Origin of the sequence: Micromonospora sp. NPDC048063 (assembly GCF_043202855.1) — a bacterium.
In the GTDB taxonomy this organism is placed as follows: domain Bacteria; phylum Actinomycetota; class Actinomycetes; order Mycobacteriales; family Micromonosporaceae; genus Micromonospora.
The window spans coordinates 1-55,684 of the sequence record NZ_JBIDBG010000013.1 but is presented as its reverse complement, the minus strand read 5'-3'; the positions used below and the strand labels follow the sequence as shown (position 1 = coordinate 55,684).

The following is a 55,684-nucleotide window of genomic DNA, read 5'->3' as shown; positions in this document are numbered from 1 at the left end:
TTGCGCAGGTTGTCGCCGGTGACGAAGAAGTCGAGGGCGCGCGGGTCGTCGACGGCGCGGCGGATCCGGCCCACCCAGGACGGGTCGGTGCCGACCGCGTCGATCGGCATCGGGAACTCGCCGTCGCCCGGGTCGTCGACCAGGATCACCCCGGGGGCGTTGCGCAGCACCTCGCGGGCGCCCTCGGCGTCCACCTCGGTGGCGAAGACCGCGTGCACCGCGACGGAGTGGCCGGTCACCACCGGCACCCGTACGCAGGTGGCCGAGACCTTGAGGTCGGGCAGCCCGAGGATCTTGCGCGACTCGTTGCGCAGCTTCATCTCCTCGGACGACCAGCCCGCCTCGGCCAGCGAGCCCGCCCAGGGCACCACGTTGAGCGCCAGCGGCGCCGGGAACGGGCCCAACTCGTCGCCGACCGCCTGGCGTACGTCGCCGGGGCGCGAGCCGAGGGCCCGGTCACCGGCGATCTTGGTGAGCTGGGTGTGCAGGGTGTCCACGCCGGCCTGACCGGCGCCGGAGACCGCCTGGTAGGAGGCGAGCACCAGCTCGCGCAGCCCGTACTCGCGGTGCAGCGGGGCGACCGCGACGATCATCGCGAGGGTGGTGCAGTTGGCGTTGGCGATGATCCCCTTCGGCCGGTTGCGTACCTGCTCGGGGTTGATCTCCGGCACCACCAGCGGGACGTCGCGGTCCATCCGGAAGGCGCCGGAGTTGTCCACCGCGACGGCGCCCCGGCTCACCGCGACCGGGGCCCACCGCGCGGAGACGTCGTCCGGCACGTCGAACATCGCCACGTCGACGCCGTCGAACGCCTCCGGGGTCAGTGCCCGGACGGTCAGCTCCTCGCCCCGGCAGCGCACCCGCCGCCCGGCCGAGCGCTCGGAGGCGAGCAGCCGGATCTCTCCCCAGACGTTCTTCCGCCCGGTGAGCAGCTCGCACATCACGGTGCCGACGGCACCGGTCGCTCCGACCACGGCCAGGGTGGGCAGCGACGGCACGGGGGCTACCGCCCCGTCCCCGCGTAGACGACGGCCTCGGTGTCGCCGCCGAGGTCGAACGCCTCGTGGATGGCGCGTACGGCGGCGTCCAGGTCGGTGTCGCGGCAGACCACGGAGACCCGGATCTCCGAGGTGGAGATCATCTCGATGTTCACGCCGGCCGCGCCGAGGGCGGCGAAGAAGCCGGCCGCGACGCCGGGGTGCGAGCGCATGCCCGCCCCGATCAGCGACACCTTGCCGACGTGGTCGTCGTAGAGCAGGCCCTTGAACTTGACCGACTCCTGGATCTTGCTGAGCGCGGCCATGGCCGTCGGGCCGTCGGTCTTGGGCAGGGTGAAGGAGATGTCCGTGCGCCCGGTGCCCTCGGTGGAGACGTTCTGCACGATCATGTCGATGTTGATCTCGGCACCGGCCACGGTGTCGAAGATCCGCGCGGCGGCGCCCGGCTCGTCGGGCACCCCCACGATCGTGATCTTGGCTTCGCTGCGGTCGTGGGCGACCCCGGTGATCAGTGCTTGCTCCACAGGAAGGTCCTCCATCGATCCGGTGACCATCGTGCCGGTGTTGGTCGAGTATGACGAACGGACGTGGATCGGCAAGCCCGCCCGGCGGGCGTACTCCACGCTGCGCAGGTGCAGGACCTTGGCGCCGCAGGCGGCCAGCTCCAGCATCTCCTCGTAGGTGATCTGCTTGATGTGCCGCGCGTCGGGGACGATCCGCGGGTCGGCGCTGAAGATGCCGTCGACGTCGGTGTAGATCTCGCAGACGTCCGCGTGCAGGGCGGCGGCCAGCGCCACGGCGGTGGTGTCGGAACCGCCCCGGCCCAGCGTCGTGACGTCCTTGGTGTCCTGGGAGACGCCCTGGAAGCCGGCCACGATCACCACCGCGCCCTCGTCGAGCGCGCCCTTGAGCCGGCCCGGCGTGACGTCGATGATCCGCGCCCGCCCGTGCACCGACGTGGTGATCACGCCGGCCTGCGAACCGGTGAACGAGCGGGCCTCGTACCCCAGGTTGTGGATGGCCATGGCGAGCAGCGCCATGGAGATCCGCTCCCCGGCCGTGAGCAGCATGTCCAGCTCGCGGCCCGGCGGCAGCGGGCTGACCTGGTTGGCCAGGTCGAGCAGCTCGTCGGTGGTGTCCCCCATGGCGGAGACCACCACCACGACGTCGTCGCCGGCCTTGCGCGCGGCGACGATGCGCTCGGCCACGCGCTTGATCCGCTCGGCGTTGGCGACGGAGGACCCGCCGTACTTCTGCACCACGAGTGCCACGACGGTGCACTCCCTCCCAGCGACGACCCTGAGCGTGCCGACGCCGCCGGTCGGGGCCGGCGGCGCGTGTCAGACGCCTTCAGGGTATCGGTCGACCGGCTCGGTCGGGTCAGGTGATCCCACGATCCGGCCCGGCCGACGCGGGGGCGTGGCGCGCGACACGCCGGGCGGACGGGGCGGCAGGGGTCCCCGCGCGGCGTTCCCGGGCCGCAGAATGACCCGGTGCACGCCCACCTGAGTCCGGCCGGCCCCCACGGGCGCGATCGCCAGTCCGCCCGGGCCGGGAAGGCCGCCGCCGAGGAGGCCCGGGCCCCCGTCGCCGGCCTCCGCACGCCGGCGCGGCCGGCCCGACGCCTCGCCGGCCCGCTCGCGCTCGCCCTGCCGGCGCTCCTCGTCGCCTGCACCGCCGACGAGCCGGTCACGCCACCGCCCGCCACATCGGCGCCCGTCCCGGCGGGAATGGACGCGGCGCGCGACGCGCTGGCCGCGCTGGCCGCGGCGGCGCAGGACCGGCACCTGGTCGCCGGCTACACGCTGCGCAGCCCGGACGCCCCGGACCGCACGATCATGGTGACCAGCGCGAACGACGGCACCTGGCGGGTCGACGTCCCGGGCGGGGCGCTCGGCGGCACCGCGGACGTCTCGCTCGCCGCCACCGCCGACGGGCTGTTCCAGTGCGCCCTGCCGTCCGCCGCGCGGCCCGAGCCGGCGAACTGCGTACGCCTCGGCGACCGGGACGACGCGGTGCCCCGCCGGCTGGACCCCCGGGTGCAGCACCCGTTCACCGACTGGCTGGACGTGCTGACCGACCGGCGGGCCCCGCTCGCCGTGTCACCCGCCCAGCCCCTGCCCGGGGCGTCGGGTACGTGCTATTCGGTGGAGACCACCTCGGCCTCGATCAACGCCCCGCTGGACGTCGGCATCTACTGCTACGGCCCCGACGGCACGCCCACCGCGGTGCGCACGGCGTTCGGCACGCTCACCCTGGCCGGGCCGCCCGGGCCGGCCCCGGCGACCGTGCAGCTCGCCGGTCCCGTGGTGGACGGCGAGCCGCTCGGCACGGCGGCGCCGGAGCCGGAGCCGACCGACAGTCCGAGCGCGGGAACGCTCTGACCCAGCCGCACGTTACGGGTGCTTTTCGCCACATTCGGACATACCACCCTTAGCTTCCGAACCGCCCGTACGGGACACTCGTCGCATGGTCGACCTCACCCCGCTGCTCGCGTTCCGCTGGAGCCCCCGGTCCTTCGACCCGACGGCGGAGCTGGCCGCCGACCACGCGTCGGCGCTGATCGAGGCGGCCCGCTGGGCGCCCTCGGCCGGCAACGTCCAGCCGTGGCGGTTCGCCCTCGGGCACCGCGACGACGAGATGTTCAAGCGGATCCTGGTGAACCTGCCGGAGCCGGACCAGCGGTGGGCCCAGCGCGCCTCCGCCCTGCTGCTGGGCACCCACCTGACCGGGGCCGCCGGGCACCTCTACGACCTGGGTCAGGCCATCGCCCACCTCACCGTGCAGGCCACGGCGCTCGGCCTGCACGTGCGCCAACTGCGCGGCCTGGACCGCGCCGGCCTGGCCGCCGACCTCGACCTGCCGGACGGCGTACGGCCGCACGTGGTGGTGGCCGTCGGGCAGCTCGGCGACCCGCTCAGCCTGCCCGCCGACCTGCTCGGATCGGAGACCGGCCTGCGTCGCCGCCTCCCTCTGGCCGAGATCGTGCTGACCAGCGGGAATGCGAAGTACGTCTCATAGTCCGGACCGTCCTTCCCGCGACTCGTCCCACCACGTAGGGTTACCTGGTCATGTGGCGGGCGTACCTCCTCCTTGGTCGCCGCGACGAGGCCTGAAGGCCGGCACCTCGTCGCGGAGTCGAACCGCGCCGTCCAGCACATCCGAACTTCCCATCGGCACCGCCCGGGCACCGTCGCCCCGGCACCTGGCCGACACCTTCCGATTGCTGACGCCACATGTTCAAGGGGAGCACTTCGTCATGGCTCAACCCGTCACCGACGCGGAGACCGATCCGTTCGCCCGGCAGCGCCCCAGCGGGATGCCGTACCACCGCTACCAGCCCTACCAGCAGCAGTTCCGCATCGACCTGCCGGACCGCACCTGGCCGACCCGACACGTCGAGACCGCGCCGCGCTGGTGCGCGGTGGACCTGCGCGACGGCAACCAGGCGCTCATCGACCCGATGTCGCCGGAGCGCAAGCGGCGGATGTTCCAGCTCCTGGTGCAGATGGGCTACAAGGAGATCGAGGTCGGCTTCCCCTCGGCCAGCCAGACCGACTACGACTTCGTCCGGCAGCTGATCGAGCAGGACCTGATCCCGTCCGACGTCACCATCCAGGTGCTCACCCAGTGCCGGGAGCACCTGATCGACCGCACCTTCGAGTCGCTGCGCGGCGCACGGCGCGCGATCGTGCACTTCTACAACTCGACCTCCACGCTCCAGCGCCGGGTGGTCTTCGGGCTGGACCGCGACGGCATCGCGGACATCGCCACCCAGGGCGCGCGGCTCTGCCAGAAGTACGCGGAGATCCACACCCCGGACACCGACATCCACTACGAGTACTCGCCGGAGTCGTACACCGGCACGGAGCTGGAGTACGCGCTGGAGGTCTGCGCCAAGGTCATCGAGGTGGTCGACCCGACGCCGGACCGGAAGCTGATCGTCAACCTGCCCGCCACCGTCGAGATGGCGATGCCGAACGTCTACGCCGACTCGATCGAGTGGATGCACCGGCACCTGCCCCGGCGGGACAGCCTGGTGTTGAGCCTGCACCCGCACAACGACCGGGGCACCGGCGTGGCCGCCGCCGAGCTGGGCCTGCTGGCCGGCGCGGACCGGGTCGAGGGCTGCCTGTTCGGCAACGGCGAGCGCACCGGCAACGTCGACCTGGTGACGCTGGGCCTGAACCTGTTCTCCCAGGGCATCGACCCGATGATCGACTTCTCGCACATCGACGAGGTGAAGCGGGCCGTCGAGTACTGCAACCAGCTCCCGGTGCACGAGCGCCACCCGTACGCGGGCGACCTGGTCTACACCGCCTTCTCCGGCTCCCACCAGGATGCGATCAAGAAGGGCTTCGACGCCCTGACCGCGGACGCGGCGGCGGCCGGGGTGCCCGTCGACAACTTCACCTGGGCGGTGCCCTACCTGCCAGTCGACCCGAAGGACCTGGGCCGCACCTACGAGGCGGTCATCCGGGTCAACTCGCAGTCCGGCAAGGGCGGCGTCGCGTACATCATGAAGAGCGAGCACCAGCTCGACCTGCCGCGCCGGCTCCAGATCGAGTTCTCCGGCGTGGTCCAGCAGGTCACCGACCACGACGGCGGCGAGGTCGACCCGGGCACGATGTGGGAGATCTTCGCGGGGCACTACCTGCTCGACCACCAGGCCGACCCGGCGCTCACCCTGGACGGCTACGCCATCGGCACCCCCGAGGGCAAGGTCGAGATCGAGGCCCGCGTCGGCCTGGGCGGCGAGGCCCACTCGCTGACCGCGGTCGGCAACGGCCCGATCGACGCGTACGTCAACGCGCTCCAGTCGGTGGGCGCGGCGGTGCGGGTGCTCGACTACCACGAGCACGCGCTCTCCTCCGGCGGGGACGCGCAGGCCGCCGCGTACGTGGAGTGCGAGGTCGACGGTCGTACGGTCTGGGGCGTAGGCACCGACGCCAACATCGTCACCGCCTCGATCAAGGCCGTGACGAGCGCCGTCAACCGCGCCCGCGCCTGAGGTGTAAGGAAGGGCACCCTGTTAACGCCTGGTGCATAGCAGGGGGCCCTTCCTAACGCCGCGGGCGGTGGATGAGCAGGGCGGCCAACGCCGCGCCGGCCAGCAGCAGGCCGGCGCACCAGAGCATCGCGTCCCGGTAGGCGCCGGTCAGCTCGCCCGCCTGCTCGTAGCCGGTGCCGGAGAGCCCGACCAGCAGCGGGAGCGCGGCCACCGCCAGCAGTCCGCCGGCCCGGGACGCGGCGTTGTTGAAGCCGCTCGCCACGCCGGCGAACCGGTCGTCGACCGCCGCCAGCACCGACGCGGTCAGCGGCGCCACCACCAGGGTCAGCCCGACCCCGAAGAGCCCCACCCCGGGCAGCACGTCCCGCCAGTACGACGCGTCCGGGTCGACGCCCCGCAGCAGCACCAGCCCGGCGGCGGCGACCACCGGCCCGACGGTCAGCGGCAGCCGTGGCCCGATCCGCGCCGACAGCGCGCCGGCCCGCGCCGAGCCGACCAGCAGCAGCACCGTCATCGGCAGCAACGCGACTCCGGTGAGCAGCGCCGACCAGCCGACCACGTTCTGCAGGTAGACGGCGAGGAAGAAGGTGAAGCCGCCGAGCGCCGCGTAGACCAGCACGGTGAAGACGTTCAGCACGGAGAAGAGTTGGCTGCTGAACAGCCCGGTGGGCAGCATCGCGGTGTCGCCCCGGCGCCGCTCGACGAGCACGAAGGCCACCGCGCCGGCCACCCCGAGCAGCGCCGCGACCAGCACCGGCGCCGAGTCGAAGCCGCGCGCCGGGGCGTCGATCAGCGCGTACGTGATGCCGGCCAGGGCGAGCGCGCCGAGCAGCGCGCCGGCCACGTCGAAGCGGCGGCGCCGGCCGGCCGCCCGGGTGCGGGAGGTGGCCTCGTCCCGGCTCTCCGGCACCCAGCGCAGCGCGGCGAGCACCACCAGCACGGCCAGCGGCAGGTTGAGGAAGAAGATCCACCGCCAGGAGAGCGCGTCGATCAGCCAGCCGCCGATGAACGGGCCGAGCGCGGTGGAGACGCCGGACAGCCCCGACCAGGCGCCGATCGCCCGCCCCCGGTCGTCGGGGTGGAAGCTGGCCTGGAGCACCGACAGCGAACCCGGGGTCAGCAGCGCGCCGCCGGCGCCCTGGAGGAAGCGGGCCGCGATCAGCCACTCCGTGCCCTGGGCCAGGCCGCAGAGCAGCGAGGCGGCGGTGAACCAGACCACTCCGAGCAGGAATACCCGCCGCCGGCCGAAGCGGTCGCCGAGCGCGCCGCCGAGCAGGACGAAGGCGGCGAGCATCAACAGGTATCCATTGACCGTCCACTGGAGACCGGCGACGGTGGCCTCGAGTTCCGCGCCGAGCCGGGGCAGCGCCACATTGACCACCGTGGCGTCCAGAAAGACCATGCCGGAGGCGAGGACGGCGGCGAGCAGGGTGCCCCGACCGTGGGCGGTGCCCAGCCGGAGCGCGGGCGGGGAGTCGGTCATCGCCTCCAATCTTCCCCGCACCATATGAGAGACGCCACGAAACGCCGAAACCATGCCCGGGTACTGTGCGGGATCGCCGGGAGCCCGCAAGCTGGAGAGGTGTCGTCTGTGCGTACCAGATCAGGACCGCGCGTCGCGGTGACGGCCGCGCTGGCCGCGGCGCTGGCGCTCGGCGCGGCCGGCTGCGTCCCCGTCGACGAGCCGGACACCCCGCCGAGCAGCAGCAGCGGCGGCAACGCCGCGCAGAAGCTGGCCCAGCTCAGCGTCGCCGGCGCGGGGTCGATGAAGGGCTACAGCCGGGAGCGTTTCCCGCACTGGCGGGACACCGGCAAGAACTGCGACGTGCGGGACAGCGTGCTGAAGCGCGACGGGGAGGACATCGAGCTCTCCGGCTGCAACGTGGTCGGCGGCCGGTGGGAGAGCGTGTACGACGACCGCGCCCTGACCGATCCGTCCGACGTGGACATCGACCACATGGTGCCGCTGGCGAACGCGTGGCGCTCCGGCGCCGACGAGTGGGACGACGCCAAGCGCGGCGACTTCGCCAACGACATGGACCGACCGCAGCTCATCGCGGTTTCCAAGAACTCCAACCGGGCAAAGGGTGATCAGGACCCGTCCCAGTGGAAACCGGCGAACCGGTCGTTCTGGTGCCAGTACGCCGAGAACTGGGTGACGGTCAAGCACCACTGGCGGCTCACGGTGACCACCGCCGAGAAGGCCGCCCTGACCGACATGTTGGAGGGCTGCACATGGGCGAACAAGCCGTGACCGGGGCCGGGGCGACTCCCGCTCCCGAGCAGATGCCGGACTCCGGCGGGGAGGACGCGGCCGCGGCCGCCGGCAGCGCGCCCGCGGGGCCGACCACGGCCGGCATGACGGCGGACGGGACGGCCGCCATGCAGACCGCGGTGCCGGGGGCGGGCATGGCCGCCGACGCCGGCGGCGCGTCGGCCGCCGCCCAGGAACGCACCGCCGACCTCGTGCCCGGCCCGGGCGGGGTGATGACCGACGAGGTCGGCGTGGTCACCGGCGAGCTGACCCTGCGCACCGGCTACGCCGACGGCCAGGTCACGCTGTCGGTGCAGTACAAGGACGCCGACGAGTGGTACACGGTCACCGGTGGCAGGGTCGCGCTGGCTGATCCGGCCGGGTTGGACGCGGTGCACGGCATCGCCGTCGCCCTGCTGCACCGCCCCGAGGGCTGACCACCGGCCGGACGCGGCCCCTCGGCGGGACCGCGTCCGCCGCGGGTCAGACGTACGAGCCGGGCTCGCTGGGGGCGGAGACGGCGTGCGGCTCCTCGCCCTCGCCCATCGGGCGGGTGATCTGCACGCTGACCTTGTGCGGGCGCAGCTCGCCGCTGGCGATCCGCTCCGCGAAGTGGCAGGCGACCCGGCTCCCGCCGATCTCCCGCAGCACCGGCCGCTCGTCGGCGCAGCGGGTCGGCTGCGCCCACGGGCAGCGGGTGTGGAACCGGCAGCCCGCCGGCGGGTTGGCCGGCGAGGGCAGGTCGCCGGCGAGCAGGATGCGCTCCCGCCGGTCCTCCACGTCCGGGTCCGGCACCGGCACCGCCGACATCAGCGCCCGCGTGTAGGGGTGCAGCGGTTCCGTGTAGAGCCGGTCGCTCGGCGCCTCCTCGACCAGCGCGCCGAGGTACATCACGCCGACCGTGTCGGAGATGTGCCGCACCACGGCGAGGTCGTGCGCGATCACCAGGTAGGTCAGGCCGAGGCTGTCCTGGAGCTCGTCGAGCAGGTTCACCACCTGGGCCTGGATCGACACGTCGAGCGCGGAGACCGGCTCGTCGGCGACGATCAGGTCGGGCCCGAGCACCAGCGCCCGGGCGATGCCGATGCGCTGCCGCTGGCCGCCCGAGAACTCGTGCGGGTAGCGGGAGAGCGCCCAGCGGGGCAGGCCGACCTTGTCCAGCGTCTCGCTGATGATCCGCCGCCGCTCGTCGCGGTTGCCGCCGATGCCGTGGGTCTGCAATCCCTCGGTGAGGATCGACTCGACGTTCTGCCGGGGGTCCAGGCTCGACATCGGATCCTGGAAGATCATCTGCATCCGGCGGCGCATCGCCCGCAGCTTGCCCGCCGGCAGCTTCGTCAGTTCGACGCCGTCGAAGGCGACCTCGCCGCCGGTGGGCGGGGTGAGCTGGAGCAGCGCCCGGCCGAGCGTCGACTTGCCGCACCCGGACTCGCCCACCAGGCCGTACGTCCGGCCGCGCGCGATGCGCAGGTCGACCCCGTCGACCGCCTTCACGTGCCCGACCGTCCGGTCGAGGATCACTCCCCGCCGGATCGGGAAGTGCACCTTCAGGTCGCGGACCTCGACGAGGATGTCGCTCTCGGTCACGGCTTCTCCTCCTCGCGCGGGGCGGGCACCGGGCCCGCGGTCGCCTCCGCCGCCGGAGCGTCCGCCGCCGGGGTGGTGGCGGCGGCCCGCGGGGGCACGGTGCCGGGCAGCGGCGCCGGGTTGACGCAACGGTAGCTGCGCCCGTCGTGGGCGTGCACCAGCGCGGGCGGCTCCCCCACGCACTCGTCGACCCGCCGGGCGCAGCGCGGCGCGAAGGCACAGCCGTCCGGCCAGGGCAGCACGTCGCGGACCGAGCCGGGGATCGGGTTCAGTCGCTCCCCGCGTCCGGCGTCCAGGCGGGGCACCGAGCCGAGCAACCCCACGGTGTACGGGTGCCGGGGCTCGCGAAACAGCGGACGACGGCGGGCCGTCTCCACCACCCGGCCGGCGTAGAGCACGTTGATGGTGTCGCACATGCCGGCCACCACGCCCAGGTCATGCGTGATCATGACGAGCGCGGTGCCGGAGTCGCGGACCAACTCCTTGAGCAGCTCCAGGATCTGCGCCTGAATGGTGACGTCCAGCGCCGTGGTCGGCTCGTCGGCGATCAGCAGCCGGGGCTTGCAGGCCACCGCCATCGCGATGAGGGCGCGCTGCCGCATGCCGCCGGAGAGCTGGTGCGGGTATTCCTTCAACCGCCGCCTCGGGTCGGGGATGCCGACCCGGTCCAGCAGCGCCGCCGCCTCCTTCTCGGCCGCCGCCCCCCTCATCCCCCGGTGCCGCGCGAGCACCTCGGTCACCTGCAACCCGATCGGGATGACCGGGTTCAGGGAGGACAGCGGATCCTGGAAGATCATCGCGACGTCCCGGCCGCGGATGTCCCGCCGGGACCGGTCGTCGAGCTGGAGCAGGTCGGTGCCGTCGAAGACCGCCTTGCCGCCGACGCGCAGGCCCGGCTGCTTGGGCAGCAGGCCCATGATCGCCAGCGACGTCACGCTCTTGCCGCAGCCGGACTCACCGACCAGGCCGACCACCTCGCCGGCGTCGACGGAGAACGAGACACCGTCCACGGCGTGCACGGTGCGCTGACCGCGCCGGGCGAAGGTGACGGCGAGGTCGTCCACTTCGAGCAGGGACATTACCGACCCTCCGTCCGCGACTGCGGGGCTCGCAACTCTTCACACAGCCGACGTACCGTTCGCGACTGCGGGGCTCGCAAGCTCACTCCTCGCGCTTCACACAGCCGACCTTCCGTTCGCGACTGCGGGGCTCGCAAGCTCACTCCTCGCGCTTCACACATGAGCACCTACTTCCGCAGCTTCGGGTCGAGGGCCTCGCGCATCGCCTCACCGAGCAGGGTGAAGCCGAGCGCGGTGATGATGATCGCGACCGCCGGGTAGATCGCCAGCCCCGGCCGGATGCCCAGGTACGGCTGCGCGTCGGCGAGCATCACGCCCCACTCCGGCACGGCCGTGTCGGGGTTGCCGAGGCCGAGGAAGGAGAGCGCGGCGGCCTCGATGATCGCGGTGGCCAGGGTCAGCGTGGCCTGCACGATCACCGGGGCGAGCGAGTTCGGCACCACGTGGGTGATCGCGATCTTCGACTTCTTCACGCCCAGCGAAGTGGCCGCCAGCACGTAGTCGCTGTTGGCCTGGGAGATCATCGAGCCGCGCAGCAGCCGGGCGAAGACCGGCACGGAGACCACGCCGACCGCGATCATCACGGTGATCAGGCTCGCCCCGAGCAGGGCGGCGATGCTCACCGCCAGCAGCAGGCTGGGCAGCGCCAGCATCATGTCGACGACCCGCATGAGCGCGGTGTCGACGGCCCGGCCCCACCGGCCGCCCAGCCCGGCCGCCGCGCCGGCGACCCCACCGATCAGGGCGCCGACCGCCAGACCGATCAGCGTGGAGACCACGCCGACGAGCAGGGTCTGCCGGGCGCCGACGACCATCCGGCTGAACACGTCGCGGCCCTGGTGGTCGAAGCCGAGCCAGTGGTCTCCGGAGGCCCCCGGGATCAGGCCCTGGCCCGACTTGACCAGGCCCTCGCGGATGCCGATCGCGTCCGTCGGCCCGTACGGGACGAAGAACGGCCCGACGACCGCGACCAGGACGAAGAGCACCAGGATGACCGCGCCGATGATCGCCGCGGGGTTGCGCCGCAGGCGGCGGAACGCCTCCTGCCAGAGGCTGACGCCGCGCTCGTCGTCCCGGGCGGCCAGCTCGGAGAGCCGGTCGATCTTTTCCTTCTTCTTGCCGGTGGTGATCGTCATCGGACCCTCACCCTCGGGTCGATCAGGCTGTAGGAGAGGTCGACCAGGAGGTTCACCAGCACGTACACCACCGCGATGATCATGATGAAGCCCATCAGCACCGGGTAGTCCCGCTGGCCGATGGCGTCGTAGATGAACGCCCCGATGCCGCTGAAGGCGAAGACGGTCTCGGTCAGCACCGCGCCGGAGAGCAGGCCGCCGGTGAGCAGGCCGATCGAGGTGACCACCGGCAGCATCGCGTTGCGCAGCACGTGCCGGCGGCGGACGGTCGACTCGGTGAGGCCCTTCGCCTCGGCGGTGCGGACGAAGTCCTCGTTGAGCACCTCCAGCACGCTGGCCCGGGTGATCCGGACGATGATCGCGAGCGGGATGCTGGCCAGCGCGACGCCCGGCAGCACGAGGTGCCAGATCGCGTCGGCGGCGGCGTCCCACTCCCGCGTCATCAGGCCGTCGAGGACGAAGAAGTTGGTGACCCGGGTGGCGCCGAGCGTCGGGTCCTGCCGGCCGCTGGACGGGAACCAGCCGAGGTTCTCCGAGAAGATCGCCTTGAGTACGTAGGCCAGGAAGAAGACGGGGATGCAGATGCCGATCAGCGAGCCGCCGACCGAGAGGTGGTCGAGCATCCGGCCGCGACGGCGGGCGGCCAGGTAGCCGAGCGGAATGCCGAGCCCGATCGCGATCACCAGCGCCATGACGGTCAGCTCGACGGTGCCCGGGAAGCGCTCCAGGAACTCCGTGGTGACCGCGCGCTTGGTGGAGGTCGAGGTGCCGAGGTCGAGGCGGAGCAGCCGCCGCACGAACCGGCCGTACTGCACCAGGATCGGCTCGTCGAGGCCCATGTTGCGCCGGATCGCGGCACGCATCTCGGGCGTTCCGCGCTCGCCGAGGATGGCGGTCTCGGGGCCGCCGGGCAGTCGACGGAGCCAGATGAAGAGCAGGAGGGAGAGCCCGAACAGCGTGGGTATCAGCTGTAGCAGGCGTCTGACGATGAACCGGAACACGGCGGCCTCGAAGGGGGTACGGAGGGCCGCGGGCGGACGCTGTCGAAGCAGCGCCCGCCCGCGGTCGGAGCGTCAGGTCAGGACTTGAACTCGGCCGTTTCAAGCCGCTCGTCGGTGAGCGGGCTGGCCTTGACCCCGGTCACGTCCTTGCCGAAGACGATCGCCGGCGGCGAGTGCGACACCGGGACGCCGGGCAGGAACTCCATGATGGCCTTGTTGAGGGCCTTGTACTTCTCCACCCGAGCCGCCTGGTCGGCGGTGGTGTCGGCGTCCTGGAACTGGTCGAACAGGGCCTTGTTGGTGAAGCCCCACTCGTCCTTCGGCCGGTCGAACATGGTGCCGATGAAGTTGTAGCCGTCGCCGTAGTCACCGGTCCAGCCGAGGAAGTGGATGTCGTGCTTGCTGCCGGAGGTGGTGGCGTTGAGGTAGTCCGGGCTCCACTTGAGCGGGATGCCCTGGACGTTGATGCCGACCGCCTTGAGGTCCGCCGAGAGCAGCTCGAAGATGTCCTTCGGGTTCGGCATGTACGGGCGGGTGACCTCGGTCGGGTAGTGGAACCGCAGGGTCAGGTTCGTCGCGCCCGCCTCGGCCAGCAACTGCTTGGCCTTCTCCGGGTTGTAGTCGTACTTGACGACGTCGCCGTTCCAGCCCTCGACCGTGTCCGGCATGAAGTTCTCGGCGACCTTGGCGCCCGGGGGCAGCTTCGAGTCGACCAGCGCCTGCCGGTTCAGGGCGTGCGCGATGGCCTGCCGGACCTTGATGTCGGCGAGCTTCGGGTTCCCCTTCTGGTTGATGGCCAGGTAGAGGATGTTGAACGCCGGGCGGGTCAGGACGTTGAAGCCCTCGCCCTTGAGCGGCTCGACGTCGGCCGGGCCGACCAGGTCGTAGCCCTGGATGTCGCCGGAGCGCAGCGCCTGCTTGCGCGCGTTCTCGTCCGAGATGGTCTTGAAGATGATGGTCTTCAGCTTGGCCTTGGCGCCGGCGTAGTCGTCGTTGCGCTCGATGGTCAGCGTCTTGTTGGCGACGTCCCAGGACTTGAACTTGAACGGGCCGGTGCCGGTCGGGTGCTCCATCGCGTAGGACGGGTACTTGATGTCATCGGCGGTGCCGCCCACGTTGCTCGCGTCGTACTTCTCCAGCGCCGTCGGGCTGTGGATGGAGAACGACGGCAGCATCAGCGCGGCCGGGATCTTGCTGGAGACCCGGGTGAAGGCCAGGTCCACAGTGGTGGCGTCCTTGACGGTGCAGGACTTGAAGAGGCTCGGCGGCAGCTCCGCGTCCTCGTTCTTGGCGAAGCCGCCCATGACGTCCTGCCAGTACGCCGTCACGTCCGGGCTCTGCATGAGGCCCTTGGCGTTGTACCAGCGGTCGAAGTTCTTGCAGACCGCCTCGGCGTTGAAGTCGGTGCCGTCGTGGAACTTCACGCCGGAACGCAGCTTGAAGGTCCACGTCGTGCCGGCGGCGTCCGGAGTCCAGGACTCGGCCAGACCGGGGGTGATCTTCGTGCCCCCCTCCTCCGGCGTGACCAGCGTCTCGAAGATGCTGCGTGCGACGCGCAGCGACTCACCGTCGCTGGCGAAGCTCGGGTCGAGCACCTTCGGGTCTCCGGCGACGCCGAAGACGAGGGTGTCCTTCTTGCTACCGCCGGAACTGTCACCGCGGTCGCTCTCGGCGCAGCCTGCTACCGCGAGGGCCGCGACCGCGACGGCCGCGATAGCGACCTTCGGCCTGGATGCACGCATGGTGCTTCTCCTTGGGGGTACGGACAACGTGGTGACAGGGGTCACCGATGGGCGTGACCTTAGCCTTCGTTCGGACCGCCGGGAAACCTTCGTCGAAGCGGTTGGTACCGGATCGTGTCTTAACCGAGGCGTCCCGCCCCGGAGGCAGCGCCGGACCGCCATCAAAGGGGCGAAATGTCCAGGTTGACCGATGCAAATTTGTTACATCTATCGACGCGCGCTTCGTCCACATGTCAGAGCCCACAGTGGATGTCCGAGCGCGTACGGCAGTGGCCGGCACCGGGATCCGGTGCCGGCCACGATCGGCGGATCAGACGGCGCGGCGCCCCTCGAAGGCCCGGCCGAGGGTGATCTCGTCGGCGTACTCCAGGTCGCCGCCGACCGGCAGGCCGCTCGCCAACCGGGTCACCGCGATGCCCATCGGCTTGACCATCAACGCCAGGTAGGTGGCGGTGGCCTCGCCCTCGGTGTTCGGGTCCGTGGCCAGGATCAGCTCCCGCACCGCGCCCCCGCCCAGGCGGGTCATCAGCTCGCGGATGCGCAGGTTGTCGGGCCCGATGCCCTCCAGCGGGTTGATCGCCCCGCCGAGCACGTGGTAGCGGCCCCGGAACTCACCGGTCCGCTCGATCGCGACCACGTCCTTCGGCTCCTCGACCACGCAGAGCACCTCATCGGTGCGGCGCGGGTCGCGGCAGATCCGGCACTGGTCGGACTCGGCCACGTTGTAGCAGCTGGTGCAGAACCGCACCAGCTCCTTGACCTTGCGCAGCGCGCCGGCCAGCCGGTTGACGTCGGCCGGGTCGGCCGACAGGACGTGGAAGGCGATCCGCTGCGCGCTCTTCGGGCCGACGCCCGGCAGCCGCCCCAGCTCGTCGATCAGGTCCTGGATGGCACCTTCGTACATCTGCCGCTCAGAAACCGGGCAGGCCGAGGCCGCCCATGCCGCCGGTGACCGGGCCCATCTTCTTCTCGGTCAGCTCCCGGGCCGCCTCGGCGGCGTTGTGCATCGCCGCGACGACCAGGTCCTCCAGGGTCTCCACGTCCTCCGGGTCGACCGCCTTGGGGTCGATCTTGATCGCCTTGAGCTCCCCGGTGCCGGCGACGGTCGCGGTCACCAGGCCGCCCCCGGCGGTGCCGGTCAGCTCGGCCTCGGCCAGCTCGGCCTGGGCCTTGGCGATCTGCTGCTGCATCTTCTGCGCCTGCTTCAGCATCTGCTGCATGTTCGGCTGTCCACCTGGGCGCACGGATGGCTCCTTCTCGCACTCGTCTGCTCGGCCGCCGCTCAGCCTATCCGCTGGAAGCGGCCTCGCCCCGCCCGGTGCTTCCCCGCCCGGCCTTGCCCTACCGGGCGTCCACCTCGTCGATCTTCTCGGCGCCGAACGCCTCGCGCAGCAGCCGTACCGCCTGCTCCTCGCTGGACTCCCGCGCGGTCTTCTCGTCGAGCACCTCGTCCAGCGGCTCGTCGCCCGGGTCGAAGCCCTCGTAGGTCGGGCTCGCCGGCTGGGCGCCGCCGGGGCGTCCCCCGCCGCCGCGCACCGGCCCGTCGAAGTCCGGGTCGTACGGCGGCTCGCCGGCCCAGTCGGCGTCCGCGGTCTTCCGGGCCGCCTGGGCGGGCCGCGGACCGCGTCCCGCCGCAGCCGCCCGCGCCGCCGCGATCGCGCTGCTCACCGGGGGACCGGCGGGCGCGGCCTGCTGCGGCGCCGCCGAGGGACCGGCCGGCTGCGGTACGGCCGGCGCGGCGGTCACCGACGCGCTGCCCGCCGGTGCGGTGGTCGTCGCCGCGCCCGCCGTCGAGGTGGCCGTCGACGTGGTTCCCGACGTGCCACCCGGCCGGGCCGGTTCCGGCCAGTCGTCGGCGCCCCCGGCCGCGCCACCCGGGCGGGCCGGCTCGGGCCAGTCCTCGCCCCCGCCGGCCGCGCCGCCGGGCCGGGCCGCCTCGGGCCAGTCCCCGGCGTCGTCGGCGGACGTGTTGCCGCCCCGCGCCGCACCCGCGCCGGACGCCGGACGGGTCGGCCCGCCCTGGCCGCCCGCGCCGCCACGAGGCCCACCGGCCACGCCATCGGGCCCGCCGGTTGCACCGCTCGGGCCGCTCGGACCACTCGGGCCGCCGGACATGCCGCCGCCCGCGCCGTTGCCGGACGGGCCGGCGCCGCCCGGGGCTTGGTGGACGGGGGCGGCCGGGGGCGGGGAGGCCGGGCGGGCCGGAGCGGCGGGCCGGGACGGGCCACCGAGCGACGCGCCACCCCGCTCGCCGGCCACCTCGCAGCGGATCTGCCAGCGGCTGCCGAACTCCTCGTACAGCACCTCGGCCAGCACCGAGGTGTGGTTGCCCATCATCTGCGCGAGCACCGGCGACTTGACGGTCAGCACCAGGGTGTCGCCGTCCACGTCGCGGACCACTGCGTCGCGCATCAGCGCGGCGGCCGGCTTCTTGATCCGGTTGACCTTGGCGACGATGTCCGGCCAGACCCGGCGCACCGCGACGGCGTCCAGCGCGCCCGCCGGAGCCGCGCCGGGGCGGGGCGGCTCCGGGGTGGCCGGGTCGGGCATCACCGCCGAGGGCGGCACCGGACGGCGGGTGGGAGCATCGGCGGGCGGGCCACCGGCGGTCGCACCCACCGGGTCCGCGGCACCCGGGACCGCCTCCGCCGACGGGGAACCGGTGGCGGCCCCGGCCGCAGCGCGGGCGGCGGCGACACCGGACGGTGCGGCGGCAGCCGCCGGCGGGCCGGCGGGCCCCGGGTCGGGCGCGGCGGCAGCCGCGGTCGCGGTGGGAGTGTCGGGGCGTACCGGAGCCGGGGCGGCCGGCGCGGGGCCGGCGGCGGCCGGCGGCGCGTCGGTGCCGGCGAGGGTGAGCCGGCGCTCCAGGCGCTCCAGGCGCTGGAGCAGGCCGCCGGTGGTGTCGTCGGCGCCGGGCAGCAGCATCCGGGCGCAGATCAGCTCCAGCAGCAGCCGGGGGGCGGTGGTGCCGCGCATCTCCACCAGGCCGTTGTGCACGATGTCGGCGCAGCGGGACAGGGTGCCCGGGCCGAGCCGCTGGGCCTGGGCGGCCATCCGCTCGATCTGGTCCGTCGGGCCGTCGATCAGGCCCTTGGCGGCGGCGTCCGGCACCTGCTGGAGCACGATCAGGTCGCGCAGCCGCTCCAACAGGTCGGAGGCGAACCGGCGCGGGTCGTGCCCGGCCTCGGCCACCCGGTCGACGGTCGCGTACGCGGCCGCCCCGTCGCCGGCGGCCAGCGCGTCGCACATCTCGTCGATCAGGGCGGCGTCGGTGACACCGAGCAGCGCGGCGGCGCGGGGGTAGGTGACCCCCTCCGGCCCGGCCCCGGCGATGAGCTGGTCGAGCACGGAGAGACTGTCCCGGGCGCTGCCGCCGCCCGCGCGCACCACCAGCGGGAATACCGCCGGCTCGACCGCCACGCCCTCCGCCTCGCAGAGCTGCTCCAGGTAGGGCCGGAGCACCTTCGGCGGCATCAGCCGGAACGGGTAGTGGTGGGTCCGCGACTTGATCGTGCCGAGGACCTTCTCCGGCTCGGTGGTCGCGAAGATGAACTTGACGTACTCCGGCGGCTCCTCGACCAGCTTGAGCAGGGCGTTGAAGCCGGCCGACGAGACCATGTGCGCCTCGTCGATGACATAGATCTTGAAGCGGCTGCGGGCCGGCGCGAAGAACGCCTTCTCGCGCAGCTCGCGGGCGTCATCGACGCCACCGTGGCTGGCCGCGTCGATCTCGATGACGTCGATCGACCCGGCGCCGTCGGTGGCCAGCGAGCGGCACGACTCGCACTGCCCGCACGGCTCCGGGGTGGGACCCTGCTCACAGTTGAGGGACCGGGCCAGGATCCGGGCGCTGGAGGTCTTGCCGCAGCCCCGGGGGCCGGAGAAGAGGTACGCGTGGTTCAGCCGCCCGCTGCGCAGCGCCTGCGACAGCGGCTCGGTGACGTGCTCCTGCCCGATGACCTCGGCGAAGGTGCGTGGCCGGTACTTGCGGTAGAGCGCCAGTGCCACCCGTCCCGCCTCCTCTCGACCGAGCCATTCTGCGCCGGTCAGCCGCGGGTGACCACCCACCCCGCCGGTGACCTGACCCGCAGGGACGTTACCGGCGCCCGGAGACAGAAAGGCCCCCCGTGCACCCGTCAGAGCCCGCTTATCCTTGCTGCCTTCCGGCCCTGGGGAGGTTCACGAGATACACGCCGCACGGGGGGTACCGCCAAGCCTACCCGACCGGCGGTCGATCTTCAGGGGGTGGTGGGGTGGCCGACCCGCCGGGGACCTGTATCCTCTTCTGCGGAGGATTCGCCTAGAGGCCTAGGGCGCACGCTTGGAAAGCGTGTTGGGTTCACACCCTCACGAGTTCGAATCTCGTATCCTCCGCCGTCGACGAAGGGCCGGTCCCACGAGGGGCCGGCCCTTCGTCGTGTACGTCCCCCGATATCAGCCGATGACCGAGATCGACGAGTGGGAGCCCGCCATCCCGGTGATCAGGCGCTGGAACGGCGTCTCCCGGGCCCCGCCGGTGACCAGCCGTACGGAGAGGTAGTCGGCCCCATCGGCCAGGTAGAGCGCCGTCCGCATGCCCGCGCCGCCGACGATCCACTTTCCGCCGCCGCCGGCCCGCTGGAACGAGCCGCCCTCCACGCTGACGGCCGAGGCGGCGATGTGGAAGCCGGCCGAGTGCTGGTCACTGCTGCCGGTCCCCGTCGAGTCGGCGGTGCAGCCGGAGAGCGTGCAGTTCGGGGCGGCGATCTCGAACCCGTTGCCCGCGCTGTCCTGGGCCTCGCAGCCCACCAGCGTGGCGCGGGCGGACTCGATGCGGAAGGCGGGACCCGGCGTCGTCGCGGTACCGGTGCCGTACGCCTTGCTGCCCCAGACCTTGAGGTTGCCGCCGCTGATCAGGTAGCCGCCGGCGGCACCACCCTGGGCGGAACAGCCGCTGACGAAACCGTCGGAGGACTGGATGTTGTAGGCCCAGCCGTCCGCGTGCTCGACCCGGCAGTCGGTCAGCTTGAACTCGCGCTGCCCGCCCGAGTAGGTGCCGCCGAGGTAGATGCCGTCGCCGGTGGTGCGGGTGACGAAGACCCGGGTGAACCACGGTGCCGGGTCCGGCCCGTACGTGGACGGGGTGGCGTTCATCTGGAAGTTGATCCCGTTCGCCACGATGTTCGCCGCGTCGAGCCCGATGTCGGTCACGCACTGGCGGGAGGAGCCGGCGTACGTGCCGGACCACGGGTTGACGACCAGCGCCGCCCCGCTGAAGCCCGAGCCGGCGCGCAGGATCGTAACCAGCGGGCCGGCGCCGATCAGCGCGTGCTTGTCGTCGAGCACCACCGGGGCCTTGACCGTGTAGGTGCCGGGCGCGACGTAGACGGCCCGTTGGCTGCTGCTGCCCAGCGCGGTGTTGATGGCGGCCTGGGCGCCGGCGGTCGGATCCACCTCGTAGGTGGCGCCGGAGCCTGCGGGACCGACCCACGGGATCGCGCCGGTGGACGCGAGTGCGACGGCCTGTGCGGGGGTGACGCTGCCCAGCGCGGGCGCGGCGACGGCGGCGCCCGCGCCGACCATCGCGGCCCGGAGCAGATGACGACGGCCGGAACGGTTGTCCTGCATGCTTCCTCCTGAGCTGGTTGACCCTCGGCCGCCGGGGCGGAACGAGGTGCGGCGTCGGGGCCCGTCGTCGCACGGAGGAAGCGGACAGGTCGACGGGCAGCCCGGCATGCGCCGAGCCGCCAAGTCTCTCCGTCTGTGTCGATCCCCCGTGGCGGCGACGGATCCCGCGCCGCATCGGCGGTCATCATCGCAACTGGTGGCCGATCCGGCTGTCCCCTGCGGGCGGTTCTCGGGACTCGGCAGCCGCCCGCACGGCGCGGCCACCGCCACCGCGGCCAACCCGCCCCGTCCGGGTTCTCGGGCGGGCCCGTGTGGACACCATCACGGCATCCGGGGGGTGACGCGGACGCGCCTGGCCCGACTCGGCTGGTCGAGAGGTGATCTCCGACGCAGGTCGATCAACCGGCAGGGCCGGAACCATACGCTGGCAGCCGCATTCGACAGCGAGATATCCGGGCGGCGGCGACCTGAGGGCGACGACCGGCCCGGGGAAGGCGCGGACACAGATGAACACGATGTTGAACGCCGCCGAGATGCTGGCGGTGCTGGCCGCCGGGGTCGCGGCCGGTGCCATCAACGCGGTGGTGGGCTCGGGCACGCTGGTGACCTTCCCGGTCCTGCTGTCCCTGGGCTATCCACCAGTGGTGGCGAACGTGTCGAACACGGTCGGGCTGGTGCCGGGGTCGTTCTCCGGGGCGTACGCCTATCGCCGTGACCTTGCCGGGCACGGCCGGCTGCTGGCACGGTTGGGCGTCGCGAGCGTGCTCGGGGGGATCACCGGGGGCGTACTGCTGCTGCGGCTGCCGCCGGGGGCGTTCCGGGCCATCGTGCCGGCGCTGATCGGGCTGGCGCTGGTGCTGGTGGTGGTGCAGCCGCAACTGGCCCGGGCGCTGGCCCGCCGGCGGCAGGGCCGGGCGGACGCGCCGCCGCCCGCCGACGGGGAGGTCCGGCACGTCGGGCCGCTCCTGCTCCTCGGTGTGTTCGCCACGGGGGTGTACGGCGGCTATTTCGGCGCCGCCCAGGGTGTGCTGCTGCTGGGGCTGCTCGGGGTGCTGCTCTCCACCGACCTGCGCTGGGTCAACGGGGTCAAGAACCTGCTCGCCGGCCTGGTGAACGGGGTCGCGGCGGTCCTGTTCATCGCCCTGGGCACGGTGGCCTGGCAGCCGGCCCTGCTCATCGCCGTGGGTTCCGTGGTGGGTGGCCTGGTCGGCGGCCGGTGGGGGCGTCGGCTGCCGCCGGCGGCGCTGCGCGCCGCGATCGTGGTCGTCGGGCTCGCCGCCCTGGTCAACCTGCTGGCCTGAGCCGGCACCGCCCGCCGTGGGCCTGGCCGGTCATCCGCGCGCCCGGGTCCACGAGACGAAGCGGTCGGCCAGGTCGGCGGGGTTGACGCCGTGGTCCAGTTCGGCGAGTTGCTCGGCGGCCTCGGCCTGGAGGGTCGCCAGGTAGACGGTGAGCGCGACGCGGTCGTGGCGGTACTCGCCGAGCAGCCGCAGCTTCGCCGCCGAGCAGGGCCAGGCGATGCCGCACGCCCGGCAGCGCCAGGTGGGCCGGGTCGGGACGTGCTCGCGGCGTCGACTCACGGCCGGGTCGCCCCCGCTGCCTCGGCGGCCCCTGGGCCACCGGTGCTCGGCCCGGACGGATCGGCGACGACCGTGACCGGGTGGTTCGGCGGTTGCGCGGGTCGCGCCGTCGATCCGGCCGGCTCGGGGCCGGCGGAGATCAGCATGGCCCGGTCAAGCGCAGGCTCCCGGCGAGGCGCGGGCGGGGTCGGCTGGCATTGACCGGCGACGGCATCGGGCCGGACGGGCAACGGTGCCGGGCCGGGCGGCTGGCGGGTGGGCACGGGCGGGGCCTCCTCCGGGAGCGCGACGAGGAACGCGACGAGCGGGCTGGCTGGAGGGGGCCGCCCCGCCCTCCCCGCCGGGGCGGCCCCACGACTGGCGCGACCGCCGGGCTTCCTCGCCTCCACCGGCCGCGCCGCCTTCGTCACCCCAACTTGCCGGTGGTGAGCAGACAGATACACCGCGTAAATGTATGGTCGCCAGATATTTGGGACATCCGATGGGAGGAGCCCGTGAACGACGCGCTGCGGGTCGCGCTCAGCGACACCGGGCACACGACCGAGTCCCTCGCCGAGAAGGTCGGCGTCGACCCGAAGACGGTGGGGCGCTGGCTGACGGAGGACCGCATCCCGCATCCGCGACATCGGTTGGCGGCGGCGGAGGCCCTCCACCGGGACGTGTCGGACATCTGGCCGGACACTTCGAGACGTCGTGACCCGATCTGGTTCCGTCCGTGGCAGGAGATCGAGCGCGAGGCGGTGTCGCTGCGGTCGTACGAGTCGGTGGTGCTGCCCGGGCTGCTCCAGACCGAGGCGTACGCCCGTGCCGTGCTGACCGGCGGGGGCCTGTTCCCCCGGGGCGACGTCGAGCGGCACCTGGCGTCCCGGCTCGCCCGGCAGGGCATCCTCCGGCAGGACGAGCCACCGCTGTTCACGGCCGTCGTCGACGAGGCGGTGCTGCGCCGGCCGGTCGGCGGCCGGGCCACCATGCGCGACCAGCTCCGGGCCCTGGTCACCGCCTGCGCCGAGCCGCACGTCCGGGTGCACGTCGTGCCGTCGTCAGTGGGCGCCTACGCGGGGCTGAACGGGCCGTTCGTCATCGCCAACAGCCACGACCACCGGATCGCCGGCTACCTCGACAACCAACTCCAGGGCCAAGTGGTTAGCGACCCCGCGGACATCGCGGCCATGATGGCTGCGTGGGAGAACGTGCGCGGCGAGGCGCTGACCCACTGGCAGTCTGTCGATCTCATCACGGAAGTGGCGGAGACATGGAGCTGAATGGCGCGCGGTGGCGCAAGAGCAGCCGCAGCAGCGGCAACGGCGGCAACTGCGTCGAGGTCGCCGACAACCTGCCCGGCGTCGTCGCCGTGCGCGACTCGAAGGACCCGGCCGGCCCGGCGCTCGCTTTCCCGCCGGCGGCGTGGCGCGCGTTCGTCAGCCGGATCGCCGAGCGCCCCTGACCGAGCGGCGGTGTGACCAAAGCGGCGGTAACCGAGCAGCGGTAACCGAGCAGCGGTAACCGAGCAGCGGTAACCGAGCGGCGGTGACCCGGGTCGCGTCCGGGGCGGCGGGGAGACTCCACCGCCCCGGACGACCTGGGGTCACTCCGCCGGCACCGTGGCGGCCTCCAGGGTCGCCCGCGCCCGCCGCAGCGCGCCGGCCCGCCCGGCCGGCGTGCGCGCCTTGAGCAGCGGCAGGAAGATTCCGTACCGGTCGCTGCGGCTCAGGGCCTCGAACGCCACGCGGGCACGGTCGCTGTCCGCGAGCGCCGCGACGAGATCCTCGGGTACGGCGGCGCTGCGCTGCGGGGCGTACGCCCATCGGCCGTCGGCCTTCGCGGCGTCGACCTGCGCGCGGCCGGCGGGGCGCATCCGGCCGGCCGCCTCCAGGGCGGCCACGCGGTCGACGTTGATCCGCGACCAGGGGCTGCCCGGCCGGCGCGGCGAGTAGCGCTGGAGGAAGTGCGTCGCGTCCAGGCGGCGGCGGTGGCTGTCGATCCAGCCGTGGCAGATGGCGACGTCGCCGGCCTGCGCCGCGCTCATGGCGACCGCACCCGAGCCCTTGCGGGGAATCGCCAGCCAGGCTTCGGACCGGGTGCCGGCGTGCGCGGCGAGCCACCCGTCCCACTCGTCGGCGTCCGCGCACCGGATTATCTCGACCTCGTCCACGATCGTCAGCCCTGCCCGGCGAGGATCTCGACGTGGTGCGGGTTGTACATGACGCCCAGCAGGTTGCCGAACGGGTCGACCACGGTGGCGGTCACGAAGCCGCTGCCCCGGTCCTGCGGCGGCTCGTGGGCGGTGGCCCCCAGAGCGAGCAGCCGCGCGAACATGCCGTGCACGTCGTCGACGTGCCAGTACAGGACGACGCCGCCCGGCCCGGACGTCGCGCCCGGCGGCCGGTAGCGGCTGTCGATGAGGCCAAGCTCGTCCTGGTGGTCGCCGAGGCGCCATTCCGCGTAGCCGTCGCGCAGGAAGTACGGCTCGAAGCCGATCAGTTCCGTGTACCAGCCCTTGGCCGCCGGCCAGTCCGCCGCCCAGTAGCTGACGTTGGCCATGCCGCGCAGTCTCGGTGTCTCCGTCATGACCTCACGCTAGGACGGGTTGAGGAACGTCAGCTTCCTCAACCTCGGGCAGAATCGGGAAAATGCTGGAAACCTCGGTACGGCTCCTGCGGCTCCTCTCGCTGCTCCAGCAGCGGCGCGGCTGGTCCGGCGCCGACCTGGCGGCCCGGTTGGCGGTCACCACCCGGACCGTCCGCAACGACGTCGACCGACTCCGGCAGCTCGGCTACCAGGTGGACTCGACCACCGGCCCGGCCGGCGGCTACCGCCTCGGCGCCGGCACCGCGCTGCCGCCGCTGCTGCTCGACGACGACGAGGCGGTGGCGGTCGCGGTCGGTCTGCGGGCGGCCGCGGCGGGCTCGGTCACCGGCATCGAGGACGTGTCGCTGCGGGCGCTGACCAAGCTCGAACGGACCCTGCCGGCGCGGCTGCGCCCGCGCGTCGACGCCCTGCGCACCACCACGGTCTCGGCGGCCGGTGGCGGGCCGACCGTCGACGCCGACACGCTGACCACCGTCGCGGCGGCGGCCCACCGGCACGAACGGCTGCGGTTCGAGTACGCCGGCCACGACGGGAGCACCAGCGTGCGCGACGTCGAGCCGCACACCCTCGTCTACACGGGCCGCCGCTGGTACCTGCTGGCCTGGGACACGGACCGGCGGGACTGGCGCACGTTCCGCGCCGACCGGGTGCGTCCGCTGCCGCCGGCCGGGCCACGGTTCGTGCCGCGCGAGCCGCCGGGCGGCGACGCGGCGGCGCACGTGCTGCGCGGCGTCCGCTCGCGGGTCTGGGCGTACCAGGCGCGCATCCGTTTCCACGCGCCGGCCGCCGTGGTGGCCGAGCGGAGCACCCCCACCTCCGGCGAGATCATCCCGATCGACGACGCGACGTGCGAGCTGGTCACCGGCACCGACTCGCTGCACGACCTGGCCACGTACCTGAGCAAGTTCGACGTCCCGTTCACGGTCCTGGCTCCCCCCGAACTCCACGACCTCCTCCACACCCTCGCCACCCGCTACCTCGCCGCCCTCCCCCACCCACCCCGGCGATCTCGCACTTCGCGCCCGGGCGAAGGCGCGCATTCCGCCTGAAACGGGGGCCGAAAGTGCAAGATCGCGGGGGTCGACGGTCCCCACGGCGGCGGGGATGGGCGGGTAGCGTGCGGTGGTTGGTGGCGGAGCCGGTTCCGTCGTACACATGTTCCATCCACAGGCTGTGGACGGCGGAGGGCTCCGATGGGTTACCAGCTCAGTGCGGTCGTCGCGGACGCCGAGTTGCTCCGCGAGCAGACCCCCGACCTCGACCACGCGGTCCTCGGCGAGCTGCGTCAGGATTTCGCACTGCTGCCGGTCACCTCGCAACTGGTCGAGGAGCTGACCGGGGCGCTGCCCGACTACTCGGTGGCGGAACGGTCGCCGGAGGAGCCGTTCCACCTGGTGCTCTCGGCGGCCCTCGCCGGGGTCCTCGCGCGCTGGTCACGGTCGGGTCCGGTGGCCTATGTGGAGGCGGAGTTCGCTGGCGGCGTCGGCTACCAGTCGGCCGTGGTGTGGCTTGGTGGCGGGGTGAGCTGGGGTCCGCGCGTCGACGGCCACCTCGACGGGCCGCGGGCGGAGTGGCCGCTCAACGCCGCGCTCGTCCGGCTCGGCGCGGAGCCCGGGGCGTGGATCGACCCGTTCGCCGAGCTGGGCCTGCACGTCGAGCGGAGCACCGCCGGGTGGCTCGCGCACGGCCGCCGGCGGCTGAGCGCCGACTACTGGGACGAGCTGGCCGAGGAGTGGGAAAGCCGGCAATCTGGAAACGACCAGCAACCTGAGCGCCCCGGCCCCGTTGGGGACTGGGGGATTCTATGAAATTGCGACAATTCGTCTTCATCGCGACGCTGCTGACGGCTGCCTCGATCGCGGGCAGTGGCGCGCGCCCGCAACTGCCCGAAATGGACGGCCGGCCCGCCGGGGCCCTCGACGTGGTCGGCCTGAACGGGCTCCACAACGTCGAGTTCGGCGACACCGAGGACGAGCTGACCCGGCGGGGCATCCTGCGTACCGACGTCGGCGCCTGCGGCCCGTCCCTCGCCGGACACGACACGACCAGCCCGATCTTCGTCGACGACCGGCTCGTGCTGCTCTGGCTCGGCGACGCGACGCGCACCCCGGAGGGCGTCACCGCCGGCAGCCCCGTCGACGAGGTCTGGAGCCGCTACCCGTCGGCGCGCGAGCTGGAGGCTCCACAGGGGACGCACCGGTTCGCCGGGCTGCTCGCCCGGCGGGGCGACCGCGCGTACCTGTTCCTGCACGACGGGCGTACGGTCCGCAAGATCATCGTCGGGTACGCAGAGTGGGCTGAGCGCCTCTTCGAGGAGGGCCACAGCCCCTGCTGAACTCCGCCGGTCGGTCTTCGACACCAGCGGCGTGCGGTACCGCGGCCCGACCGGCTACGCCTTGCGGATGGACCGGGCGTCGACGGGGTCGGGGGCGCGGCAGGCATGTGCAGCGGAGTGCCGGGTATCCGCCGGACATGGCGCGGTACACGAAGCCCGAGCTGAGAGAACAGCTCAAGGAAGAGATCATGGCTTCCGACAAGGGCGGCAGGCAGGGGCAGTGGTCGGCGCGCAAGTCGCAACGGCTCACGAAGGAATACCAGAAGCGCGGCGGAGGCTACGAGGGCCCGAAGGACGAGCGGCAGAAGTCCCTGCAGCGTTGGGGCGGCGAGCACTGGCAGACCAGGGAAGGCGACACCCGGGCGCGGCACGGCGACGAGACGAGTCGATACCTGCCCAAACAGGCCTGGGAGCAGCTCTCCGACGAGGAGCAGCGCAAGACCGACGCCAAGAAGCGGAAGGAGTCGAGGTCCGGCAAGCAGTACGTCGCCAACACCGAGCGGGCCAGCCGCGCACGCCGGAACGCCACGTCGGTCGGGCGGCTGTCGGAGCTGCCGGTTGCCGAGGCGGCCAAGCTCGTCCGGGGCCTCGACACGAGCCAACTCAAGGCGGCACTGCGGAACGAACGCGACAACAAGGGTCGCAAGACGCTCATCCAGCGGCTGGAGTCGGAACTCGACCGGCGCTGACGGGCGTCCGGGTTACCGCGCCCGCTCGCGTACCGCCGAAACCGGGACCACACGCGGAACGCCCGGTGCGATCCTCGCGGATCGACCGGGCGTTCTCGCTGTTCACGAGCGGTGGCGGTGGGATTTGAACCCGCGGAGGGCGTAACCCTCACACGCTCTCGAGGTCTGCGACCATGCATCCGTGGTGGTTCGGTAGTGGCCGCGAGCAGGTATGACGGTCTCCGACGAATGGAGGCGTGCACCTGCGGACCGTGGCGAACGCGACCACAAATGAGACGCCCCTGCCACGCCGTCGCCTCGACCCCGGTCACCTGTGTGATCGTCCTCAGCCGGGGACTCCTCGGTCGCCCGGCCCGGTCGGTTCCCGCTACGTCCGGAGCCGGTTGGCTATCGCGTGGACCAGGAGGACCACCCAGCCGATCGCGGCAAGCGCGCCGGCCACGGCGAGCCCGGTGAAGAGCAGCCAAGTACTGCCGCCCTGGGCGGCGAAGACACCCCTGCGGGCGCCGGTGTCACGGGCCGCCACGGTGGCCCCCGAGGTCAGCCCATCCGGCCCGTCGTAAACGATGACGTCGTTACGCGGCGTCCCGCCCCCGTCCGGGACGAAGTCGCCGTGCCAGGTGCAGTTGCGGCCGCACGTCTCGTAGCGCGCGGTGAATGTGCCCGCCGTGCCGTCACCGGACTTCGCCTGCAAGGCCGGAGCGACGTCGGGTACGGCGAGGGCCAGCCCGAGGAAGGTGAGGAAAGGAAGCCCAACCCAGAGCAGGAACTTCATCCCCCAGCCAGCTGTCCCATTCGCCACGAGCACACCGTAACGAGATCGGTCCAGCTGTCATGACCACTCACCGCCGCGCGGCACTAGCACACAACTGAGACCAGAACTGAGACCACCAAGCGGAACGCCCGGTCGATCCTCGCGGATCGACCGGGCGTTCTCGCTGTTCACGAGCGGTGGCGGCGGGATTTGAACCCGCGGAGGGCGTAAACCCTCACACGCTTTCGAGGCGTGCTCCTTAGGCCACTCGGACACGCCACCGCCGACGAGGGTACAGGACAGCGGGTCTGGATGCCGAACCGGTGTCCCCGCCTCCGGCCTGGCAGGATCCTTGCCATGAGTACGCACATCGGCGCGAAGCCGGGAGAGATCGCCGAGCGGGTCCTGATGCCGGGCGACCCGCTGCGGGCCAAGTGGATCGCGGAGACCTACCTCGAGGACGCCAAGTGCTACTCGACGGTCCGGGGCATGCTGGGCTTCACCGGGCGCTGGAACGGCGTCGAGGTCTCCGTCCAGGGCTCCGGCATGGGCATGCCCTCCGCCTCGATCTACGCCCACGAGCTGGTCAACGAGTACGGCGTGAAGTCGCTGATCCGGGTCGGCTCCTGCGGTGCCCTGACCGAGGACCTGCGGCTGCGCGACGTGATCGCGGCGATCGGCTCGTCCACCGACTCGAACATGAACCGGATGCGTTTCGACGGGCTGATCGACTACGCCCCGGTCGCGGACTTCGGGCTGCTGCGCACGTCGGTCGAGGTGGCCGAGCGGCGCGGCATCACCATGCGGGTGGGCCCGATCCTGGCGGCGGACGCCTTCTACACCGACCGCCCGGACCTCTACGACACTCTCGCCGACTACGGCGTGCTGGCGGTGGAGATGGAGTCGGCGGCGCTCTACACGATCGCCGCCCGGTTCAAGGCCCGCGCGCTGACCCTGCTGACGGTCAGCGACCACATCAAGACGGGCGAGAAGACCACCTCCGAGGAGCGCGAGCAGACCTTCAGCCAGATGGTCGAGATCGCCCTGGACACGATCATCGCCTGATCCCCCTCCCCTTCGGCTCCGCCGCCCCGTCGTCCGTTGGACGGCGGGGCGGTGTCGTGACGACCGTCACCCGACAAAACTATACGACCGGTCGTGCTTATTTATTAGCCTCTGCCCATGACACTCGACGGACGAGTCGCGCGGGGCGACCGGACCCGCACGGCCACGCTGGACGCCGCCGTGGTGCTGGCCACCGAGGTCGGCCTGCACGGGCTCTCCCTCGCCCAGCTCGCCGACACGCTCGGGGTCAGCAAGTCCGGGCTGTTCGCGCACTGGCGCTCCAAGGAGGCGCTCCAGCTCGCCACCATCGACCGGGCCGTGGAGCAGTGGCAGGAGCGGATCGTCGCCCCGGCCCTGCGCGCCCCCGGCGGCGTACGGCGGCTCTGGGCGTTGCACCAGGCCCGGATCGACTTCTACGCCGCCCGGGTGCTCCCCGGCGGCTGCTTCTTCGCCAGCACCGACTTCGAGTACAACGCCCGCCCCGGCCCGGTCCGGGACCGGCTCGCCGAGGTGTTCGGCCGCTGGGCCGCGTTCCTCGAGCGGCTCGTCCGGGAGGCCGTCGACGCCGGCGAGCTGCCCGCCGACACCGACGTCCCGCAGTTGGCGTACGAGATCGACGCGCTCGGGATCACCGCCGCGCTGCGCTCCCGGCTGCTGGACCCCGACACCGCCTACCGGCACGCCCGCCAGGGCCTGCTGAACCGCCTACGGGCGTTGTGCCCCGACCCCACCCTGCTACCGGAAGGCCGCTCATGAGCCACGCCATCGCCGACCAGCCCGCCGTCGAGTTCGGTCACGTCGAGCACGTCACGGTGCACTTCGACGACCTCGACGCCCTCGGCCTCCTGCACAACGCCCGGTACGCGGTGCTGCTGGAACGGGCCCTGACGCCGTACTGGGCCGCCCGGGGCGTCTCGTTCCAGGGCGGGCAGCGCAGCGCCCCCGACGTGTTCCACGCGGTACGCGAGTTCACCATCACCTACCGCGCCCCGATCACCGGCACCGGGCCCGTGGCAGTGCACTTCTGGCTCGAACACTTCGGCACCAGCAGCGCCGAGTACGCCTACCAGTTCCGCTCGACCGACGGCCGCACGGTGCACGCCGAGGGCCGGCGCGCCATCGTCCGGCTCGACCCGGCGACCCTGCGGCCCGCCCCGTGGACCGAGACCGCCCGCGCGGTGGCCGCGACCCTGCTCCGCCCCGCCCCGACGCCGGCCTGAGCGACCGGAAACGCCCCGGTCGATCGGCGCCCCGGTCGACCGGCGGCGCGGCACCTGGTCGACCTCCGGCCGAGCGGGGGCGGCCGGTGGCCGAAGGGGGCGGCCGGCGGCCGAGCCGGGCGGTCAGCGGAAGAAGGCGCGCAGCAGTGCGGCGCTCTCCGGCTCCAGGACGCCGCCGTAGACCTCCGGCCGGTGGTTGAGCCGGCGGTCGCGCAGCACGTCCCAGAGCGAGCCGGCGGCCCCGGTCTTCGGCTCCCACGCGCCGAACACCACAGTGGACACCCGGGCCAGCACGAGCGCGCCCGCGCACATCGTGCAGGGTTCCAGGGTGACCACCAGTGTGCAGCCGTCGAGCCGCCAGCGGCCCGACCGCTCGGCGGCCCGGCGCAGCGCCAGCACCTCGGCGTGCGCCGTCGGGTCGCCGGTCAGCTCCCGCTCGTTGCGCCCCGTCGCCAGCTCGGCGCCGTCCGGCCCGTAGAGCACGGCACCGACGGGGATGTCGTCGGAGGCGTCCTCGCCCGTGCCACCGGGGGGCTCCGCCGGCCCGGTGACCGCGACCTCCAGCGCCCGGCGCATCCACAGCTCGTGCCGCTGCCGCCGGCCGGCGCCGTCCGGGTCGGCCAGCCCCTCGTGCGCGCCGGGCCCGACCCGGCCGACCGAGCCGGGGGTCGGCTGCCCCGGCCGTACGGTCTCCAGCGCCGGATCGGTGGCGTCGGCCGGCTCCCCGCCGCCGGCCCCCGACCGACCCGGCCCGGCGGCACCGGACGGGTCAGACCTCACGCAGCTCCTCGACCTCGTCGGCGCAGCCGAGCATCAGGCACACCTCGGCGGTCACGTCGGCGGGCATCATGCCCTCCTGCGCGCAGAGGTTGAGCAGCTTCTGCGCGGGGATGCCCAGGTCGGCCAGGATGTCGGCGTCGCCGACCGGGTCGGCCTCGGGGTCGACGGCGGGCTGCTGGCTCTCCTCGTCGCCGGAAGGGGCCGGGCGCGGCTCGTCGGTGTCGTCCACCCCCGTCACCGAGGTCTTGAGGTCTCCCACCAGCAGCGCGCCCAGCCGGGACTCCTCCGCGTACGCCGAGTCGGAGCCGAAGACCCGCAGGTCCTCCCCCTCGTCCAGGCGCAGGATCACCAGGTACGCGTCGTCCGCCTCGACGAAGAGCAGCGACAGGTCGGCATCCTGGTCGACGTCGCGCAGCCGGTCGGCGACGTCGTCGACGTCGGTGACGCCCCGCAGGTTGACCTCGGCCGCGGTCCAGCCGCCGCCGTCACGCACGACCGCCGCAGCGAAGTACGACACGGTCCCCCCAAAAGCCTCGGCACGCCGACCCGTTACGCGTGCACGTTAGCCGGTCGGGTCGGCAGACGACCGGTCAACGCCCCGAAGGGCCGGTCAATCCTGAGGAAACTCTCTCAGCCGGCGACGCGACGGCGGGTGGCGATGAGTTCCCGCAGCCGCTCGCTCCGCACCCGCTGCGGCCGCTCGCGCTGGCGGACCGCCCGGGCACCCGCCAACTCGGCGAGGAGCTGCTGGCGACGACGGCTGCGCTCGGGATCGAGCCGCGGAGTGGTCCAGGCCATACCGCCGAGAGTGCCGAGTCCGTGCGGCCACGTCAAGACGGGATTCGCTGCGCAGCCGACCCGCGACGCAGCGCAGCCGCGCCCGCCGCCCGGACCTCCCCGGGACCGGGGACTACCAAAGCGGCCAGTCCCCGCTCGACGCCCAGCGCACCGCCACGACGGCGGCGGCGATGCTCCACCCGCCGGCGGTGACGATCGCGACCCCGGTGGCCACCCCCCGGTCGCCGGCGCGGACCAGCAGCAGCGCGGCCAGCCAGGCCAGGCCGCCAGCCGCCACCGTCCACCAGGCGTACTCGGACACGCTGCGGCCGAGCAGGCCGAACAGGAGCAGCCAGACGGTCGCCGCGCCGCCGCCCACGGCGACGCCCACGCCGGTGACCGGGTGCGGCTCGCGGTAGGTGGGCCGCGACGGCGGCCCGGCGGGGAAGAGCCCCGAGGGGGCACGCGGCGCCGGGCGCAGGTCCGGGTCGGGCGGGAAGGCGTACGGTCCGGTCGTCACCTGCGCCTCCCCTCTGCCGTGCGGCTCGTCCCACCGTACCGACTCTGTCAGGATGTCCGGATGCCCTCGCCGACGATCCGACGCCGCCGCGCGCGTCCGGCGTACCCGGTCCTGCTGCTGCTCGTGCCGGTGCTGGCCGCCGGCTGCGCGACGAGCCGGCCCGGGACGGCACCCGGCACCCCCCGCCCGAGCCTGCCGGCCACGGCCGCGCAACCGGCGCCGTCGTCCGCCGTCCCGACCGACGCCGCCCCGACCGGCCCGTCGGCGGTGCCGACCCGCGCCGGGCTGCCGCACGTCTTTCCGGTACGCGCGGCGAACGTCGCCTACCACCCGACCCACTCGGCCTACCCGGGGACGGACATCTTCGCCGACTGCGGCGAGCCCGTGGTGGCGGTGACCGACGGCCTCGTCCTGGAGGTCAGCCGGGTGGACCGGTTCGACAAGCGGGGGCCGCGAGGGCCCTACAACGGCGGGCTGTCGGTCTCGCTGCTCGGCGACGACGGGGTGCGCTACTACGGCTCGCACCTGCGCCGGATCGCCGACGGGATCGACGCCGGCGTGCGGGTGCGGGCGGGGCGGCTGCTCGGCGAGGTCGGCCGGACGGGCAACGCGAACAACGTCTGCCACCTGCACTTCGGCATCTCCCCGCCGTGTACGGGCCGGGACGGCTGGTGGATCCGGCGGGGCGTGGTCTGGCCGGCGCCCTACCTGAACTCGTGGCGGCGCAAGGGCAACCGCGAGCCGGCCGCCGAGGTGGCCGCGTGGCACCGCCGGCACGGCTGCCCGAAGGCCTTGGCGACGACCGGCTGACCGCGCCGCAGGTCGTCCCTGCGACCGGCGGCGCGGAGGCGTATTTTCCTTGGAATGAGCGCCCGGGACCCGATCGCCGATCTCCGCCGGATCGCCTTCCTCCTGGAGCGGGCGAACGAGGCGACCTACCGGGTCCGGGCGTTCCGGTCGGCGGCCACGGCCCTCGCCGCGCTGCCGGCGAGGGAGGTGGCCGAGCGGGCCCGCACCGGCAAGCTCACCGAGCTGTCCGGGGTCGGCGACGTCACCGCCCGCTGCGTCGCCGAGTCGCTCGCCGGCGAGGAGCCGGTCTACCTGCGCCGGCTGGTCGCCACCGAGGGCACCGACCTCGACGCGGCGGCGACCGCGCTGCGCACCGCGCTGCGCGGCGACTGCCACACCCACTCCGACTGGTCCGACGGCGGCTCCCCCATCGAGGAGATGGCGCTCGCCGCGGTCGAGCTGGGCCACGAGTACCTGGTGCTGACCGACCACTCGCCCCGGCTGAAGGTGGCCCGGGGCCTGACCGCGGACCGGCTGCGCCGCCAGCTCGACCACGTCGCGAAGGTCAACGAGGCGCTGCCGGAGGGCTTCCGGATCCTGACCGGCATCGAGGTCGACATCCTCGCCGACGGTTCGCTGGATCAGGACGAGAAGCTGCTGGCCCGCCTCGACGTGGTGGTCGGCTCGGTGCACAGCGGCCTGAACGACGAGCGGACGAAGATGACCCGGCGGATGCTGGCCGCGATCGCGAACCCGCACCTGGACATCCTCGGCCACTGCACCGGGCGGATGGTGTCGTCCCGGCCGGCCGGCGTGAAGGGGCCGGGCGACCGGGCGCACCGGCCGCGTACCCGGTCGGAGAGCGACTTCGACGCGGACGCCGTCTTCGCCGCGTGCGCCGAGCGCGGGGTGGCCGTGGAGATCAACTCTCGGCCGGAGCGGCAGGATCCCCCGAAGCGGCTGATCCGTCGGGCCCTGGAGGCCGGCTGCGACTTCGCCATCAACACCGACGCGCACGCCCCGGGGCAGCTCGACTGGCAGCGGTTCGGCTGCGAGCGCGCCGCCCTCTGCGGGGTGCCCGCCGACCGGGTGGTCAACACGTGGGACGCCGACCGGCTGGTCGACTGGGCGCGCGAGCACGCCGCGCGCTGAACCCTCGCCTCGCCGGCCGCCCCGGGCCGGGGCGCCCCGTCGACACCGCGCGGCGCCGCCCAGCGGTAGGTGGCCCGCGCAGCCCGCCCGGCGACGTCGGCCGGGGCCGCTCAGCGAGGGGTGGCCGGCACGATGGCCGGCGCGGGCGGCGCGGCGGCGTCGGCCGCCGGCGGACGCCGGCCGATCAGGCCCTGCGAGACGGCGACGCCGAGCAGCACGATCAGTGCGCCGACCGGCTGGTGCCAGGTGAGCCGCTCGTCGAGGGCGAGGGCGCCGATCAGCACCGCGAAGACCGGGATCAGGTAGGTCACGGTGGAGGCGGTGCTCGCCCCGGCGACCCGGATGTTGCGCATGTTGATGACGAAGGCGAGGCCGGTGCCGAGCGCGCCGAGCGCCAGCACGCTGGCGACCACCTCGACCGAGAGGCCGGTCGGCGCCGGCGGCGCCCCCGCGACGAACGGCGCGACGACCGCGAGCTGGGCCGCCGCCATCAGCAACTGCGCCGCCGAGAGCGAGAGCCCGGAGTGCGCACTGCCGGCGACGAACTTCTTCTGGTACGGGATGGCGACGCCGTAGCAGGCGGCGGCGCCGAAGCACATCAGCTGCCCGACGAAGTGCGCCCCGCCCACGCCCTGCCAGACGCCGAGCACCACCAGCACGCCGACGAAGCCCAGCGCCAACCCGACCGCGCGGCGGACGGTCAGCCGCTCGGTGCGGAACACCAGCACCGCCAGCGGCAGCACGATCAGCGGGGTGGTCGCGTTCCAGATGCCCGCGAGCATCGACTCGACCCGCTGCTCGCCGTAGCCGAAGAGGGTGAACGGCACGGCGACGCCGAACGCGGCGACGACGGCCAGGTGCGCCCAGACCCGGGGCTCGGTGGGCAGCCGGTCACGGAGCACGGCGAGCACCACCAGCAGCGTCACCGCGCCGGCGACCACCCGGTAGAGGGTGAGATGCAGCGGATGCAGCTCCTCGACGCCGACCTTGATGAACAGGAAGCTGGAGCCCCAGATCGCCGCCAGCGCGACGAACCCGGGCAGCCAGCTCCGCAGCGCCGCCCGGTCAGGGGTGATATCCGCTGTCACTCCTGACACTCTGCCGCAGCCCCACGACAATGTCCCGCGACTTTCGGACGCCGTGTCGACCGCCACAGCAACCGACTTACATTGGAGACGTTGACCAGCCGAGGAGGTGGCCACCCGATGGCGATGCCGATGCGGTTCGACCCGCTCACCGATTTCGACGGGATGTGGACGACGCGACTCGCCGACCGTTACCTCCCGCTGCCGGAAGTGCCGGCCGCGCGTTACGAGTGCATCGACGGAAGGCTGGTCATGACACCCGCCGAGGTGGGCACCAACAGCTACGGGGAAGCCAAGCTGATCCGTCTCCTCGGGCCGGCCGCGGAGACCGCCGGCCTCTACGTGTACGGCCAGGTGAACCTCACCTTCACTCCGCAGCGGTGGATCCAGCCGGACGTGACCGTCCTGCACACCCTCCCGGCGGACGACGAGGAGGACCGCTGGATCCCGGTGAAGCTGTGCACGATGGCCGTGGAGTTCGTCTCCCCCGGGAGCCGGCGGCAGGACTTCGTGGACAAGCCGCGCCGCTGCGCCGAGGGCGGGGTGCCCTACTTCATGCGGATCGAGATCACCCGACGGCTGCGGCACGTGTCGGTCGAGCTGTACTCGCTCGACGAGGAAGGTGCGTACGTCATCCTGGCGGAGGCGCTCGGCGGGCAGCGGCTCCACGCCGACGCACCGTTCCCGATCGACTTCGACCCTGCCGACCTGCTGCCCTGAACACCGCAAACACTCTCGACAACTCGGCGGTCGCGTCGCGTAGGGTCGCAGCGTGGGACGAATCGATGACCTCGCGAACCGGTACGTGGCCGACTGGGCGCCGCTGAGCCCGACCGGCGCCACCTACGTCGGCATTGCCGGCTACGACGGCCAGCTCGACGATCTGTCACCGGACGGATACGCGGCCCGGGCCGGGCTGATCCGACAGACCCTGGCGGACCTGGACGTGACCGAGCCGGAATCAGAGTCGGAACGGACCGCCAAGGAGGCCATGCAGGAGCGGCTGGGCCTCGACCTCGCCCGCTACGAGGCGGGCGAGACGACCAGCGAGGTGAACGTGATCGCCAGCGGCCTGCACGAGGTCCGCATGGTGTTCGACCTGATGCCCACCGAGGGCGACGACGCCAGGGCCAACATCGCCGCCCGGCTGAACGGCTTCGCGGGCGCGCTGGAGGGCTACAAGGCGACGCTGCGTGAGGCGGCCGCCGCCGGCCACGTCAGCTCCCGGGTGCAGTTGGTCGAGGTCGCCAAGCAGTGCGACATCTGGACGGACCCGGATGGCGACAACTTCTTCCACGGGCTGGTCGAGCGGCTGGACGCCGACGGCAGCCTCGGTGCCGAGCTGCGCCGAGGCGCGGCGGCGGCGACCGCGGCGACCGCCGAGTTCGGGCAGTTCCTCCGCACCGAGCTGGCCCCGCTGGGCCGGGAGAAGCAGGCCGCCGGCCGCGAGCGCTACGAGCTGGCCTCGCAGTACTTCCTGGGCGCCAGGGTCGACCTCGACGAGACGTACGCCTGGGGGTTCGAGGAGCTGGCCCGGCTGGAGGCCGAGATGCGGGCGGTGGCCGCCCGGATCGTCGGCCCCGGCGCGACCATCGACGAGGCGGTCGCGGCGCTGGACGCCGACCCGGCCCGGACCATCCAGGGCAAGGAGGCGTTCCGGGACTGGATGCAGGCGCTCGCCGACAAGGCGATCAGCGACCTGAACGGCACCCACTTCGACATCCCGGAGCAGGTCCGCCGGATCGAGTGCTGCCTCGCCCCGACCAGCGACGGCGCGATCTACTACACCGGCCCGAGCGAGGACTTCTCCCGCCCCGGTCGCATGTGGTGGGCGGTGCCGCAGGGCGTCACGGACTTCTCCACCTGGCGCGAGGTGACCACCGTCTACCACGAGGGCGTGCCGGGTCACCACCTCCAGGTCGCCCAGACCGCGGTCCGCGCCGAGCTGCTCAACCGCTGGCAGCGGCTGCTCTGCTGGGTCTCCGGGCACGGCGAGGGCTGGGCGCTCTACTCGGAGCGGCTGATGGACGATCTGGGCTACCTGGACGACCCGGGCGACAAGCTCGGCATGCTCGACGGGCAGGCGTTCCGGGCTGCCCGGGTGATCGTCGACATCGGCATGCACCTGGAGCTGGAGATCCCGAAGGACAACCCGTTCGGCTTCCACCCGGGCGAGCGCTGGACACCGGAGCTGGGCTGGGAGTTCATGCGGGCGCACTGCCGGGTGCCGGACGAGAACCTGCGCTTCGAGCTGAACCGCTACCTCGGCTGGCCGGGGCAGGCCCCCTCGTACAAGGTGGGCGAGCGGATCTGGCTCCAGGCCCGCGACGAGGCGAAGGCCCGCAAGGGCGCCGACTTCGACCTGAAGGAGTTCCACCGCCAGGCGCTCGACCTGGGCTCGCTCGGGCTCGACCCGCTGCGCAGGGCGCTCGCCCGCCTCTGAGGTGCGGTGCGGGGCCGGAGGGACACCGGCCCCGCACCTCGATGTCGGAGGACCGTCGCCCACCTGCCACGGTGGGCGACGCCCGGCGACCTGCTACCGGTCCCCGGCCTCGCCGTCGCCGCCCCGCACGGGCGCCCCGGACGTGACCTCCTGCTGCTCCGCCGACGCGGCGGCGTCGCTGTCGTCGGCGCGGTGCCGCGCGGCGGCGGTGGCCCGCCGACCCGAGAGCACCAGCCAGAGGCCGACGAGCAGCGCCAGCGCACCGATGACCGCCAGCCCGAGCGGGATGGTCCGACCGATCAACTGCAACTTGTCCCGGTTGTTCCCGGCGGACTCCACGCTGTTGGCGATGGTCTGGTCGGTGTAGACGAAGTCGGCGTCCAGCAGCGCGGTGGCCGTGCCCTGGTCCGGCACCAGCGTCTTCTTCTGCTGCTCCCGCACCTTGACGAAGTTGCCGCTGACCGGCTCGACCCAGATGGTGCGGGTGTTGCTGTACATCACCTTGCCGCTGGTCGCGCCCGGCGCGAACGCCCCGAGCAGGCCGCTGACCCGGTCGGCCGGCAGGCCCAGGTCGGTCTCCTCGATGACCTGCTGGAACCGGTACGCCTCGATGCCGTCGACCTTCTCGGTGCCGTCGAACCGGATCGGCAGCGCCTTGCGCACGTCACGGTCGAAGTACTCGTAGTCCTTGCGCTCGGTGTGGAACGGGAACTTGTAGACCTGCCCGCCGAAGGTGACCTCGCTCGGCCCCTCCGGCCCGTCGGCCTGGAGGAACTGCTTGTCCCACCCGACCGCGGCAGCGGTCCGCCGGTCCAGCGCCAACTCCGCGGAGTACTGGCTGATCACCTCACCGGTCTGGGTCCACTTGACCGTGCCGTACGCGCCCCAGACGACCGCCTCGCCCTCCAGGTCGCCGGTCATCTCCGCCTCGGTGACGCCGGCCTGCGGCGCCACCTCGGTGGTGGCCTCCAGCGTGCCGGTCTGGACCGTCGGCGGGGCGTCCTTCTTCAGCTGCAGGAACTTCGCGTTCTCCGCCACCGCGACGCTCGGCTTCAGGCACCCCTCGGGCTTGCCCTCCGCGTTGCAGAGTGCGAGGTCGTACGGCAGTTTCGTCACCGTCGGTGCCACGAAGAACGCCGCTCCCGCGGCGAGCACGAGACACAAGACGCCTATCCCGAACAGCAGGGCGCCCAGGCGAGCCTTCACTGATCCTCCCAACAAAGACAGTCAGCCGGTGTCCGGCGAGGGGGTCCTGTCCCTAAACTTGGCCGCAGGTTACTCCCGGGTTACATATTCACGCGACCCTCTGGACGGTTGATGTCTGCCCCCACCACCGATCAGGGCCTCCGCCGGCTGCCCGCGCTCGACGCCGTACGGGTGATCGGCGCGCTGGCCGTCGTCGGGCACCACGTCGGGTTCGCCACGGGCGCGAACACCGGCGACTCGGGGCTGGGCAGCTGGCTGTCCCGGCTCGACGTGGGCGTCGCCGTCTTCTTCGTGCTCTCCGGGTTCCTGCTCTTCCGCCCGTACGCGCACACGCTGGCGACCCGGCAGCGGCCCCCGTCCGCCCGGCGCTACCTGTGGCGACGCGCGACCCGGATCCTGCCCGCGTACTGGGTGACCGTGGTGGTCTGCCTGCTGGTGCTGCCGCAGAACCGGCCGGCGTCCGCCGGCGACTGGTGGCGGCACCTGGCGCTGGCCCAGATCTACGAGCCCCGGCAGTTGCGGCACGGCCTCAGCCAGACGTGGAGCCTCGCCACCGAGGCGGCCTTCTACCTGCTGCTCCCGCTGCTGGCCGCGCTCCTGCTCGGCCGGCGCTGGCGTCCCGGCCGGACGACCGTCGTCATCGTCGTGGCGGGGCTGGCGGTCACCGCCGGCTGGGTGGCCCTGATGGGGCTCGGCCTGCTCGACCTGGGCCTGCACACCATGTGGCTGCCGTCCTACGCCGGCTGGTTCGGCGCCGGCATGGCGCTGGCCACCGTCCACGTGTCGCTGCGCACCGGCACCGGGCACCGGTGGCGGTGGCTGGACGACCTCGGCACGGCGCCGCTGGCGTGCTGGTCGGTGGCGCTGGCCGCGCTGGCCGTCGCCACCACGCCGATCGGCGGGCCCCGGGACCTGGCCGAACCCACCGCCGCCCAGTTCGGGCTGAAGATGGCGCTGTACGCCGTGGTGGCGGTGATGCTGGTGCTGCCGGTGGCGTTCGGGCCGGACACCCGGACCAAGGCCGTCCTCGGCGGCGTCGTCGGCCGGTGGCTCGGCCGGGTCTCCTACGGGCTGTTCCTCTGGCACCCCTTCGTGCTGGAGGGGATCTACCTCCTCACGGACCGGCCGAACTTCACCGGCGACACGGGCCAGATCTTCGTGCTCACCGTCGCCGGCGGGCTGGTCCTCGCCGCGCTCAGCTACTACGCCGTCGAGCGCCCCTTCCAACGCTGGAACGGGCCGTGGCCGCGCCGCGGCGGGAGCACGACCGAGAACCAGAGCACCGTCACGGCCGCGACCGCCGCCAGTTGAGGCACCGCCGCGGTGTGCCCGCCGCGGGTCACCGCGTACCAGCCGGCCAGCGCGAAGCAGCCCACCGGCAGCCAGCGTCCGGCCACCCGGTACAGCCGGTGCAGTCGGTGCCGGTCCGGCGGGTGCAGCTGCGGCTCCAGCACGTGACCGGCCAGCACACCGGCCGCCGCCAGCAGCGCGACCGCGACCGCCGCCAGGCCACCGAACAGCAGCAGCGCCACCCCACCGAAGAGCAGGGCGAGCAGTCGGTGCCGGCGGCGGCGCGCCGGAGCCGCCAGCGGTGGCGGGACACGCCGGCTCGGCAGCGCGGCGGCCACCCCGACCCCGCCCAGCAGGATCGCGCCGACGCCCAGCGCCACGACGTAGCCGTCGTCCGGGGCGAACCGGAGCAGCACCTCGCCGGAGAAACCGGCCGGCACCAGCCAGCCCTGCTGCCAGCCGTCCACCACGAACGGGGTGAGCCGCCTGCCGCCCGCGGTGGCCTCCCACCCCGCGTTGGCGTTCTCCCGCAGGGCCAGCACCCGCTGGCCCGGATACGCGTCCAGGTGCAGCGACCGCCGGGTGGCCGCCCAGCCGTCCACCCGGACCGGGGTCTGGGTGGCCTCCGGCACGCCCGCCGTGCCGGCCGCGCCGCCGTCGGTGCGCCCCGGAACGACGGCGTCGGGGGTGAGGACGAGCCGGGCCGGCGTTGCCAGGCGGCTCGCCGTCGCCACCACCCGCACCTCCCCGCCGGCCAGCGGCAGCGGATCCTCCGCACGGGCGCCGCAGAGCACCGCGTCCACCTCGCGCAGCTCCACCAACTCCCGCCGGCTGGCCACGAGCGCCGTCCGGCGCCGGTGGGTCCCGACCTCGACGGTGGGCCCGGTGCCGCAGGGAAGCGTGACGTGCTCCTCCGGGTCGTTGCGCAGCACCGGGCCCTCGGGCAGCACGATCAGCTCGCCCACGCCGACGGGCAGGCTCCGCGACAACCGCCGGTACGGGTCAAAGGTGTTGGCCGGCACGACGTCGGAGATCAGCACGGTGATCTGGTCGGTCTTCAGCGGCCGGTCGAAGACCAGGCTGCCGCCCTCGTCGAAGACGCCGCCGCGCATGCCGCCGTCCCCGATCACGGTCGCCTGCCACGGGCGGGCGGCCGCTGCCGTGGGTGGCAGGGTCACCTTCAGCCCGGCGATCTGGCGCGCCTTGGGCCAGGTCAGGCGCAGCCACGGCTGCCGGTCCGACGCGGCGGCGTACCACGTCGTCGCCGGGTCGCCGTCGACGACCGCGCCCGGCCGGGCCGCGGGGTGGGGAACGCCGATGCTGGAGGCGGCGACCGCCGGGCTGACGCCGCGCGCGACGGCCGCCTCGCCACCGCCGTCGAGCAACGCGTTCAGGGCACTCCCCGCCCGGGGGCGTACCCGCAGCGCCACGTCGTAGCCGGCGGCGATCGGCAGGCTCAGCGTCCGGTCGATCCGGTCGCCGTCCTCGGACTCCCTGGCCAGCCCGCCGTCGCAGATCGGCCGGCCCTCGTCGAAGACGCAGGGCGAGGCGCCGGCGGCGGCCGTGAGCACCACGGCCGCCGGGGCGGCGCTGGCCGGCGGCGCCGGCACGGCCAGGGTCCGCTCGACCCGCAGGCCGGGGATGGACAACTCGGCGATGCCGACGCCGCCGAAGCCGGCCCGGATGTCGAAGACCTGGTCGACGGAGACCCGGATCCGGCGGGTCGGGTGGCCGGCGGGCACCGTGACCTGCACGCTCTGGCCCGGGTTCTCCACCACCGCCTGCTGGTTGCCGGCGGCGACGGTGATCCGGGTGGGCAGGGAGTCGGCGCCGGTGTCGAAAACGAGCCCCACGTCGCGGACCACCTGCGGCTCGGTCAACTCCACCTCCAGCCACTGCTCGGTGGCCAGGGTGCCCGGCGCCGAGCGCCAGGAGGTGGCGAGGCTGCCGTCGAGCGCCGCGTACGGCTGGTGCGCCGGCCGGCCGCCGACCAACGGCTGGGCGTCCGACCAGGAGCTCGACGCGGTGACCGACTCGATGCCGAGGTAGCGCACGGTGGTCGCCTGGTCCTCGCCCCACGGCGGCAGGTAGTCCCGGGCGGGCGCGCCGAGCCGCGACTCGTCGGCGGGTGTCATGGTCGCCGAGGCGTTGTCGTGTGGTTGGCCGAACGCGACCTCACGCCGACGCAACCCGTCGGTGAGCACCACCGGGCTGCCGGCCAGCCCCGCCGGCCGGTCCCCCGCCAGCACCGTCGGGGCGTCCGAGAGCCGGCCGGCCGCGGCGACCTGGAGCAGCGACTCCGGCCCGCCCACCACCGTGGTCAGTCCCTCCGTGTCGTACGCGACGACCGGGCTGACCGGCTTCTCGACCTCGTACACCTCCAGGGCCCGGACCTTCACGTCCAGCCCGTGGTCGACGAAGTTGCCGGGCAGTTGGCCGCCGCCGACCTCCGGCCCGAAGGCGCGCACCGCACGGATGCCGGGTGAGCGTTGCAGCGCCTGCCGGACCACCACCGGCTGGGTGGCCCCGGAGCGCCCGTAGTCGAGATCGGAGCGGAGCAGCAGGTACCGCACGCCCGAGCGGGCGAGCAGGTCGGCCAGCCCGGCGGAGCCCTCGCCGTTGGCCAGCGCGGCCTCGACGGTGTCGAGCAGGCGGATCGTGCCCGGCGGGGTGAGCGGCACGGAGCTGCGCACCGCCCAGCCGCTCTCCAACAGGGGCTGGGTGACCTCGTCGCTCGGGCTGCCCCAGAGGTAGCGGGGGAAACGGGCGGCGGGCACCACCAGCACCCGGTCCATGCCGAGGTTGCGGTCCAGCCAGGACGTCGCCTGGTGCCAGTAGCCGGGCACCTCGCGGAAGCTGCCCTGGGCGGGCAGCCCGGCGGCCAGGGCGGGCGCGGCCACCCCGGCGACCGCGACGAGGGCGGTGCCGGTGACCAGGGTGGCACGCAGCCGCACCGGCTGGAGCAGGCGGGGCAGGCCGGGGTTCAGGTCGGGCCGGTCGGCCGCCCGGGCCGCCCGCGCCACCAGCCCGAGCAGGTGGGCCAGGCCGAGGATGAGCGGCAGCCGGAGCACCACGTCGAACTTGTGCACGTTGCGCAGCGGTGCGCCGGCCGCGTCGAGGAAGTCCCGCTGCGTCTGCGCGCCCAGCCCGTCGACCGCGCCGACGTGACCGAGCCCGACCAGGGCCAGCCCGACCAGCAGGCCGGTGATCAGGAGACGCCGGTGCGGCATGCCCCGCCGGGCCAGGCCGACCAGGCCGAGGCCGGCGACCACCAGGGTCGCGACGACCAGCGGTCGCTCGGTGGCCAGCCGCCAGCCGGCAGACCAGGGCGGCCCGTACGCGCCGTTGAGGTACGCGTGCCAGTGCGAGGCGCCGCGCAGCACGGTGGTCGTGTCGGTGGGTGCGGTGGTGACCGGCGCCGTCTCGATGTAGTCGAGGAACGGCGGACTGTACCGGCCCAGCAGGAGCAGGGGCACCAGCCACCAGGCGGTCGCCGCGCCCACCGCCAGGCCCCAGGCGGCCAACGCCGTGATCCGCAGCCGGAACGGGTGCAGGCCGACCAGCAGGAGGCCGGCCAGCGGCACGACGGCCAGTACCGCCGTCGCGTTGACGCCCCCGGCACACGCCACCACCAGCGCGGACCGGGTGACCGCGCGGCGCACCGACCCGCCTCGGGCCAGCCCCACCAGGGGCACCAGCACCCAGGGGGCGAGGGCGCTCGGCCACGCCTCCACCGAGATCGGGCCGAGCTCGGTGACCAGCCGGGGGGAGAGCGCGAAGGCGACCCCGGCGACCAGCCGGGCCCCCGGCGTGCCGACGTGCAGCCGCTCGGCCAGCCGGACCACGCCGGTGCAGGCCACCGTCATGAGCAGCGCCCACCAGAGCCGCTGCACCACCCAGGCCGGGATGGCGAGCAGCTTGCCGAGGAGGAAGAACGGGCCCATCGGCCAGAGGTAGCCGTACGCCTGATTCTGGAGCTGGCCGAAGGTCCCGTCCGGGTCCCAGACGTGCAGGGCGCGACTCAACCATCCGGCCGGATCGACCGCCAGGTCCACCTTGGTGTCGATGGCGATCAGGCCTGGATCCTGGAGGAACGCCAGGGCCGACAAACCGAGACAGACCGCGACCAAGCGAAGACGCCACACCCTTGTCGATGTGTCGTCCGGCCGGTCGGTCAGCTCCGGACGGGCCGGCGCCTGCTGCATGTCGCCTCCGATGGGGCATTGCGGGGGGCGTGACGAAGCCCATAGTGTGACGCGACGCGAAGACTACTCGGCAGTAGGAGTAAGTGTGGAAGCACCGCCTGCCGCCAACCGGCACGTACTTTTCCTCAACTGGCGTGACATCCGGAACCCCGAGGGCGGCGGCTCGGAGGTGTACGTCGAGCGGATCGCCGGGGAACTCGTACGCCGGGGCCACCGCGCCACGCTGCTCTGCGCCACGCACTCCGCCGGTCCCGCCGAGGAGGTCACCGCCGACGGGGTGCGGGTGCTGCGTCGCGGCGGGCGGCACACCGTCTACCTGCGTGCCGCGTTGATCTACCTGGCCGGAGCGCTGGGCCTCGGGCCGCTGGCCCGGCGCCGGGGTGGCCGACCGGACGTGATCGTGGACGTGGGCAACGGCCTGCCCTTCCTCTCCGCCCTGTACGCCCTCTGTCCGGTGATCGCGCTGGTACACCACGTGCACCGGGAGCAGTGGCCCGTGGTGCTGGGCCGCTGGCTGGCGCGCTTCGGCTGGTGGGTGGAGTCCTGGCTGGCCCCGCGCGTCTACCGCCGGTGCCGGTACGTGACGGTCTCCGAGGCCACCCGCCGGGAGCTGGCCACCCTCGGCATCGATCTCGCCCGCATCGCCGTCGTGCACAACGGCACGCCGGACATGCCAGTCGGGCCGGTGCCGCGCACCCCGCACCCGTCCCTGGTGGTGCTCGGCCGGCTGGTGCCGCACAAGCAGGTCGAACTGGCCCTGCACGCGGTCGCCGGGCTCGCCGGCGAGCTGCCCGGCCTCACCCTCGTGGTCGCCGGTCAGGGCTGGTGGGAGCCGCACCTGCGCCGGCTCGCCAGCGAGCTGGGCATCACCGACCGGGTCCGGTTCACCGGCTTCGTCAGCGACGCGGAGAAGGGGGAACTGCTGGCCAGCGCGTGGGTCGCGCTCACTCCCTCGCTGAAGGAGGGCTGGGGGCTGACCATCGTGGAGGCCGGGGCGGTGGGCACGCCGACGATCGCGTTCCGCGGCGCCGGCGGGGTCGAGGAGGCGCTCGTCGACGGCGAGACCGGCCTGCTCGCGGACGACGTCGACGACTTCGTCGCCAAGGTGCGCGTGCTGCTCACCGACCACGCCCTGCGTACCGCGATGGGCGCGGCGGCGCGGGCGCACGCGGCCCGCTTCACCTGGCCGGTCTCGGGCGAAAAATTCGCGGCCCTCGTGGCGAGGGCCGCGAACGTTCGGGTGGTGGTGCCGGCGGAGCAGATGGAGCCGGTGGAGCCGTCCTACCTCGCGCCGTAGACCAGCGGCTTGTTGGCGCCACCGCTGCCACCGTCCGAGCTGGTCCGCGCGGACTGCTCGGCCTTGGCGGCCTCGGACGACGAGGTGCCGGTGAGGGTGGTGGCCAGCGCCACCGACCCGATGACGCCGAGAGCGACCGCGATCACTCCGGCGAGAACCAACGAGAGAGCACTGCGCATGGTGCTGACTTCCTCCTCGTGAGCTGCGTGCGCGGGACGTTACCACCAAGTAGCGACGGTGGGGAGGGCCACGAGGACGATCGATACCAGCCGGTGGGCGCGCTCGCGGCCGGTCAGCCGCCCGCCATCGGGTTCTCGTACAGGGTCAGGTCCGTGCCGGCGTGCACCTCGCGGAGCCCGACCAGCATCGCCGGGTCCACCCGGTGGCCGCCGGCCACCCGTTGCACCACCACCCAGCGCACACCGGTGGCCGTCACCGGAGCACCGGTGGCGAGCACCCGCCGCACCTGCGCCGCCCGCGGATTCTCCCCGCTCACCTCGCTCGGGCCGACCCAGAGCGTGTCGTCGACGAGGACGTCGGCGTCGACATAGCGGGGCAGCGGGTCGAGCGCCGTCCGACCGCCGTTCCACGGGTACGCCCGGTAAGCCCCGAACGGCAGCGAGAGCACCTCGCCCGGCCGGCCGTCGAGGCGGGCGGCGACGGCGTTCCAGTCCGCCGGATAGGCCACCGGTCGCAGCCGGCCGGCCGCGCCGAACGCCAGGTCCGGCAGCACCACCACGGGCAGGACCAGCGCCCCGGCGAGCACCGCACCCGCGCCCACCCGACCGACCCGACCCGCCGCCTCGGCCAGCCGCTCCACGCCGAGCGCGAACCCGACGGCGACCAGCAGGGCGTACGGGACGAGGAACTTCTGCCCGTCGCGCAGCACCCCGGCCCCCGGCACCGTGGCCACCGACCACTCCAGCAGCCCGCCCAGGCCGGGCAGCACGCCCAGAGCGGCGAGCAGGAAACCGCCGGCCGCCAGCCCGGCGAGCCGGTGCGCGAGCCCACCCGACCACCGGCGGCTCAACGTCCGGTAGCCGAGGACCGCCACGGCCAGCACGACGGCGGTGGCCACCGGCGCCAGCGGGGACGAGCGGCTCTCCGGCGTCGTCTGCGCGTTCCAGATCCCGCCGGTGCCGGCCAGCGCGCCGAGCGCGCCACTCCAGTTCTCCGCCCGCGCCGCGAACGCCGCCACCCCGTCGGGGTCGGTCCGGGCATCCGCCCGGGTCAGGGCCGCCGCCACCAACCAGGGCGCGTTCAGCAGCAGCACGAGCCCCACCGCAGCCGCCCCGACCCGGCCCCCGGCCCGCCGCGACGCCAGCACGACGGTGCTGGCCAGGGCGATGAGGCCGCCGGTCGGGGTCACCGCCGCGGGCACGGCGGCCAGCACCAGCAGCGGCAGCGCCCGCCGCCCACCGGCGCGCAACCGGAGCACCGCCGACACCAGCCAGGGCAGCGACGCGTACGCCAGCAGCAGGCCCCAGTGCCCGATCAGCAGCCGTTCCGCCAGGTATGGCGTCCACGCGTACCCGACGGCGGCCACCAGCCGGGTGACCGGGTGCCGCGCCGGCACCAGCAACCCGGCGCCGACGGTGGCGAGCAGCAGCACCGCGACCAGCACCAGCCGCTGCACCAGCCAACCGGGCACCACCTGACTGGCCAGCGACACCAGGGCGTCCAACGGCACCGCCCGGGGCAGCGAGTCGGACGGGACGACGAGTTCCGCGCGCCACGGCTGGTGCGGCACGAAGACCATGTCGTAACTGAGCACGTATCCGGGAGCCGCCAGCGGAGCCAGCACCAGCAGGGTGACGGCCAGCCCGAGCCCGGCGAGCATCGACCTCTCCCGCAGGGTTGACCTCCTCACTACGCTGACCGGGCGTGGCACCGGCGTGGCGCCACTGTACGCGCGCCCGCCGCACAGCCGGGAGTGCCGGCGACCCGGGGCGGTGATGGGAACGGATTCGGACAGGCGCGGCCGGGCGACCGGTCTCGGCGCCGCAGGGGTGGCGGTGACGCTGGCCGGCGTCTTCGTCAACGGGCTGGCCTACGTGGTGCCCGTCCTCGGCGCCCGACACCTCGACCCGGCGGAGCTGAGCGCGCTGGCCACCCTCCTCGCGTTGGGCGCGATAGGCGGTGTGGCCGGCACCGGGCTGCAGATCGCGGTCGCCGTGCACCGGGCCCGCCACGGCCACGCCGCCACCACGCGACCGACCCTGCTCACGCTCGTCGTCACCGCCGTGCTGCTCGCCGTGACGCTGCCGGTGGCCGCCGTGCAGCTCCGGCTGGCCGCCCCGGCGGTGCTGCTGCTCGGCGTGCTCACCGTGGCGGTCGTCGCGGCCGGCCGCTGGCTCGGCGAGTTGCAGGGCGACCAGCGCTTCCTGCGGCTCGCCGGCGGCATGGCGCTGCTCGGCGCCGGACGCTACGGGGGCATGGTGGCGGGGCTCTCGCTCGGCGGCGGGCTCACCGGGTCGCTGCTGGCCGGGGCGGTCACCTCGGTCCTGGTGCTCGCCCTGCTGGTACGCCTCAACCGGGGCTCCGGCATCGACCCGACGGCACCCTCGCTCGCCACCCGGACCGTGCTCACCGCCAGCGGCGCCACGCTGGCGATGCTGGTCGTCTCGTACGTGGACCTGCTGCTCGCCCGCCGCTTCCTACCGCCGGACGTCTCCGGCACCTACGCCGTCGGCACCGTGCTGACCAAGGGCGCCCTCTGGGCGCCGCAGGTGGTGACCGTGATCGCGCTGCCCCGCCTGGCGAAGGGTGACCGCCGCGCCCTGGTCACCGCGCTGGCCCTGGTCGCCGGCGCCGGGGCGGTGCTGGTGCTGGGCTCGGCGCTGGCCGGCGGGCTCGCCTTCCGCCTGGCCGGCGGCCCGGCGTACGCCGGGTCCGGCCGCTACGCCCCACTCTTCGCCGCCACCGGCGCACTGTACGCGGTGGTCTTCATCCTGGTGAACGCCCGGGTCGCGGCATCGGCCCGGTGGCCTGCCGCTCCACTGTGGCTGTCGACGGTGGTGTACGTGGCCGCGGTCGCGACCGTCGTGCCACGGAGCATCGCCGGGATCGCCGGGGCGGCCCTGGTGACGGCGGCCGTCACCGCCGTGGCGACCGGGCTGCTGACGATGGCCCACGAACGCGGCGGCAGGGCGAAACCCGCCCGGACGGCCACTACCCATCCACCGGGAGCACATGTCACAGTGCGGGACGGATAACCAGGAGACGGGGGTTTCTGGTGAGCGTCAGCATGGCCACGACCGGATCCCGCCGACGGGAGGCCCGTCCGCACACCCGCTGGCTGCTCGTGCTGTACGCCGCCGCGCTGGTGGTCAGCCTGACCGCCGGCGTCCCCGGCCGGGCGCGGGCCGAGGGCGGCATGTCGGCCGAGCGGCTCACCGCCCTCTTCGACCGCTACGGCGACACCTCGGGCCGGTGGAACGGCGCCGACCGGACAGCCTCCGTCCGACTCCCCGACGGCCGGCTGCTCTGGCTCTTCTCCGACACCTTCCTCGGCCCGGTCGATCCGGACGGTTCCCGGCCCGACACCGCGTCGTTCATCAACAACTCGATGGTCGTGCAGCAGGGCGAGGAACTGCGCGAGACCGTGCACGGCGGCACCGCCGAGGAGCCCGCTTCGCTGGTGCCACCACCGGCCGCCGACCAGTTCCACTGGGTCGGCGACGCCCAGGTCGTCGGCCAGAGCCTCCAGATGCTGGTCAACCGCTACCGCCGGACCGGCGCCGGCCCGCTGGACCACGTCCTGCTGGGCACGTCGCTGGCCACCTTCGCGTTACCCGGCCTGGCTCCCACCGCCGTCCGGCCGCTGCCGCTGGGGCAGCGGATCTCCTGGGGCTCCGCGCTGCTCCGCGACGGCGGGCACACCTGGATCTACGGGACCGAGGCGAGCGGCGACACCAAGTTCGCGCACGTGGCCCGGGTCGCCGGGGACGATCTCACGGGCCCGTGGGAGTTCTGGACGGGCAGCGGCTGGGCGTCCGAGGTGGACCGGTCCGCCCGCGTCCTCAGCGGCGTCGGCACGTCGTACGGCGTGCAGCGGGTCGGGGACCGGTACGTGCTCGTGACCCACGAGAACAACCTCGTGTTCAGCGGCGACCTCGTGGCCTACTCCGCCGCCGGGCCGACGGGGCCGTTCGAGGGGCCGGACTACCTGCACAGCGCCGCGGAGACCGACGCCGGGCACCTCGTCTACGACGCCGACCTGCACCCCGACCTGGCCCGCCCGGGAAAGCTGCTGATCTCGTACAACGTCAACAACGTCGACGACGCGGTGACGTACGCCGACGCCGGCGTCTACCGGCCGCGTTTCGTCGAGGTCGACTGGCCCCGCCCCCGGCCGGACCGGGCCGACGTGCCGCCAGCTCCGGCCGCGCTCACCGCCGACGCCCGGGGCGCGGGCAACGCCGAGCTGCGCTGGCGTCCCGTCAGGGCCGATGACGACCCGCGTTACCTGGTCCACCGCCGAGACGTGACCGCCGGCCAGACCCACTTCGTCCGCATCGGCGAGCCGACCGCCGAGCCCCGCTTCTCCGCCGACTTCCTCGTCAACGGCCACGAGTACGAGTTCCGGGTGACCACGCTCGGGCGCCGGGGCGAAGGCCCGCCGTCGCCGGTGGCGCGGATGACCGCCACCGTGCCGCCACCTGCGCCGCCCGGCGGGCTGCGGGCGACGGCCGGGCGGACCGGGGACGTCGCGGTGCGCTGGGACCCGCTGCCGTTCGTCCAACTGTTCCGGCTGTACCAGCGCGACGTCACCTCGGGTCAGCGGGCACCGGCCCTGGTCGGCACGTTCACCGGCACCAGCGCGACCGTCGACTCGCTGTGGCACGCGCGGACGTACGAGTTCACCGTCGTCGCGGTCGGCGGCGGCGGGGACAGCCAACCCTCCGCGCCGGTCCGGGCCACCGCGTTCGTCACCCCGCCGGCCGCGCCGGCCCGGCCGACCGCCAGCCCCCAGCCGGACGGCGACATCCGGCTCAACTGGGCCGGCCTCGGACCGGGCGTCTCCTACCGCGTCTACCGGCGCGACGTGACGGCGGGCGAGACCCGCCTCGGCTCGCCGTCGCTGGACACCAGGGCGAACCACCTCGCCCGGTACCTCCGACACGACCACGAGTACGAGTTCGCCGTCAGCGCCGTGAACAGCGGCGGCGAGGGGCCCCTCTCCCCGCCGGTCCGGGCCCGGGCGCGGTTCACCGCGCCGAAGGTGGTGCCGGCCGGCCTGCGGGTGACGAAGATCGGGCCGGGTCAGGTGGAGCTGGCCTGGCGCTCGACCAACCCCGACGGATGGCACCGCGTCTACCGGCGGGACCTCACCGCCGGGGAGCGGGAATTCACCGAGGAGAAGGTGGCCGTGCAGGGCACCGAGGCCACCATCCACCAGCTGCGCAACGGCCACGAGTACGAGTTCGCGGTCGCCGCCGCCAACCAGGCCGGTCCGGGTCGGCTGAGCAGGCCGGTCCGGGCCACGCCGCGGCTGCCCACGCCGGGCGGGCTGGCGGTGACGGCGAGCGGCAACGGTGAGGCGCGGCTGAGCTGGCGTCAGGCCGGCCCTGGCCTCGCCTACCGCGTCCAGCTCCGGGATGTCACGTCCGGTACGAGCTGGCGGACGGATCCCTATCCCGTGGCCGGAACCGACTTCACCGCCGTACTGCTGACCCGGGGCCACCGCTACGAGTTCCGGGTCGCGGCCACCGACGGCGTCGACACGGGTTCGCCGTCCGCGCCCGTCGCCGTGCTCGTGGAGTGAGTCAGGCTCCGGCGGCGAGCCAGGATCGGAGCAGGTGGTGGTCGATCGAGTCGACCCGGCCGAGCGGCCACCCGGCGGCCACCCGCTCGCGCAGCTCGTCCCGGGTGAACCAGCGCGCCTCCAGCAGTTCCTCGCCGTCCACCCGCACCTCCTCGGACGCGGCGGTGGCCCGGAAGCCGACCATCAGTCCCGCCGGGAACGGCCACGCCTGCGACCCCACGTACGTCAGGTCGGTCACCGTCACCCCGGCCTCCTCGGCCATCTCCCGCCGGACGGCGTCCTCCAGGCTCTCGCCCACCTCCACGAAACCGGCGAGCGTCGAGTACGCCCCCTCGCGCGCGCCCGCGTGCCGGGCCAGCAGGCAGCGGTCCGGGGCTCCGGGCGCCTCGACCAGCACGATGACCGCCGGTTCGATCCGGGGAAAGAGGAGCCGGCCGCAGTCCGCCCCGGTGCAGGACCGGACGTGTCCCCCGCCCCGGGCCACGGTCGACGCCCCGCAGGCGCCGCAGAAGCGCTGCTGCCGGTGCCAGTGCAGCAGCCCCCGCGCGTACGCCTGGACGGCCGCCTCGGCCGGACCGAGCCGGCCGACCAACGCCCGGACGTCCACGGCGGCGCCCGCCCCGGCCGCCTCGACGGCGGCGGCCTCGGACAGGCCGGAAAGGTCCACCGCGAAGACGGCCGACGTGTCGTCGCCCAGGCCCAGGAAGGCGGTCTCGTCGGCGAGGGCGAGCACCCCGGCCGCCAGGTCGCCGGTCAACCGCACCGGCACGTCCTCCGCGACCAGGCAGCGGTCCCGCCAGAACGGCAGGACGACGCTGCCCGGGTCGGCCATCAGCGCCGCGATCCGCTCCGGGTCGGCGCGCAACTCCCCCGCCCGGTCCAGCCAGCCGCCGCCGTACGCCAGGACCGCCTCGTCCGCTCGCATGCCCCTACCGTGCCATGGCCGCCGCCGCGCCCCGCGCCCGGGCGGCCCCCCGCCAACACGCCACGCGACACGCGCTGCCGCAACGGGAGGGGCGCAGACTGCCGCCGTGCCGGGCCGCCGGTTACCGTAGGTGTCTTCCGGGCGGGGCGCGCGCTCCCCCTTGTGGTATGCCCCGATCGAGGTGACCGTGACGCTGTACGGCGAGAAGAACCCACCCGCCGACGACCGGCCCACCGTGCAGGTCACCGCGGTGACCTGGCCGGGTGAGGAGCCGGCACCCGTCGTGCCCGCCGGCCGACCGGGCGGAGGGCCCCGGTCGCGCCGGGTCCGCCTGCTGCTCGCCGCCGGTGTCGCCACGGCGGTGCTGGCCTCCGTGGCGGGGGTGGGTGCCTACGCGTACGCCGGTGACGTGCCCCGCGGGACGACCGTGCTCGGGGCGGAGCTCGGCGGAAAGAGCCGCGCGGACGCCGCCCGGGAACTGCGGGCGGCGCTGGACCGCCGCGCCGCCGAGCTCGCGGCCCCCCTGTCGGTACGCGTCGGCGAGCGGACCGCCGAGATCGTCCCGGCCGAGGTCGGCCTGGCGGTCGACGTCGACGCCACCGTGGCGGCGGCGGCCGAGGCGGACGCGCACGCGGTCGACCGGCTCGTCGGGTCCCGCGCGGTCCAGCCGGTGGTGACCGTGGACGTCGCCCGGCTCGACGCCGCCCTGAAGAAGGTGGCCGGCGACCAGGGCCGGAAGATGACGATGCCGGCGATCACCTGGAAGGGCACCACGCCGAAGGCGGTGCACCCGAAGCCGAGCCTCGCGCTGGATCCGGAGCGCTCCGCGCAGGTGGTGCGGGAGGGCTGGCTGAGCCGCCAGCCGGTGACCGTGCCGCTGGTCGAGACGCACCCGGCGACCACCGCCGAGGAGGTGGACCGGCTGGTCGCCGAGCTGGCGGAGCCGGCCGTCGCCGCGCCGGTCACGCTCACCACCGACAAGGGCTCCGTGCAGATCCCGCCGAAGGCGATCGCGAGGAGCCTGCGGTTCACCGCCGACGAGGCCGGCAAGCTGACCCCACAGGTCGACGTGAAGCGGCTGCGCGCCGCGCTCGGCGACGACCTGGCGACGATCGAGGTGCCGCCGAAGGACGCCCGGATGACCATCTCCGGAGGCAAGCCGAAGGTCGTCGACGGCAAGCCGGGGCAGCAGCTCGACAGCGCCGCCCTCGGCCGCGACCTGCTGGCCGTCCTGTCGAAGGCGGAGGACCGGAAGGTCACCGGCGAGCTGAAGCCGGCCGAGCCGGAGCTGACCACGGAGAAGCTGGCCGGGCTCGGCATCAAGGAGCGGGTGTCCACGTTCACCACCCGGTTCACCGGTGGGCTCTCCTCGCCGCGCAGCCAGAACATCATCACGATCGCCAAGGACGTGGACGGCACGGTCGTGCTGCCCGGCGAGACGTTCTCGCTCAACGGGCACACCGGTGAGCGCGGCTACGCCCAGGGCTACCGGGACGCCCCGGTCATCCTGAACGGCAAGCTGGTGCCGGGCGTGGGCGGCGGCACCTCGCAGTTCACCACCACGCTGTTCAACGCGACCTACTACGCGGGCCTGGAGGACGTCGAGCACAAGCCGCACTCGTACTGGTTCAGCCGGTACCCGGCGGTCATCGAGTCGACCATCTTCTGGCCGGACCTGGACTTCAAGTTCCGCAACAACACCGAGTACGGCGTCCTGATCGACACCTCGTACACGTCCAGTTCCATCACGGTGTCCGTCTGGAGCACCAAGATCTGGGACAGCGTGAAGACGGAGTACAGCCTGCGGCGCAACATCACCCAGCCGAAGACCGTCTATCTGGAGCCGGGCCCCACCTGCATCCCCGCCAGCGGCAGCCAGGGCTTCACCCAGGACGCCTTCCGGGTCATCAAGAAGGACGGCAAGGTCGTCAAGCGGGAGAAGTTCACCTGGCGCTACGACGCCGAGCCGCGCTTCATCTGCGCCCGCGAACCGTCCTGACGTCCGTCCCACTCCCGCACGTCGCTGCCCCGCCTGCCCCGCCGGCGGGGCAGTTCCTTTCCGGCGTACGCACACCCGCGCGGGCTCTGTTCCTCACCAGGCGGCGGATCTCGGACGGGTACGTGACTCCTTCGCCCTGATCGGGCGTGGGCCTGCCTCGGTCCGCGTCCCGTTCTGTGTGGCGGCCCGGGTGGGGTGGGGGTGGGCGCTGCCTAAGGCGTTTGTTGCGGTGTCGGGGTGGGTGGGGGTGGGCGCTGTCTGAGGCGTTTGTTGCGGTGTCGGGTGGGTGGGGGTGGGGGGGGGGGGGGGGGGGGGGGGGGGCGGGGGGGGGGGGGGGGGGCGCCCGCCCCCGCCCCGCCCCCCCCCCCCCCCCCACCCCCGTCGAGGTCACCCACCGCCCGCGCCTCCCGGCCCGCGTCCACGCCCACGTTGCGGGCCCGCGATAGGCCTTCTCCCTGTCTGCGGGGAGTTGTCGTCCGGCTCGACCCAGCCCAGCTCGGCAGGGCGATGCTCGACAACCATGGCAGCCACGGTGGTCGCGTTCATGCCCATGTTGCGGGCCTGCGGCAGCGCCCTTTCCCCATGTCGGCGGGATGAACTTGCCCGGTCCGCGGGTGCCTTCACCGCATCCCACCGGAGCGCTGTTCCGCGTCAGCGGATGAACCCCCAATGCGTTCAGGGCCACCCCGAAAGGGGTGGCCCTGAACGAAAGATTGTCCGGCGGTGTCCTACTCTCCCACACCCTCCCGAGTGCAGTACCATCGGCGCTGGAGGGCTTAGCTTCCGGGTTCGGAATGTAACC

Annotated in this window: 49 protein-coding genes, 2 tRNA genes, 1 rRNA gene, 1 other RNA gene and 1 pseudogene (1 of these 54 cut by a window edge); 25 read left to right on the top strand and 29 right to left on the bottom strand. The window is 73.5% G+C overall.

What is annotated here, in order from left to right:
- On the bottom strand, positions 1-998 hold the 5' portion of the coding sequence (locus tag ACGFZ2_RS26405) for an aspartate-semialdehyde dehydrogenase (RefSeq protein ID WP_393268490.1). It extends 64 nt beyond the left edge of the window; the window shows 998 of its 1,062 coding nt (coding positions 1-998); it begins with the start codon at positions 996-998; the stop codon falls past the left edge of the window.
- 5 nt (positions 999-1,003) lie between these two features.
- The gene (locus ACGFZ2_RS26400; RefSeq protein WP_357696047.1) at positions 1,004-2,269 is read right to left on the bottom strand and encodes an aspartate kinase; all 1,266 of its coding nucleotides are present in this window, start codon (positions 2,267-2,269) and stop codon (positions 1,004-1,006) included.
- Positions 2,270-2,491: 222 nt separating this feature from the next.
- On the opposite strand from ACGFZ2_RS26400, the gene ACGFZ2_RS26395 reads away from it, so the two are divergent.
- From ACGFZ2_RS26395 to leuA, 3 genes are all read left to right on the top strand, one after another.
- Positions 2,492-3,382 carry a hypothetical protein gene (locus ACGFZ2_RS26395; protein ID WP_393457893.1) on the top strand — a complete coding sequence of 297 codons (891 nt, stop codon included), beginning with the start codon at positions 2,492-2,494 and terminating at the stop codon, positions 3,380-3,382.
- 85 nt (positions 3,383-3,467) lie between these two features.
- Positions 3,468-4,019 (top strand): nitroreductase family protein, encoded by a 552-nt coding sequence (locus ACGFZ2_RS26390; protein WP_393457890.1) that lies wholly within the window; start codon positions 3,468-3,470, stop codon positions 4,017-4,019.
- Between the two features lie 238 nt (positions 4,020-4,257).
- A complete protein-coding gene (leuA, locus tag ACGFZ2_RS26385) occupies positions 4,258-6,009 on the top strand; it encodes a 2-isopropylmalate synthase (RefSeq protein WP_393457887.1) in 1,752 nt (583 codons plus the stop codon).
- A gap of 52 nt (positions 6,010-6,061) precedes the next feature.
- Here leuA and ACGFZ2_RS26380 read toward each other — a convergent pair whose 3' ends face one another.
- Positions 6,062-7,492 (bottom strand): MFS transporter, encoded by a 1,431-nt coding sequence (locus ACGFZ2_RS26380; RefSeq protein ID WP_393457884.1) that lies wholly within the window; start codon positions 7,490-7,492, stop codon positions 6,062-6,064.
- Between the two features lie 108 nt (positions 7,493-7,600).
- Between ACGFZ2_RS26380 and ACGFZ2_RS26375 the strand changes: the two genes are divergently transcribed.
- The gene (locus ACGFZ2_RS26375; protein ID WP_393268500.1) at positions 7,601-8,263 is read left to right on the top strand and encodes an HNH endonuclease family protein; all 663 of its coding nucleotides are present in this window, start codon (positions 7,601-7,603) and stop codon (positions 8,261-8,263) included.
- Positions 8,245-8,700, top strand: coding sequence for a hypothetical protein (locus ACGFZ2_RS26370; RefSeq protein ID WP_393457881.1), 456 nt, complete (start codon positions 8,245-8,247; stop codon positions 8,698-8,700). Before ACGFZ2_RS26375 ends, ACGFZ2_RS26370 begins: the two co-directional genes overlap by 19 nt.
- A gap of 46 nt (positions 8,701-8,746) precedes the next feature.
- On the opposite strand, the gene ACGFZ2_RS26365 is transcribed toward ACGFZ2_RS26370, so the two are convergent.
- The 9 genes from ACGFZ2_RS26365 to ffs all read right to left on the bottom strand — a co-directional run bounded on the left by ACGFZ2_RS26365 (position 8,747) and on the right by ffs (position 19,015).
- Positions 8,747-9,850 (bottom strand): ABC transporter ATP-binding protein, encoded by a 1,104-nt coding sequence (locus tag ACGFZ2_RS26365; protein ID WP_393457878.1) that lies wholly within the window; start codon positions 9,848-9,850, stop codon positions 8,747-8,749.
- On the bottom strand, positions 9,847-10,929 hold the full coding sequence (locus ACGFZ2_RS26360) for an ABC transporter ATP-binding protein (protein WP_393457875.1): 1,083 nt from the start codon (positions 10,927-10,929) through the stop codon (positions 9,847-9,849). The genes ACGFZ2_RS26365 and ACGFZ2_RS26360 overlap by 4 nt, the downstream gene beginning before the upstream one ends.
- Positions 10,930-11,096: 167 nt before the next feature.
- The gene (locus tag ACGFZ2_RS26355) at positions 11,097-12,065 is read right to left on the bottom strand and encodes an ABC transporter permease (protein ID WP_393457872.1); all 969 of its coding nucleotides are present in this window, start codon (positions 12,063-12,065) and stop codon (positions 11,097-11,099) included.
- Positions 12,062-13,066 carry an ABC transporter permease gene (locus ACGFZ2_RS26350; RefSeq protein ID WP_393457869.1) on the bottom strand — a complete coding sequence of 335 codons (1,005 nt, stop codon included), beginning with the start codon at positions 13,064-13,066 and terminating at the stop codon, positions 12,062-12,064. The genes ACGFZ2_RS26355 and ACGFZ2_RS26350 overlap by 4 nt, the downstream gene beginning before the upstream one ends.
- A 77-nt stretch (positions 13,067-13,143) precedes the next feature.
- On the bottom strand, positions 13,144-14,808 hold the full coding sequence (locus ACGFZ2_RS26345) for an ABC transporter substrate-binding protein (protein ID WP_393457866.1): 1,665 nt from the start codon (positions 14,806-14,808) through the stop codon (positions 13,144-13,146).
- 310 nt (positions 14,809-15,118) lie between these two features.
- Positions 15,119-15,712 (bottom strand): recombination mediator RecR, encoded by a 594-nt coding sequence (recR, locus tag ACGFZ2_RS26340; RefSeq protein ID WP_350683348.1) that lies wholly within the window; start codon positions 15,710-15,712, stop codon positions 15,119-15,121.
- Positions 15,713-15,719: 7 nt separating this feature from the next.
- Entirely contained in the window at positions 15,720-16,028 is a 309-nt protein-coding gene (locus tag ACGFZ2_RS26335) for a YbaB/EbfC family nucleoid-associated protein (RefSeq protein ID WP_218106165.1), read from the bottom strand.
- Positions 16,029-16,149: 121 nt separating this feature from the next.
- Complete coding sequence (locus ACGFZ2_RS26330) at positions 16,150-18,816, bottom strand: DNA polymerase III subunit gamma and tau (protein WP_393457863.1); 2,667 nt, start codon at positions 18,814-18,816, stop codon at positions 16,150-16,152.
- A 108-nt stretch (positions 18,817-18,924) separates the two neighbouring features.
- Positions 18,925-19,015, bottom strand: an RNA gene (ffs, locus tag ACGFZ2_RS26325) — signal recognition particle sRNA small type.
- Positions 19,016-19,097: 82 nt separating this feature from the next.
- Between ffs and ACGFZ2_RS26320 the strand changes: the two genes are divergently transcribed.
- Positions 19,098-19,182: transfer RNA gene (locus tag ACGFZ2_RS26320), tRNA-Ser, on the top strand.
- Between the two features lie 60 nt (positions 19,183-19,242).
- On the opposite strand, the gene ACGFZ2_RS26315 is transcribed toward ACGFZ2_RS26320, so the two are convergent.
- Positions 19,243-20,415 carry a glycosyl hydrolase family 28-related protein gene (locus ACGFZ2_RS26315; RefSeq protein ID WP_393457860.1) on the bottom strand — a complete coding sequence of 391 codons (1,173 nt, stop codon included), beginning with the start codon at positions 20,413-20,415 and terminating at the stop codon, positions 19,243-19,245.
- 506 nt (positions 20,416-20,921) lie between these two features.
- Between ACGFZ2_RS26315 and ACGFZ2_RS26310 the strand changes: the two genes are divergently transcribed.
- Positions 20,922-21,716 (top strand): sulfite exporter TauE/SafE family protein, encoded by a 795-nt coding sequence (locus ACGFZ2_RS26310; protein ID WP_393457857.1) that lies wholly within the window; start codon positions 20,922-20,924, stop codon positions 21,714-21,716.
- Between the two features lie 30 nt (positions 21,717-21,746).
- On the opposite strand, the gene ACGFZ2_RS26305 is transcribed toward ACGFZ2_RS26310, so the two are convergent.
- Positions 21,747-21,995: a flavin reductase gene (locus ACGFZ2_RS26305; RefSeq protein WP_393457854.1), complete on the bottom strand. Its 249-nt coding sequence runs from the start codon at positions 21,993-21,995 to the stop codon at positions 21,747-21,749.
- 494 nt (positions 21,996-22,489) lie between these two features.
- On the opposite strand from ACGFZ2_RS26305, the gene ACGFZ2_RS26300 reads away from it, so the two are divergent.
- Together ACGFZ2_RS26300 and ACGFZ2_RS26295 are read left to right on the top strand one after the other, a co-directional pair.
- Positions 22,490-23,257 (top strand): Scr1 family TA system antitoxin-like transcriptional regulator, encoded by a 768-nt coding sequence (locus ACGFZ2_RS26300; RefSeq protein WP_393457851.1) that lies wholly within the window; start codon positions 22,490-22,492, stop codon positions 23,255-23,257.
- Positions 23,248-23,439 carry a DUF397 domain-containing protein gene (locus tag ACGFZ2_RS26295; RefSeq protein ID WP_357456327.1) on the top strand — a complete coding sequence of 64 codons (192 nt, stop codon included), beginning with the start codon at positions 23,248-23,250 and terminating at the stop codon, positions 23,437-23,439. Before ACGFZ2_RS26300 ends, ACGFZ2_RS26295 begins: the two co-directional genes overlap by 10 nt.
- A gap of 141 nt (positions 23,440-23,580) precedes the next feature.
- On the opposite strand, the gene ACGFZ2_RS26290 is transcribed toward ACGFZ2_RS26295, so the two are convergent.
- Entirely contained in the window at positions 23,581-24,147 is a 567-nt protein-coding gene (locus ACGFZ2_RS26290; RefSeq protein ID WP_393457848.1) for a YdeI family protein, read from the bottom strand.
- Between the two features lie 5 nt (positions 24,148-24,152).
- Positions 24,153-24,563, bottom strand: coding sequence for a VOC family protein (locus ACGFZ2_RS26285; RefSeq protein ID WP_393457845.1), 411 nt, complete (start codon positions 24,561-24,563; stop codon positions 24,153-24,155).
- 62 nt (positions 24,564-24,625) lie between these two features.
- Between ACGFZ2_RS26285 and ACGFZ2_RS26280 the strand changes: the two genes are divergently transcribed.
- From ACGFZ2_RS26280 to ACGFZ2_RS26265, 4 genes are all read left to right on the top strand, one after another.
- Positions 24,626-25,633: a helix-turn-helix transcriptional regulator gene (locus tag ACGFZ2_RS26280; protein WP_393457842.1), complete on the top strand. Its 1,008-nt coding sequence runs from the start codon at positions 24,626-24,628 to the stop codon at positions 25,631-25,633.
- 144 nt (positions 25,634-25,777) lie between these two features.
- On the top strand, positions 25,778-26,392 hold the full coding sequence (locus ACGFZ2_RS26275) for a hypothetical protein (protein ID WP_393457839.1): 615 nt from the start codon (positions 25,778-25,780) through the stop codon (positions 26,390-26,392).
- Between the two features lie 32 nt (positions 26,393-26,424).
- The gene (locus ACGFZ2_RS26270) at positions 26,425-26,919 is read left to right on the top strand and encodes a hypothetical protein (protein WP_393458086.1); all 495 of its coding nucleotides are present in this window, start codon (positions 26,425-26,427) and stop codon (positions 26,917-26,919) included.
- A gap of 137 nt (positions 26,920-27,056) precedes the next feature.
- Positions 27,057-27,608, top strand: a complete 552-nt coding sequence (locus ACGFZ2_RS26265; RefSeq protein ID WP_393457836.1) for a hypothetical protein — start codon at positions 27,057-27,059, stop codon at positions 27,606-27,608.
- Between the two features lie 367 nt (positions 27,609-27,975).
- On the opposite strand, the gene ACGFZ2_RS26260 is transcribed toward ACGFZ2_RS26265, so the two are convergent.
- The gene (locus ACGFZ2_RS26260) at positions 27,976-28,410 is read right to left on the bottom strand and encodes a hypothetical protein (RefSeq protein WP_393457833.1); all 435 of its coding nucleotides are present in this window, start codon (positions 28,408-28,410) and stop codon (positions 27,976-27,978) included.
- A 147-nt stretch (positions 28,411-28,557) separates the two neighbouring features.
- Positions 28,558-28,644 (bottom strand) — tRNA-Ser (locus ACGFZ2_RS26255).
- 75 nt (positions 28,645-28,719) lie between these two features.
- On the opposite strand from ACGFZ2_RS26255, the gene deoD reads away from it, so the two are divergent.
- The 3 genes from deoD to ACGFZ2_RS26240 all read left to right on the top strand — a co-directional run bounded on the left by deoD (position 28,720) and on the right by ACGFZ2_RS26240 (position 30,647).
- A complete protein-coding gene (gene deoD, locus ACGFZ2_RS26250; protein ID WP_393457830.1) occupies positions 28,720-29,427 on the top strand; it encodes a purine-nucleoside phosphorylase in 708 nt (235 codons plus the stop codon).
- A 117-nt stretch (positions 29,428-29,544) separates the two neighbouring features.
- Positions 29,545-30,183, top strand: a complete 639-nt coding sequence (locus tag ACGFZ2_RS26245; RefSeq protein ID WP_393457827.1) for a TetR/AcrR family transcriptional regulator — start codon at positions 29,545-29,547, stop codon at positions 30,181-30,183.
- Positions 30,180-30,647 carry an acyl-CoA thioesterase gene (locus tag ACGFZ2_RS26240; protein ID WP_393457824.1) on the top strand — a complete coding sequence of 156 codons (468 nt, stop codon included), beginning with the start codon at positions 30,180-30,182 and terminating at the stop codon, positions 30,645-30,647. The genes ACGFZ2_RS26245 and ACGFZ2_RS26240 overlap by 4 nt, the downstream gene beginning before the upstream one ends.
- A gap of 123 nt (positions 30,648-30,770) precedes the next feature.
- Here ACGFZ2_RS26240 and ACGFZ2_RS26235 read toward each other — a convergent pair whose 3' ends face one another.
- The 4 genes from ACGFZ2_RS26235 to ACGFZ2_RS26220 all read right to left on the bottom strand — a co-directional run bounded on the left by ACGFZ2_RS26235 (position 30,771) and on the right by ACGFZ2_RS26220 (position 32,724).
- Positions 30,771-31,223: a nucleoside deaminase gene (locus ACGFZ2_RS26235; RefSeq protein WP_393458083.1), complete on the bottom strand. Its 453-nt coding sequence runs from the start codon at positions 31,221-31,223 to the stop codon at positions 30,771-30,773.
- Positions 31,224-31,416: 193 nt separating this feature from the next.
- The gene (locus ACGFZ2_RS26230) at positions 31,417-31,944 is read right to left on the bottom strand and encodes a tRNA adenosine deaminase-associated protein (RefSeq protein ID WP_393268564.1); all 528 of its coding nucleotides are present in this window, start codon (positions 31,942-31,944) and stop codon (positions 31,417-31,419) included.
- Positions 31,945-32,057: 113 nt separating this feature from the next.
- Positions 32,058-32,225, bottom strand: a complete 168-nt coding sequence (locus ACGFZ2_RS26225; protein WP_350709602.1) for a hypothetical protein — start codon at positions 32,223-32,225, stop codon at positions 32,058-32,060.
- Between the two features lie 112 nt (positions 32,226-32,337).
- Positions 32,338-32,724 carry a hypothetical protein gene (locus tag ACGFZ2_RS26220; RefSeq protein WP_393268567.1) on the bottom strand — a complete coding sequence of 129 codons (387 nt, stop codon included), beginning with the start codon at positions 32,722-32,724 and terminating at the stop codon, positions 32,338-32,340.
- Positions 32,725-32,784: 60 nt separating this feature from the next.
- Here ACGFZ2_RS26220 and ACGFZ2_RS26215 point away from each other — a divergent pair, with 60 nt between their 5' ends.
- Positions 32,785-33,534: a M23 family metallopeptidase gene (locus ACGFZ2_RS26215; protein ID WP_393457821.1), complete on the top strand. Its 750-nt coding sequence runs from the start codon at positions 32,785-32,787 to the stop codon at positions 33,532-33,534.
- Between the two features lie 54 nt (positions 33,535-33,588).
- Positions 33,589-34,665, top strand: a complete 1,077-nt coding sequence (locus ACGFZ2_RS26210; protein ID WP_393268571.1) for a PHP domain-containing protein — start codon at positions 33,589-33,591, stop codon at positions 34,663-34,665.
- Positions 34,666-34,775: 110 nt separating this feature from the next.
- On the opposite strand, the gene ACGFZ2_RS26205 is transcribed toward ACGFZ2_RS26210, so the two are convergent.
- Positions 34,776-35,753, bottom strand: a complete 978-nt coding sequence (locus ACGFZ2_RS26205) for a DMT family transporter (protein WP_393268574.1) — start codon at positions 35,751-35,753, stop codon at positions 34,776-34,778.
- A 117-nt stretch (positions 35,754-35,870) separates the two neighbouring features.
- Here ACGFZ2_RS26205 and ACGFZ2_RS26200 point away from each other — a divergent pair, with 117 nt between their 5' ends.
- Together ACGFZ2_RS26200 and ACGFZ2_RS26195 are read left to right on the top strand one after the other, a co-directional pair.
- A complete protein-coding gene (locus tag ACGFZ2_RS26200; RefSeq protein ID WP_393268576.1) occupies positions 35,871-36,470 on the top strand; it encodes a Uma2 family endonuclease in 600 nt (199 codons plus the stop codon).
- 52 nt (positions 36,471-36,522) lie between these two features.
- A complete protein-coding gene (locus tag ACGFZ2_RS26195) occupies positions 36,523-38,193 on the top strand; it encodes a DUF885 domain-containing protein (RefSeq protein WP_393268578.1) in 1,671 nt (556 codons plus the stop codon).
- Positions 38,194-38,286: 93 nt separating this feature from the next.
- Here ACGFZ2_RS26195 and ACGFZ2_RS26190 read toward each other — a convergent pair whose 3' ends face one another.
- Positions 38,287-39,399, bottom strand: a complete 1,113-nt coding sequence (locus tag ACGFZ2_RS26190) for a DUF3068 domain-containing protein (RefSeq protein WP_393271163.1) — start codon at positions 39,397-39,399, stop codon at positions 38,287-38,289.
- Positions 39,400-39,510: 111 nt separating this feature from the next.
- Here ACGFZ2_RS26190 and ACGFZ2_RS26185 point away from each other — a divergent pair, with 111 nt between their 5' ends.
- Positions 39,511-40,710, top strand: a complete 1,200-nt coding sequence (locus ACGFZ2_RS26185) for an acyltransferase family protein (protein ID WP_393457818.1) — start codon at positions 39,511-39,513, stop codon at positions 40,708-40,710.
- Here the strand turns inward: ACGFZ2_RS26185 and ACGFZ2_RS26180 are convergent.
- Entirely contained in the window at positions 40,602-44,894 is a 4,293-nt protein-coding gene (locus tag ACGFZ2_RS26180; RefSeq protein WP_393457815.1) for an alpha-(1->3)-arabinofuranosyltransferase family protein, read from the bottom strand. The genes ACGFZ2_RS26185 and ACGFZ2_RS26180 overlap by 109 nt on opposite strands.
- An 85-nt stretch (positions 44,895-44,979) precedes the next feature.
- On the opposite strand from ACGFZ2_RS26180, the gene ACGFZ2_RS26175 reads away from it, so the two are divergent.
- A complete protein-coding gene (locus tag ACGFZ2_RS26175; RefSeq protein ID WP_393457812.1) occupies positions 44,980-46,191 on the top strand; it encodes a glycosyltransferase family 4 protein in 1,212 nt (403 codons plus the stop codon).
- On the opposite strand, the gene ACGFZ2_RS26170 is transcribed toward ACGFZ2_RS26175, so the two are convergent.
- Complete coding sequence (locus ACGFZ2_RS26170; RefSeq protein ID WP_393271155.1) at positions 46,176-46,370, bottom strand: hypothetical protein; 195 nt, start codon at positions 46,368-46,370, stop codon at positions 46,176-46,178. The two genes, ACGFZ2_RS26175 and ACGFZ2_RS26170, sit on opposite strands and share 16 nt — an antisense overlap.
- A 128-nt stretch (positions 46,371-46,498) precedes the next feature.
- A pseudogene (locus ACGFZ2_RS26165) lies at positions 46,499-48,031 on the bottom strand (hypothetical protein); the annotation flags it as partial.
- A 115-nt stretch (positions 48,032-48,146) separates the two neighbouring features.
- Here ACGFZ2_RS26165 and ACGFZ2_RS26160 point away from each other — a divergent pair.
- Positions 48,147-49,406, top strand: coding sequence for a polysaccharide biosynthesis protein (locus ACGFZ2_RS26160; protein WP_393457809.1), 1,260 nt, complete (start codon positions 48,147-48,149; stop codon positions 49,404-49,406).
- 32 nt (positions 49,407-49,438) lie between these two features.
- The gene (locus ACGFZ2_RS26155) at positions 49,439-51,958 is read left to right on the top strand and encodes a fibronectin type III domain-containing protein (protein WP_393457806.1); all 2,520 of its coding nucleotides are present in this window, start codon (positions 49,439-49,441) and stop codon (positions 51,956-51,958) included.
- Position 51,959: 1 nt separating this feature from the next.
- Here ACGFZ2_RS26155 and nudC read toward each other — a convergent pair whose 3' ends face one another.
- Positions 51,960-52,883 (bottom strand): NAD(+) diphosphatase, encoded by a 924-nt coding sequence (gene nudC / locus ACGFZ2_RS26150; RefSeq protein WP_393457803.1) that lies wholly within the window; start codon positions 52,881-52,883, stop codon positions 51,960-51,962.
- A 181-nt stretch (positions 52,884-53,064) separates the two neighbouring features.
- Between nudC and ACGFZ2_RS26145 the strand changes: the two genes are divergently transcribed.
- Entirely contained in the window at positions 53,065-54,882 is a 1,818-nt protein-coding gene (locus ACGFZ2_RS26145; protein WP_393457800.1) for a VanW family protein, read from the top strand.
- A 715-nt stretch (positions 54,883-55,597) separates the two neighbouring features.
- Here ACGFZ2_RS26145 and rrf read toward each other — a convergent pair.
- Positions 55,598-55,684 (bottom strand): 5S ribosomal RNA (rrf, locus tag ACGFZ2_RS26140); the annotation flags it as partial.

What these genes read in the sequence shown, in the direction of transcription:
- ACGFZ2_RS26160 (WP_393457809.1), top strand. Translation starts at nt 48,147, where the DNA reads ATGGGAACGGATTCGGACAGGCGCGGCCGGGCGACCGGTCTCGGCGCC.
- leuA (WP_393457887.1), top strand. Translation starts at nt 4,258, where the DNA reads ATGGCTCAACCCGTCACCGACGCGGAGACCGATCCGTTCGCCCGGCAG.
- ACGFZ2_RS26225 (WP_350709602.1), bottom strand. Translation starts at nt 32,225, where the DNA reads ATGGCCTGGACCACTCCGCGGCTCGATCCCGAGCGCAGCCGTCGTCGC.
- ACGFZ2_RS26370 (WP_393457881.1), top strand. Translation starts at nt 8,245, where the DNA reads ATGGGCGAACAAGCCGTGACCGGGGCCGGGGCGACTCCCGCTCCCGAG.
- ACGFZ2_RS26390 (WP_393457890.1), top strand. Translation starts at nt 3,468, where the DNA reads ATGGTCGACCTCACCCCGCTGCTCGCGTTCCGCTGGAGCCCCCGGTCC.
- ACGFZ2_RS26345 (WP_393457866.1), bottom strand. Translation starts at nt 14,808, where the DNA reads ATGCGTGCATCCAGGCCGAAGGTCGCTATCGCGGCCGTCGCGGTCGCG.
- ACGFZ2_RS26355 (WP_393457872.1), bottom strand. Translation starts at nt 12,065, where the DNA reads ATGACGATCACCACCGGCAAGAAGAAGGAAAAGATCGACCGGCTCTCC.
- ACGFZ2_RS26180 (WP_393457815.1), bottom strand. Translation starts at nt 44,894, where the DNA reads ATGCAGCAGGCGCCGGCCCGTCCGGAGCTGACCGACCGGCCGGACGAC.
- ACGFZ2_RS26295 (WP_357456327.1), top strand. Translation starts at nt 23,248, where the DNA reads ATGGAGCTGAATGGCGCGCGGTGGCGCAAGAGCAGCCGCAGCAGCGGC.
- ACGFZ2_RS26215 (WP_393457821.1), top strand. Translation starts at nt 32,785, where the DNA reads ATGCCCTCGCCGACGATCCGACGCCGCCGCGCGCGTCCGGCGTACCCG.
- ACGFZ2_RS26200 (WP_393268576.1), top strand. Translation starts at nt 35,871, where the DNA reads ATGGCGATGCCGATGCGGTTCGACCCGCTCACCGATTTCGACGGGATG.
- ACGFZ2_RS26275 (WP_393457839.1), top strand. Translation starts at nt 25,778, where the DNA reads ATGGGTTACCAGCTCAGTGCGGTCGTCGCGGACGCCGAGTTGCTCCGC.
- ACGFZ2_RS26380 (WP_393457884.1), bottom strand. Translation starts at nt 7,492, where the DNA reads ATGACCGACTCCCCGCCCGCGCTCCGGCTGGGCACCGCCCACGGTCGG.
- ACGFZ2_RS26235 (WP_393458083.1), bottom strand. Translation starts at nt 31,223, where the DNA reads ATGCGCCGGGCGCTGGAGGTCGCGGTCACCGGGCCGGCGGAGCCCCCC.
- ACGFZ2_RS26265 (WP_393457836.1), top strand. Translation starts at nt 27,057, where the DNA reads ATGGCGCGGTACACGAAGCCCGAGCTGAGAGAACAGCTCAAGGAAGAG.
- ACGFZ2_RS26315 (WP_393457860.1), bottom strand. Translation starts at nt 20,415, where the DNA reads ATGCAGGACAACCGTTCCGGCCGTCGTCATCTGCTCCGGGCCGCGATG.
- ACGFZ2_RS26245 (WP_393457827.1), top strand. Translation starts at nt 29,545, where the DNA reads ATGACACTCGACGGACGAGTCGCGCGGGGCGACCGGACCCGCACGGCC.
- ACGFZ2_RS26170 (WP_393271155.1), bottom strand. Translation starts at nt 46,370, where the DNA reads ATGCGCAGTGCTCTCTCGTTGGTTCTCGCCGGAGTGATCGCGGTCGCT.
- recR (WP_350683348.1), bottom strand. Translation starts at nt 15,712, where the DNA reads ATGTACGAAGGTGCCATCCAGGACCTGATCGACGAGCTGGGGCGGCTG.
- nudC (WP_393457803.1), bottom strand. Translation starts at nt 52,883, where the DNA reads ATGCGAGCGGACGAGGCGGTCCTGGCGTACGGCGGCGGCTGGCTGGAC.
- ACGFZ2_RS26240 (WP_393457824.1), top strand. Translation starts at nt 30,180, where the DNA reads ATGAGCCACGCCATCGCCGACCAGCCCGCCGTCGAGTTCGGTCACGTC.
- deoD (WP_393457830.1), top strand. Translation starts at nt 28,720, where the DNA reads ATGAGTACGCACATCGGCGCGAAGCCGGGAGAGATCGCCGAGCGGGTC.
- ACGFZ2_RS26335 (WP_218106165.1), bottom strand. Translation starts at nt 16,028, where the DNA reads ATGCAGCAGATGCTGAAGCAGGCGCAGAAGATGCAGCAGCAGATCGCC.
- ACGFZ2_RS26360 (WP_393457875.1), bottom strand. Translation starts at nt 10,929, where the DNA reads ATGTCCCTGCTCGAAGTGGACGACCTCGCCGTCACCTTCGCCCGGCGC.
- ACGFZ2_RS26280 (WP_393457842.1), top strand. Translation starts at nt 24,626, where the DNA reads ATGCTGGAAACCTCGGTACGGCTCCTGCGGCTCCTCTCGCTGCTCCAG.
- ACGFZ2_RS26210 (WP_393268571.1), top strand. Translation starts at nt 33,589, where the DNA reads ATGAGCGCCCGGGACCCGATCGCCGATCTCCGCCGGATCGCCTTCCTC.
- ACGFZ2_RS26185 (WP_393457818.1), top strand. Translation starts at nt 39,511, where the DNA reads ATGTCTGCCCCCACCACCGATCAGGGCCTCCGCCGGCTGCCCGCGCTC.
- ACGFZ2_RS26155 (WP_393457806.1), top strand. Translation starts at nt 49,439, where the DNA reads ATGGCCACGACCGGATCCCGCCGACGGGAGGCCCGTCCGCACACCCGC.
- ACGFZ2_RS26285 (WP_393457845.1), bottom strand. Translation starts at nt 24,563, where the DNA reads ATGACGGAGACACCGAGACTGCGCGGCATGGCCAACGTCAGCTACTGG.
- ACGFZ2_RS26310 (WP_393457857.1), top strand. Translation starts at nt 20,922, where the DNA reads ATGAACACGATGTTGAACGCCGCCGAGATGCTGGCGGTGCTGGCCGCC.